The 49,833-nt window shown below is 73.6% G+C and carries 47 protein-coding genes and 1 pseudogene; 20 read left to right on the top strand and 28 right to left on the bottom strand.

Annotation, left to right across the window (positions count from 1 at the left end; genetic code table 11):
- The first annotated feature begins 69 nt into the window (after positions 1 to 69).
- Entirely contained in the window at positions 70 to 588 is a 519-nt protein-coding gene (mug, locus tag ACWEV0_RS24120; RefSeq protein ID WP_453151503.1) for a G/U mismatch-specific DNA glycosylase, read from the top strand.
- Positions 589 to 600: 12 nt separating this feature from the next.
- On the opposite strand, the gene ACWEV0_RS24115 is transcribed toward mug, so the two are convergent.
- Positions 601 to 1,038 (bottom strand): hypothetical protein, encoded by a 438-nt coding sequence (locus tag ACWEV0_RS24115; protein ID WP_453151498.1) that lies wholly within the window; start codon positions 1,036 to 1,038, stop codon positions 601 to 603.
- A gap of 152 nt (positions 1,039 to 1,190) precedes the next feature.
- Here ACWEV0_RS24115 and ACWEV0_RS24110 point away from each other — a divergent pair, with 152 nt between their 5' ends.
- The gene (locus tag ACWEV0_RS24110) at positions 1,191 to 2,348 is read left to right on the top strand and encodes an ROK family transcriptional regulator (protein ID WP_453151497.1); all 1,158 of its coding nucleotides are present in this window, start codon (positions 1,191 to 1,193) and stop codon (positions 2,346 to 2,348) included.
- A gap of 86 nt (positions 2,349 to 2,434) precedes the next feature.
- On the opposite strand, the gene ACWEV0_RS24105 is transcribed toward ACWEV0_RS24110, so the two are convergent.
- The gene (locus ACWEV0_RS24105; RefSeq protein ID WP_453151496.1) at positions 2,435 to 3,175 is read right to left on the bottom strand and encodes a GntR family transcriptional regulator; all 741 of its coding nucleotides are present in this window, start codon (positions 3,173 to 3,175) and stop codon (positions 2,435 to 2,437) included.
- A 280-nt stretch (positions 3,176 to 3,455) separates the two neighbouring features.
- The gene (sigJ, locus tag ACWEV0_RS24100) at positions 3,456 to 4,337 is read right to left on the bottom strand and encodes an RNA polymerase sigma factor SigJ (RefSeq protein ID WP_453151495.1); all 882 of its coding nucleotides are present in this window, start codon (positions 4,335 to 4,337) and stop codon (positions 3,456 to 3,458) included.
- Positions 4,338 to 4,489: 152 nt separating this feature from the next.
- Between sigJ and ACWEV0_RS24095 the strand changes: the two genes are divergently transcribed.
- The 8 genes and pseudogenes from ACWEV0_RS24095 to ACWEV0_RS24060 all read left to right on the top strand — a co-directional run.
- A complete protein-coding gene (locus ACWEV0_RS24095; protein WP_453151494.1) occupies positions 4,490 to 5,323 on the top strand; it encodes an alpha/beta fold hydrolase in 834 nt (277 codons plus the stop codon).
- Between the two features lie 950 nt (positions 5,324 to 6,273).
- A complete protein-coding gene (gene pdxR, locus ACWEV0_RS24090) occupies positions 6,274 to 7,725 on the top strand; it encodes a MocR-like pyridoxine biosynthesis transcription factor PdxR (protein WP_453151493.1) in 1,452 nt (483 codons plus the stop codon).
- A 206-nt stretch (positions 7,726 to 7,931) separates the two neighbouring features.
- Complete coding sequence (locus ACWEV0_RS24085) at positions 7,932 to 9,527, top strand: alkaline phosphatase D family protein (protein ID WP_453151492.1); 1,596 nt, start codon at positions 7,932 to 7,934, stop codon at positions 9,525 to 9,527.
- An 85-nt stretch (positions 9,528 to 9,612) separates the two neighbouring features.
- Complete coding sequence (locus ACWEV0_RS24080; protein WP_453151491.1) at positions 9,613 to 10,035, top strand: hypothetical protein; 423 nt, start codon at positions 9,613 to 9,615, stop codon at positions 10,033 to 10,035.
- Complete coding sequence (locus ACWEV0_RS24075; protein WP_453151490.1) at positions 10,032 to 10,364, top strand: winged helix-turn-helix domain-containing protein; 333 nt, start codon at positions 10,032 to 10,034, stop codon at positions 10,362 to 10,364. The genes ACWEV0_RS24080 and ACWEV0_RS24075 overlap by 4 nt, the downstream gene beginning before the upstream one ends.
- 119 nt (positions 10,365 to 10,483) lie before the next feature.
- Positions 10,484 to 11,875, top strand: coding sequence for an SWIM zinc finger family protein (locus ACWEV0_RS24070; protein ID WP_453151489.1), 1,392 nt, complete (start codon positions 10,484 to 10,486; stop codon positions 11,873 to 11,875).
- A complete protein-coding gene (locus ACWEV0_RS24065; RefSeq protein WP_453151488.1) occupies positions 11,872 to 14,571 on the top strand; it encodes a DUF7824 domain-containing protein in 2,700 nt (899 codons plus the stop codon). The genes ACWEV0_RS24070 and ACWEV0_RS24065 overlap by 4 nt, the downstream gene beginning before the upstream one ends.
- A 76-nt stretch (positions 14,572 to 14,647) precedes the next feature.
- Positions 14,648 to 14,872 (top strand): annotated as a pseudogene (locus ACWEV0_RS24060) (GNAT family N-acetyltransferase); the annotation flags it as partial.
- Positions 14,873 to 14,893: 21 nt separating this feature from the next.
- On the opposite strand, the gene ACWEV0_RS24055 reads toward ACWEV0_RS24060, so the two are convergent.
- From ACWEV0_RS24055 to ACWEV0_RS23995, 13 genes are all read right to left on the bottom strand, one after another.
- Positions 14,894 to 15,547 carry a LysE family translocator gene (locus tag ACWEV0_RS24055; RefSeq protein ID WP_453151487.1) on the bottom strand — a complete coding sequence of 218 codons (654 nt, stop codon included), beginning with the start codon at positions 15,545 to 15,547 and terminating at the stop codon, positions 14,894 to 14,896.
- Positions 15,548 to 15,660: 113 nt separating this feature from the next.
- The gene (locus ACWEV0_RS24050) at positions 15,661 to 16,407 is read right to left on the bottom strand and encodes a PIG-L deacetylase family protein (RefSeq protein ID WP_453151486.1); all 747 of its coding nucleotides are present in this window, start codon (positions 16,405 to 16,407) and stop codon (positions 15,661 to 15,663) included.
- Between the two features lie 95 nt (positions 16,408 to 16,502).
- Complete coding sequence (locus tag ACWEV0_RS24045; protein ID WP_453151485.1) at positions 16,503 to 17,396, bottom strand: SIS domain-containing protein; 894 nt, start codon at positions 17,394 to 17,396, stop codon at positions 16,503 to 16,505.
- 204 nt (positions 17,397 to 17,600) lie between these two features.
- On the bottom strand, positions 17,601 to 18,917 hold the full coding sequence (locus tag ACWEV0_RS24040) for an alpha/beta fold hydrolase (RefSeq protein ID WP_453151502.1): 1,317 nt from the start codon (positions 18,915 to 18,917) through the stop codon (positions 17,601 to 17,603).
- A 92-nt stretch (positions 18,918 to 19,009) separates the two neighbouring features.
- Positions 19,010 to 19,399, bottom strand: coding sequence for a VOC family protein (locus ACWEV0_RS24035; RefSeq protein WP_453151483.1), 390 nt, complete (start codon positions 19,397 to 19,399; stop codon positions 19,010 to 19,012).
- 150 nt (positions 19,400 to 19,549) lie between these two features.
- The gene (gene nadE / locus ACWEV0_RS24030) at positions 19,550 to 20,380 is read right to left on the bottom strand and encodes an ammonia-dependent NAD(+) synthetase (RefSeq protein ID WP_453151482.1); all 831 of its coding nucleotides are present in this window, start codon (positions 20,378 to 20,380) and stop codon (positions 19,550 to 19,552) included.
- A gap of 86 nt (positions 20,381 to 20,466) precedes the next feature.
- Positions 20,467 to 21,594, bottom strand: a complete 1,128-nt coding sequence (locus ACWEV0_RS24025) for a sulfite oxidase (RefSeq protein ID WP_453151481.1) — start codon at positions 21,592 to 21,594, stop codon at positions 20,467 to 20,469.
- Positions 21,595 to 21,922: 328 nt separating this feature from the next.
- Positions 21,923 to 23,542, bottom strand: coding sequence for a molybdopterin-dependent oxidoreductase (locus ACWEV0_RS24020; RefSeq protein WP_453151480.1), 1,620 nt, complete (start codon positions 23,540 to 23,542; stop codon positions 21,923 to 21,925).
- A gap of 150 nt (positions 23,543 to 23,692) precedes the next feature.
- Positions 23,693 to 24,610, bottom strand: coding sequence for an amino acid ABC transporter permease (locus ACWEV0_RS24015; protein ID WP_453151479.1), 918 nt, complete (start codon positions 24,608 to 24,610; stop codon positions 23,693 to 23,695).
- On the bottom strand, positions 24,607 to 25,272 hold the full coding sequence (locus ACWEV0_RS24010; RefSeq protein ID WP_453151478.1) for an amino acid ABC transporter permease: 666 nt from the start codon (positions 25,270 to 25,272) through the stop codon (positions 24,607 to 24,609). The genes ACWEV0_RS24015 and ACWEV0_RS24010 overlap by 4 nt, the downstream gene beginning before the upstream one ends.
- Positions 25,273 to 25,282: 10 nt before the next feature.
- The gene (locus tag ACWEV0_RS24005) at positions 25,283 to 26,137 is read right to left on the bottom strand and encodes a glutamate ABC transporter substrate-binding protein (protein ID WP_453151477.1); all 855 of its coding nucleotides are present in this window, start codon (positions 26,135 to 26,137) and stop codon (positions 25,283 to 25,285) included.
- Between the two features lie 11 nt (positions 26,138 to 26,148).
- Complete coding sequence (locus ACWEV0_RS24000; protein ID WP_453151476.1) at positions 26,149 to 26,904, bottom strand: amino acid ABC transporter ATP-binding protein; 756 nt, start codon at positions 26,902 to 26,904, stop codon at positions 26,149 to 26,151.
- A gap of 119 nt (positions 26,905 to 27,023) precedes the next feature.
- On the bottom strand, positions 27,024 to 27,719 hold the full coding sequence (locus ACWEV0_RS23995; RefSeq protein WP_453151475.1) for an alpha/beta hydrolase: 696 nt from the start codon (positions 27,717 to 27,719) through the stop codon (positions 27,024 to 27,026).
- Positions 27,720 to 27,938: 219 nt separating this feature from the next.
- Here ACWEV0_RS23995 and ACWEV0_RS23990 point away from each other — a divergent pair, with 219 nt between their 5' ends.
- The gene (locus ACWEV0_RS23990) at positions 27,939 to 28,397 is read left to right on the top strand and encodes a cyclic nucleotide-binding domain-containing protein (protein ID WP_453151474.1); all 459 of its coding nucleotides are present in this window, start codon (positions 27,939 to 27,941) and stop codon (positions 28,395 to 28,397) included.
- Positions 28,398 to 28,419: 22 nt separating this feature from the next.
- Here the strand turns inward: ACWEV0_RS23990 and ACWEV0_RS23985 are convergent, their stop codons facing one another.
- Together ACWEV0_RS23985 and ACWEV0_RS23980 are read right to left on the bottom strand one after the other, a co-directional pair.
- Positions 28,420 to 28,971 carry a hypothetical protein gene (locus ACWEV0_RS23985; RefSeq protein WP_453151473.1) on the bottom strand — a complete coding sequence of 184 codons (552 nt, stop codon included), beginning with the start codon at positions 28,969 to 28,971 and terminating at the stop codon, positions 28,420 to 28,422.
- A gap of 82 nt (positions 28,972 to 29,053) precedes the next feature.
- Complete coding sequence (locus ACWEV0_RS23980) at positions 29,054 to 29,488, bottom strand: GNAT family N-acetyltransferase (protein WP_453151472.1); 435 nt, start codon at positions 29,486 to 29,488, stop codon at positions 29,054 to 29,056.
- Between the two features lie 194 nt (positions 29,489 to 29,682).
- On the opposite strand from ACWEV0_RS23980, the gene ACWEV0_RS23975 reads away from it, so the two are divergent.
- The 4 genes from ACWEV0_RS23975 (at position 29,683) to ACWEV0_RS23960 (ending at position 32,658) form a co-directional block, all read left to right on the top strand.
- Positions 29,683 to 31,047 (top strand): diacylglycerol/lipid kinase family protein, encoded by a 1,365-nt coding sequence (locus ACWEV0_RS23975; protein WP_453151471.1) that lies wholly within the window; start codon positions 29,683 to 29,685, stop codon positions 31,045 to 31,047.
- An 82-nt stretch (positions 31,048 to 31,129) separates the two neighbouring features.
- Positions 31,130 to 31,675 carry a phosphatase PAP2 family protein gene (locus tag ACWEV0_RS23970; protein ID WP_453151500.1) on the top strand — a complete coding sequence of 182 codons (546 nt, stop codon included), beginning with the start codon at positions 31,130 to 31,132 and terminating at the stop codon, positions 31,673 to 31,675.
- Positions 31,676 to 31,700: 25 nt separating this feature from the next.
- Positions 31,701 to 32,069, top strand: a complete 369-nt coding sequence (locus tag ACWEV0_RS23965; RefSeq protein ID WP_453151470.1) for a zinc ribbon domain-containing protein YjdM — start codon at positions 31,701 to 31,703, stop codon at positions 32,067 to 32,069.
- Positions 32,070 to 32,226: 157 nt separating this feature from the next.
- Positions 32,227 to 32,658 carry a PPOX class F420-dependent oxidoreductase gene (locus ACWEV0_RS23960; protein ID WP_453151469.1) on the top strand — a complete coding sequence of 144 codons (432 nt, stop codon included), beginning with the start codon at positions 32,227 to 32,229 and terminating at the stop codon, positions 32,656 to 32,658.
- Positions 32,659 to 32,695: 37 nt separating this feature from the next.
- On the opposite strand, the gene ACWEV0_RS23955 is transcribed toward ACWEV0_RS23960, so the two are convergent.
- The 9 genes from ACWEV0_RS23955 to ACWEV0_RS23915 all read right to left on the bottom strand — a co-directional run bounded on the left by ACWEV0_RS23955 (position 32,696) and on the right by ACWEV0_RS23915 (position 42,905).
- Positions 32,696 to 33,412 (bottom strand): GntR family transcriptional regulator, encoded by a 717-nt coding sequence (locus tag ACWEV0_RS23955; protein WP_453151468.1) that lies wholly within the window; start codon positions 33,410 to 33,412, stop codon positions 32,696 to 32,698.
- A gap of 79 nt (positions 33,413 to 33,491) precedes the next feature.
- Positions 33,492 to 34,445: an ornithine cyclodeaminase family protein gene (locus tag ACWEV0_RS23950; RefSeq protein WP_453151467.1), complete on the bottom strand. Its 954-nt coding sequence runs from the start codon at positions 34,443 to 34,445 to the stop codon at positions 33,492 to 33,494.
- Positions 34,442 to 35,506 (bottom strand): proline racemase family protein, encoded by a 1,065-nt coding sequence (locus ACWEV0_RS23945; RefSeq protein WP_453151466.1) that lies wholly within the window; start codon positions 35,504 to 35,506, stop codon positions 34,442 to 34,444. The genes ACWEV0_RS23950 and ACWEV0_RS23945 overlap by 4 nt, the downstream gene beginning before the upstream one ends.
- Positions 35,503 to 36,507, bottom strand: a complete 1,005-nt coding sequence (locus ACWEV0_RS23940; RefSeq protein ID WP_453151465.1) for a proline racemase family protein — start codon at positions 36,505 to 36,507, stop codon at positions 35,503 to 35,505. Before ACWEV0_RS23940 ends, ACWEV0_RS23945 begins: the two co-directional genes overlap by 4 nt.
- A 113-nt stretch (positions 36,508 to 36,620) precedes the next feature.
- Positions 36,621 to 37,529, bottom strand: a complete 909-nt coding sequence (locus tag ACWEV0_RS23935; RefSeq protein WP_453151464.1) for a dihydrodipicolinate synthase family protein — start codon at positions 37,527 to 37,529, stop codon at positions 36,621 to 36,623.
- Positions 37,530 to 37,602: 73 nt separating this feature from the next.
- Complete coding sequence (locus tag ACWEV0_RS23930) at positions 37,603 to 39,039, bottom strand: FAD/NAD(P)-dependent oxidoreductase (RefSeq protein WP_453151463.1); 1,437 nt, start codon at positions 39,037 to 39,039, stop codon at positions 37,603 to 37,605.
- Positions 39,020 to 39,331, bottom strand: coding sequence for a (2Fe-2S)-binding protein (locus tag ACWEV0_RS23925; RefSeq protein ID WP_453151462.1), 312 nt, complete (start codon positions 39,329 to 39,331; stop codon positions 39,020 to 39,022). Before ACWEV0_RS23925 ends, ACWEV0_RS23930 begins: the two co-directional genes overlap by 20 nt.
- On the bottom strand, positions 39,328 to 40,491 hold the full coding sequence (locus ACWEV0_RS23920) for an NAD(P)/FAD-dependent oxidoreductase (RefSeq protein WP_453151460.1): 1,164 nt from the start codon (positions 40,489 to 40,491) through the stop codon (positions 39,328 to 39,330). The genes ACWEV0_RS23925 and ACWEV0_RS23920 overlap by 4 nt, the downstream gene beginning before the upstream one ends.
- Before the next feature lie 71 nt (positions 40,492 to 40,562).
- Positions 40,563 to 42,905 carry a collagenase gene (locus tag ACWEV0_RS23915; protein ID WP_453151459.1) on the bottom strand — a complete coding sequence of 781 codons (2,343 nt, stop codon included), beginning with the start codon at positions 42,903 to 42,905 and terminating at the stop codon, positions 40,563 to 40,565.
- A gap of 271 nt (positions 42,906 to 43,176) precedes the next feature.
- Here ACWEV0_RS23915 and ACWEV0_RS23910 point away from each other — a divergent pair, with 271 nt between their 5' ends.
- Together ACWEV0_RS23910 and ACWEV0_RS23905 are read left to right on the top strand one after the other, a co-directional pair.
- Positions 43,177 to 43,770 carry a TetR/AcrR family transcriptional regulator gene (locus ACWEV0_RS23910; RefSeq protein WP_453151458.1) on the top strand — a complete coding sequence of 198 codons (594 nt, stop codon included), beginning with the start codon at positions 43,177 to 43,179 and terminating at the stop codon, positions 43,768 to 43,770.
- A 221-nt stretch (positions 43,771 to 43,991) separates the two neighbouring features.
- On the top strand, positions 43,992 to 46,061 hold the full coding sequence (locus tag ACWEV0_RS23905) for a galactose-binding domain-containing protein (RefSeq protein WP_453151457.1): 2,070 nt from the start codon (positions 43,992 to 43,994) through the stop codon (positions 46,059 to 46,061).
- Between the two features lie 93 nt (positions 46,062 to 46,154).
- Here the strand turns inward: ACWEV0_RS23905 and ACWEV0_RS23900 are convergent, their stop codons facing one another.
- Entirely contained in the window at positions 46,155 to 47,426 is a 1,272-nt protein-coding gene (locus tag ACWEV0_RS23900; protein WP_453151456.1) for a YncE family protein, read from the bottom strand.
- A gap of 278 nt (positions 47,427 to 47,704) precedes the next feature.
- Here ACWEV0_RS23900 and ACWEV0_RS23895 point away from each other — a divergent pair, with 278 nt between their 5' ends.
- The 3 genes from ACWEV0_RS23895 to ACWEV0_RS23885 form a co-directional block, all read left to right on the top strand.
- Entirely contained in the window at positions 47,705 to 48,847 is a 1,143-nt protein-coding gene (locus ACWEV0_RS23895; protein ID WP_453151455.1) for an ATP-binding protein, read from the top strand.
- The gene (locus ACWEV0_RS23890) at positions 48,844 to 49,476 is read left to right on the top strand and encodes a response regulator (RefSeq protein ID WP_453151454.1); all 633 of its coding nucleotides are present in this window, start codon (positions 48,844 to 48,846) and stop codon (positions 49,474 to 49,476) included. The genes ACWEV0_RS23895 and ACWEV0_RS23890 overlap by 4 nt, the downstream gene beginning before the upstream one ends.
- Before the next feature lie 176 nt (positions 49,477 to 49,652).
- A partial coding sequence (locus tag ACWEV0_RS23885; RefSeq protein WP_453151453.1) for an AAA family ATPase occupies positions 49,653 to 49,833 on the top strand: 181 nt, incomplete at its 3' end.

Here is a 49,833-nt window from a genome sequence, read left to right as displayed (position 1 = left end):
GTCGCCCTGGCCGGGCTGATCGGCGCCGGCCGCTCCGAACTCGCCCTCGCCCTCGCCGGGGACACCCCGATCCGCTCCGGCGGCCTTTCCGTGCTCCTGTGCGGGATCAATCCGGGTCTGATGACGGCCGCGACGGGCCACCACTTCGCCCGCCCCGGCAACCGCTTCTGGCCGGTGCTGCACCTGTCCGGCTTCACCCCGCGACAGCTGCGCCCCGCCGAGCAGGACGAGCTCCTGTCGTACGGCATCGGCATCACCAACGTGGTGGCGCGGCCGACCGCACGGGCGGACGAGCTGAGCGCCGAGGAGTACCGGGAGGGCGGTCGGATCCTCGCCGAGAAGGTGGCCCGGCTCGGCCCGACGTGGCTGGCGGTCGTCGGGGTCACCGCGTACCGCACGGCCTTCGGTGAGAAGCGCGCCGCGATCGGGCCGCAGGAGCGGACGATCGACGGGCCGCACGGCTCGACCCGGATCTGGGTGCTGCCCAATCCGAGCGGGCTGAACGCGCACTGGACGGCCGAGACGATGGCCGAGGAGTTCGCGCGGCTGCGGGAGGCGGCGGGGCTGCCGGACCGGCGTACGGTCTGATCACCGGGCGCGTCAGGGCGGGTCGACCGTGGTGACGACGGCGAGGAGCTGGAAGGGCAGCTCCTTGTCCCACTGGGAGACCCCGAGGCCGATCCATCGCCCGCGCGCCCGCCACAGGTGCAGGTCGGGTATGTGGTTGCTCAGGTCGTCCCACGGCTCGGGTATGTGCTCACCGGAGATGCTCCGCTGAGCCGTCGACCAGAGGCTGAAGACCTGCGGCGGGCCCCAGCGGGCGCCGAGCAGCGCGGACAGGCCGTCCCGCTCCGCTTCGTACTGCTCCTCGACGGCTAACCGGCGGGTGCCGTCGTCCTCCCAGAACTCCTCGCTCGTGGCGAGCGCGACGACGTGGTGACCGGGGCCGCTGTCGCGGAACCCGGAGCGCTCGGCGCGCTCCGGGAAGGCCCGGGCCACCAGCTCGTCGATCGCCGCGAGGTGCTGTGTCCTGTCCATGGAGCCAGTAAAGCGCGCCCCACTGACAGTTGGCGGTCCGTCAGCCGCCGTCGGCCGACGGGGCCGGGACCGGCCCGTGGGCGGCGCTCGCCGCCCCCTCGTCCATTGAGTAACATCCGGCCAAAGACGCGCACGAGCTGGGAGGACACACGGTGGGGCGGCTGACCGGCGGGGACCCGTCGCTGCTGCGGCGGATCAACTCCGCGGTGGTACTCCATGCGCTGCGGAGCTCCGACGCGCTCACGCTCACGGACCTGACCCGGATCACGGGTCTGTCCCGGCCGACGGTCGAGGGCGTGACCGAGGGCCTGATCGAGGGCGGTCTGGTCGTCGAGGCGGCGCCCGAGGAGGGCGAGACCCGGCGCCAGGGCCGGCCGGCGCGGAGGTTCCGGTTCCGTGCGGAGGCGGGGCATCTGCTCGGCGTCGAGATCGGTCCGCACCGGGTGGCCGCGCTGATCTCCGGCCTGGACGGGCGGATCATCGGCGCCGGTTCGCGCGAGGTCGCGGACACGGCCTCGGAGGACGAGCGGCTCGACCGGGTCCGCGCCGTGGTGGCCGACGTGCTGCGCAGGACCGGGGTGCCCCGGTCGAACCTGCGGGCGGTCGGCGTCGGCACGCCGGGCATCGTGGAGGCCGACGGAACGGTCCGCCTGGGCACGGCGCTGCCCGGCTGGACGGGTCTGGCGCTCGGCGAGCGGCTGCGCCGCTCCTTCCGCTGCCCGGTGATCGTGGAGAACGACGCCAACGCGGCGGCGGTCGCCGAGCACTGGAAGGGCGCGGCGACGGACTCCGACGACATCGTGTTCGTGCTGGCGGGGCTGAGCCCGGGCGCCGGTTCGCTGATCGGCGGGCGGCTGCACCGCGGTTACGGCGGGGCCGCCGGCGAGATCGGCGCGCTGCACCTGCTCGGCCGGGGCGTCACGCCGGAGCATCTGCTGTCGACGACGGACGAGCCGCTGCACCCGCTGGACGAGCAGGCGGTCGCGGAGGTCTTCGCGCTGGCCAGGCAGGGCGACGCGCGGGCCCAGGCGGCGGTGGAACGGTTCATCCAGCGTCTGGTGCACGACGTCGCCGCGCTGGTCCTGGCGCTCGATCCGGAGCTGGTGGTGGTCGGCGGCTGGGCGGCGGGCCTGGACGGTGTGCTGCAGCCGCTGCGCGAGGAGCTGGCCCGCTTCTGTCTGCGGCCGCCGCGGGTGGCGCTCTCCATGCTGGGCGAGGCGGCGGTGGCCACGGGCGCGCTGCGGCTCGCGCTCGACCACGTGGAGGAGCAGCTGTTCGCGGTCGACGGCACGGTGACGGCCCGCCGCTGAGGGAGTGTGACGTACGGGAACGGCCCCGGGCGTGAGTGCCCGGGGCCGTCGCCGTGTCTCGTATCAGCCAGGGAAGGGTCCCGGCCTCAGGAGGCCATGGCCAGGTCGCCGGAGTCGCCGAAGGTGAGCTTGCAGGTGTCCGCGCGGTAGGTCGCGACGGAGACCGCGGCGGTGCGGCCCTCCGACAGGTAGCGGGTGGTGACGACGAGGACCGGGGCGCCGGGCAGCCGGTCCAGTTCCCTGGCGTCGTCGGCGCGGGCGGAGCCGAGTTCGACGGAGCGGTCCTGGCCGTCGAGGCTGAGCCGCTGGAGTTCGCTCAGCACGGTGCGGGCGCGGGCCGGGCCGTCGGTCGTGTCGGCCGCGGCGAGGCCGGGCACCGACTCGGCGGGGACGTAGAGGAGTTCGGCGGCGACCGGCTGGCCCTCGGTGATGCGGAGCCGGCGCACGATGTGCACGCGCTCGCCGGACTCGATCTCGAGCAGCCGGGCGACGGCGGCGGGGGCCGTGTCGGTGCCCGCGTCCATGGACTGCCAGGTCTCCTCGCCGACGCCGGGCCAGGCGTGCTGGGTGGTGGAGACGTCGACGCCGACGCGCGGCGGGGCGACGGTGGTGCCGACGCCGCGGCGGCGCTGCAGGCGGCCCTCCAGCTCCAGCTGCTCCAGGGCCTGCCGGAGGGTGGCGCGGGCGACGCCGAAACGGGCGGCCAGTTCGCGCTCGTTGGGCAGGATCTCGCCGACCGCGAAGTCCGAGTCGAGGGCTTCGCCGATCACGGTCTTGAGGTGCCAGTACTTCGGCTCCGGCACCGTCTCCAGCTGCGTGGTCCCCACCCTCATCCTCCGCACATTCGCCGTGTCCCGCGGCGTTTTCCGCGCCCTTGTTTATTAAAGGTTCCTGCACTAACTCTGCGACGATAGGGCGCCGCCCACCCTTGGTCAAGACCAATCCTGCGTCGGGAGCCCCGGAATGTGACCGTCTGGTCTTGATCGTTCACAGGACGTTCGCGTCGTTGTGCGGTCTGCGTAGCAGAACGCCCCGCCTGGACCGTTTCGTACGGTTCCGGGCGGGGCGTTCGTTTCGCGACGCGGCGCGATCCGGCGCGATCCGCACTCAGTCGAGGACCAGGCCCCGGACCTTGTCGGGGTTGCGCAGGATGTAGACGCAGGCGACGAGTCCGTCGCGGACCTCGATCTGGAAGACGGCGTCGACCGTGCCGTCGACCAAGGTGACCAGCGCCGGGCCTCCGTTGACCTCCGCGAAGCGGAGGGAGGTGCCTTCCGCCGCGCCCTGGGCGACGGCGACCAGGAAGCGGCCGATCTTGTCGGCGGTCTCGATGATCCGCCGCGGGGTCTTGGCCTTGCCGCCGGCGTCGCCGACGAGCCGGGCGTCCGGTGCGAGCAGCGCGAGCAGCCCCTCCAGGTCGCCGCCCGAGGCGGCGGTGAGGAACCGTTCGGTGAGGTCGCGCCGCTGGACGGGATCCACGTCGTAGCGGGGCCGGCCCTCGTCGACGTGCTTGCGGGCACGGCCGGCCAGCTGGCGTACGGCGGCCTCGCTGCGGTCGAGGGTGGTGGCGATCTCGGCGAAGGGGAAGCCGAACGCCTCGCGCAGCACGAAGACGGCGCGTTCGAGCGGCGAGAGGGCCTCGAGGACGACGAGGAGGGCGAGTGAGACGGAGTCGGCGAGCAGGGCCCGCTCGGCGGTGTCGGGCACGGCGGGGCCGAAGTCGGTGACGATCGGCTCGGGCAGCCAGGGGCCGACGTAGGACTCGCGGCGGGACTGGGCCTGGCGGAGCCGGTCGATGGCGAGCCGGGTGGTGATCCGAACGAGGAAGGCGCGGGGTTCGCGGACCTCGCCGCGGTCCTCGGCGGACCAGCGCAGCCACGCCTCCTGCACCACGTCCTCGGCGTCGGCGGCGCGGCCGAGCATGCGGTAGGCGACGCCGATGAGCATCGGACGGTGGGCCTCGAACACGTCGGTCGGGTCGATGATCATCTCGCTCGGCACTCCCCCATCCCATCGGACGCACCCGCGCCTGTCCAGTTCGGGCAGAGTGGGTTGCCCGAGGTCTTGAACTCGACTCTACTCGCGGGTAATTCTTGCTGACGGGATGTCTCAGTAGGGTGACGGTACGACAGGGAGCAGCCATGTCCGCACAGATCTCGTTCGCCGTGGAGTCGCCCGCGGGGCCGCGCACGGTCACCGTCACGTACGAGCGGCGGGGCACCGGCGAACCGCTGCTGCTGCTCCACGGGATCGGGCACCACTGGCAGGCGTGGGAGCCGGTGCTCGACATCCTGGCGACCGAGCGCGACGTCGTCGCCGTCGACCTGCCGGGCTTCGGCGCCTCCCCGCCGCTGCCCGAACCGCTGGCGTACGACCTGACCACCGTGGTGCCGGTGCTCGGCGCGTTCTGCGCGGCCCTCGGGATCGACCGGCCGCACGTGGCGGGCAACTCGCTCGGCGGACTGCTCGCCCTGGCGCTCGGCCGGGAGAAGCTGGTGCGCTCGGTGACCGCGCTCTCGCCCGGCGGCTTCTGGTCGGAGGGCGAGCGGCGGTACGCGTTCACCACGCTGCGTGCCATGCGCGGCGCCGCGCTCGCGCTGCCCGTTCCACTGATCGAACGGCTCTCCCGCAGCGCGGCCGGCCGCACCGCCCTCACCAGCACCATCTACGCCCGCCCCGGCCGCCGTTCACCCGAGGCCGCGGTCGCCGAGACGCTGGCCCTGCGGCAGGCGAGCGGCTTCCACCAGACCCTCGCGGCCGGCCGGACCGCGCTGTTCACCGACGACGTCCCCGCCGTGCCCGTCACCGTCGCCTGGGGCAGCCGGGACCGGCTGCTGCTGCGCCGTCAGGGCGTCCGCGCCAAGCAGACCATCCCGGGCGCCCGGCTGGTCCGGCTGCCGGGCTGCGGTCATGTCCCCATGAACGACGACCCCGCCCTGGTGTCCCGGGTGATCCTCGACGGCAGCACCGTCTGACACCGCTTTCCGGCGGCCGAACAGGCCGGTGCCGACGGCCGCACCGGCTCCCACCAGGACGCTGCCGGCCGCCTGCGGCAGGCCGAAGGAGCCCTGGGACACGGCCGCCGCGGTCAGCGCGGCGGCCACCGGAATCGCGCCCGTATAGAGAGTCGCCCTCTCCATACCGATCCGCTGCGCGCCCATGTAGAAGAGGACGAAGCCGACGACGGTCGCGAGCACGGCCTGCCACACCAGCGCGCCCGTCTCGACGAGCGTCGGCACCCGCAGCGCGGCTGTCCCCTCGGCGAGGAGTCCGAGTGCCATCGCCTCCACGGCGGCCACCGCGCACACCACCGCGGTCAGCAGCTTCGGTCCGAGCGGCCGCAGCACCGGCACGGCCAGCACCGTGAACCCGACCTCGCCCGCGAGCGCGGCCAGCGACCAGCCGAGCCCCGCCGGATCCGTACGCCCCCAGCCCTGCACCACGAACGCGCCGACAGCGACCACGACCGCCCCGCACAACACCGCCCGGGTCGGCCTGCGCCCGTCCGTCAGCGGCACCAGGACGGCGACCACGACCGGCGCGCAGCCCACCAGGACGCCGGGCACGGCGGGTTCGGCGGTGCGCTCCGCGGCGAGGACGGCCAGATTGAAGCCGACCATGCCGACGCCCGCGAGCAGCCCGACACGGAGCCACTGACGGGTGGTGAGGGAGCGCAGCGGTGCGAGCGCGCCCCGGTGCCCGCCCGGCGCCGGCAGCAGGAGAAGGGGCAGCAGGAGCAGACCGGCGGCGGCGTAGCGCAGCGCCTGGCCGCCCGCGTACGGATAGGAGCCGAGCAGGCTGTTGGCGGTGAAGGAGGCGCCGACGAGAGCGTAGGCGACGGTCACGAGGAGTGCGCCGCGCAGGGTGTTCGTGTGCATGGTCCCGACGCTAGGAAGCGGCGCCATCCGTTTTAAGGTCCACTTCCATGACGTCATCGGGGACCACTTCAGCCGGTAACGGAAACCCGCAGCCGGCCTGGGAGCTGCTGCTGCCCGCCGTGGCGGCGCCGGCGCGGCAGCGGGGCCGGTCGCTGCAGGAGGCGCTGCGGGACGCGGTACGGACGGGCCGCCTCGCGCCCGGGACGCGGCTGCCGTCGAGCCGGGAGCTCGCCGCCGACCTCGGGGTGTCGCGGGGCCTGGTGACGGAGGCGTACGAGCAGTTGACCGCCGAGGGGTATCTGCGGGGCGAACGGGGGTCGGGCACCTGGGTCGGCGGAGCGGCGCGCGCGGCGGCGCCCGGCGTACGGGATCTGGCGCCGCGTGCGCCGGGCGCCGGCGTGCGGGTGGACTTCCGCCCCGGGACACCGGACCTTTCGCTCTTCCCGCGTTCCGCGTGGGGCGCCGCCCAGCGCGCGGTCCTGGCCGAACTCGCGCACCGGCAGCTCGGCTACCCGGATCCGCGCGGGCTGCCGGAGCTGCGGGGCGCGCTGGCCGCGCTGCTCGCGCGCCGGCGCGGGGTGGTGGCCGATCCCGAGCGTCTCGTGGTGTGTTCGGGCGTGGCGCAGGCGGCGACGCTGCTCGGCTTCGCGCTGCGGGCGCGCGGCCACCGCGCGGTGGGCGTCGAGGACCCGGGCAGCCCCGAGCACGGCAAGCTGTTCGCGGCGACCGGCCTGGACACCGTATGGCTGCCGGTCGACGGGGCGGGTCTGGTGCCGGGTCCGCTGGCCGCGTCCGGGGTGCGGGCGGTGGTGGTGACGCCGTCCCACCACTTCCCGTCCGGCATCGTCTACTCGGCACGGCGGCGGGCCGGACTGCTCGACTGGGCGCGGCAGGTGGACGGCTATGTCCTGGAGGACGACTACGACGGGGACTTCCGCTACGACCGGGCGCCGGTGGGCGCGCTGCAGGGGCTCGATCCGGAGCGGGTCGCGTACGCCGGCTCGGTCAGCAAGTCGCTCGCGCCGGGGCTGCGGCTGGGCTGGATGCTGCTGCCGGGCGAGCTGCTCGACGAGATCGCCGAACGCAAACGGACGATGGACCTCGGGAATCCGGCCCTCGACCAGGCGGTGCTCGCGCGTTTCGTGTCGGGCGGCGGATACGACCGGCAGTTGCGCCGCTGCCAGCGCGCCTACCGGGAGCGCCGGGACGCCCTGCTGGCGGCGCTCGAACGGCACTTCCCGGGCACGGAGGTGAGCGGCATCGCCGCGGGCCTGCACATCATCGCGCGGGTCCCGCCGGAGTACGGCCCGACCGAGCGTTTCCTCTCCCTGGCGCGTTCGGCGGGCGTGGCGCTGCGGCCGCTCGAGGAGTACGGCACGGAGCGGCCGGGCGACGGCGCGGTACGGCTGGTTCTCGGTTACGCGCATCTGCCGCCGGCGGAGATCGCGCGGGGGGTGGGTCTTGTGGCGGGGGCGTACGCGGCGGAGGAGCGCGGCTGAGGGCGCCGGGGCGGCGTTCAACGGGACGGCGTTCAACAGGGCCGCGTTCAACGGGGCGCAGTTTCTGGGCGGTTGTTCACACGGGGTTCGGCTGGGCGCCGTTCCCGGGCGTTAGGCATGGGGCGCGGCCCTCGGGGCCGTACTTCGTACGCGTGGCAGTCCCACGCCACAACGGTCCCGTTCCGCCCGCCCCTTGGAGGCGCTCGATGTCCCAGCCCGCATCCGGCCCGGCCCCCGCCCGTCGTACGGTCCTGCGCGGATCGCTCGCCGCCTCGGCGGCCGCCCTCACCGTCGGCGGCGGCGCGTTCGCGAGCCCGTCGTTCGCCCTGTCGGGGCGGCCCTCGGCGGCGTGGGGCGTGCAGACCGGGGACGTCACCGCGCACTCGGGTCTGGTGTGGGTCCGCGCGGACCGGCCGGCCCGGATGGTCGTGGAGACCTCGGCCGGCGAGTCGTTCCGCCGGGTGCGCCGCCACTACGGCCCGCTGCTCGGGCCCGGCACGGACTTCACCGGGACCACCGCGCTGCGCGGCCTGCCGCCCGGCGAGCAGATCCACTACCGGGTGACCCTGGCCGACCCGGACGACCCGCGGCGTACCGGCGAGCCGGTCGTCGGCACGTTCCGCACGGCGCCGGAGCGGCGCCGGGACGGGGTGCGGTTCCTCTGGTCGGGTGACATCGCGGGGCAGGGCTGGGGCATCAACCCGGACATCGGCGGCTTCCGGGCGTACGAGGAGATGCGCGGGCTCGACCCGGACTTCTTCCTGTGCAGCGGCGACACCATCTACGCGGACGGCGTCATACAGCCCAGCGTGACGCTGCCCGACGGCCGGATCTGGCGGAACCTCACCACGCCGGAGAAGTCGAAGGTCGCCGAGACCCTCGACGAGTACCGCGGCAACTTCCGCTACAACCTGCTCGACCACAACGTGCGCGCCTTCAACGCGCAGGTCCCGTCGATCGTGCAGTGGGACGACCACGAGGTCCGCAACAACTGGTATCCGGGCCAGATCCTGGACGACGCCCGCTACACCGAGAAGGACGTCGACGTCCTCGCGGCGCACGCCTCGCGCGCCTTCGCCGAGTACTTCCCGGTCTCCACGCTGCACGCGCGCGCGGGCGAGACCCGGTCGGAGGGCCGGGTGCACCGGGTGGTGCGCCGCGGTCCGCTGCTCGACGTGTTCGTGCTGGACATGCGCACGTACCGGAACGCCAACTCGCCGGACCGGCAGTCCGACGACACCGTCGGCATCCTGGGCGCGGCGCAGCTGGAGTGGCTGAAGCGGGAGCTGAGCCGGTCGCGCGCGGTGTGGAAGGTGATCGCGGCGGACCTGCCGCTCGGGCTCGTCGTCACCGACGGCGCCGTGAACTTCGAGGCGGTCGCGCAGGGCGACCCGGGCGCGCCGCTCGGCCGCGAGCTGCAGATCGCCAAGCTGCTGCGGTTCATCAAGCACCGGCGCATCACCGGCACGCTGTGGCTCACCGCGGACGTCCACCACACCTCGGCGCAGCACTACGCGCCGGAGCGCGCGGTCTTCCAGGACTTCGAGCCGTTCTGGGAGTTCGTGTCCGGTCCGCTGGCGGCCGGCGGCTTCCCGGCGAACAGGCTCGACGACACCTTCGGCCCGGAGCGGGTCTTCGTGCGGGCGCCCGAGCGGGCCAACCTGTCGCCGATGGAGAGCCCGCAGTACTTCGGCGAGGTGGACATCGACGGCGACAGCGGTGAACTGACGGTCCGGCTGCGTGCCGAGGGCGGGCTGGTGCTGTTCAGCAAGACGCTGCAGCCGGGGCGCGTGGGCCAGTAACGACCCTCGGATGCCTTCGAGTTGCCATGACTGCACTTACTTGCCATAGTGGAAAGTAATTGCAGTCAAGACGAGGGGGATCGTCATGTCCGAATACTCCGAAGCCGCCGAGGTGCTGGGCCGCACCGCCCGGATGGAGAGCTCTGCCCGACGCCAGGGCGGCGGCTGGTATCTGCGCTACCTGCTGGCCTTCGGCCTCGTACAGCTGTTCTTCGTGCCCACGGTGCTGCTGTGGCACGAACCGGCCGCGTTCGCGGTCACCATGGCGCTGTACGTCGCGATCGTCATCGCGCTGAGCGTGTACGCGTCGCGCCAGCCGGCGGTGCGGCGGCGCTTCGGGCTGCGGCACAGCCTCACGCTCAGCGCCTGGGCCGCCGTGTTCACGACCTCGATGGCACTGGGCACGTCGCTGCTGCGGGACAACGTGCCGTTCGCCGTGGCCGCCACGGCCGCCTGCGTGGCTCCCGTGGCCGTCGCTGCGCTCCTCGAACGGCGTGCGCGGGCATGAGCGAGACGACGCACAACCCGGGCGGCGACCGCCCGGGCGCGCATCCGCGGCACGACCTGGAGCCGCTGCTCACCTCGCCGGTGCGGCTCTCGGTCGTCGCGGCCCTCGCGCCGCTGGACAAGGCCGAGTTCGGTTTCGTGCGCGATCTGGTGGAGGTCACCGACTCGGCCCTGTCCAAGCAGGTCGCGGCCCTGGAGGAGGCCGGCCTCGTGTCCGTGGACAAGGGCCGGGTCGGCCGCCGGGCCCGGACCTGGCTGGCTCTGACGGAGCAGGGGCGCACGGTGTACCGGCGGCATCTCGACGCGCTGCGAGCCATCGCCGGCGCGTGAAAAGGGGGTTCCGGACCGGGTGCCCGACGGCGCCTCAAGTCCGGGCCCACACCTTCGTTTCCGCAGGCCAGAACCCATGCCAGGGCCGATTGTCAGTGCCGGGTCCTACGGTCGTTTGCATGACGCGATCCGTACAGGCGCTCGCCTACGCACGCCCGTCCGCCCTGGAGCCCGCGGGCTCCGGGCGGCTGCTCGGCCTGGAGACGGCCGGGGGTCTCACGCCGCGCGGCGCCGAGGCCCGTCCCCGGTTCTTCTCCGGATTCCTCACCTCGCCGCAGACGGCCGCGCGCGGTCTGCTGGCCGTCGCCGACGTGGCCGCGGCCCGATACCACCAGCGGATGAGACCGGGTTCGCTGGACCCGGTGGTGACGGGCAACGGCGACCGGCTGCGGTTCGAGTCGTTCTCGGGCTGCGGCGGGGTGTACGCACGGCTCGACGTGCTCAGCGCGGGCCTCGACGGTGCGGAGACCGGGCACGGGACGACGAACGTGGACGTCAACAACCCGCTGCGGGAGGCGCTGTCGCGGCTCACCGGAGACGATCCGCTGCATCTGCGTGTCGGGCCCGAGGAGTTGGCCGTGACCACGCTGGACGGCCCGGTGGTGGAGAAGAAGGTGCCGCTGCCCGACCGCTGGCTGCGCGGGTTCGCCGAGGCGCAGGTGTCGTCGGCCGGCTTCGATCTGCGGGCCGAGCTGTCGGGCGCGGAGGCGGTGCGGTTCCTGCGGTCGCTGCCGCGCTCGCAGGCCAGGGGCCGGGGCCCGCTGTGGGTGGTGCAGTCGGGGCGGACGCTGCGGCCGACGACCCGGCCGGTGGCGGGCGCTGTGTGCCTCGCGGGGCCGGACCGGCTGGTCGCCCTGGAGCGCGTGCTGCGGTTCGCGACCGCGCTGCGGGTGTACGGGCCGGTGCCGGACGGCCGGCCCGCGCCGAGCGCCTGGGAGGTGGCGCTGCCGGGGATGCGGCTCACCCTGACGCTCTCCCCCGACCCGGCGCGCGGCTTCTCCGGTGAGGGCGGTGTCCTGGAGGCGCTGGCCACCGAGGAGGCGGCGCAGGACGCGGAGCTGGTCTCGGTGCTGCTGGCCTGGGAGCCGCGGATCGACCTCGCCGACCTGGCAGCGCAGTCCGGCCTCACCGTGGACCGGGTGCGAGCGGCGCTGGTCCGGCTCGGCACGGCCGGGCGGGTGGGGTACGACGTGGCGGACGCGGCCTACTTCCACCGCGAGCTCCCGTACGACGCGGACCGCGCCGAGCGGCACAATCCGCGCCTGGTCGCGGCGCGGGCGCTGCTCGCGGAGGGCGCGGTGGCCCTGGAGGGCGAGCTCGCGTCGGTGGCGTCGGGGGAACGGCGGTATCAGGTACGGGAGTCGGCGGACGGCCGGCTGGGCTGTACGTGCGCGTGGTGGGCGGATTACCGGGGCCGGCGCGGCCCGTGCAAGCACGCGCTCGCGGTGCGGATGGCGCGGCGCGGGGTGAAGGTCGAGACGGCCGGGGCGGCCGTGGGGGGTGTGCGATGACGACGGAGACGACGACGGTGGCGGAGACGGCCACGGCGGAGCTGCTGGCCGCGGTGCGGGCGGGGCGGCACGCCGAGGTGCCGGGCCTGCTGGCGGAGCTGGACGCGGCGGCCAGGAAGGCCGTGCTTCCGGAGCTGAAGGAGCTCCGCAAGGAGGTGCGCGGCTGGGGCTGGGACCGGTGGAACGCTCAGGTGGAGGCGCAGCGCGCGCTGCGGGTGGCCGGGGCGGGCTGCCACACTGGCGCGGCCGCGGCCGCCGCCTGGATCGGCGCCCGGGATCTGACCGGCTGGGGCGAGCACACCATCGACGGCGTGCTCGCCGTGCTCGCCGACCGGGAGCCCGCGTGGCTCGCGGACCTGGCGCAGCGGCTGGCCGAGCGGCCGGCGGTCGCCGAGGACCAGTACCGCCTGGTGCACGCGCTGGTGGTCCGCTCGGGCTGTCCGGTGCCGACGAACGAGGGCTATCTGCTGGGCTGGACGCGGGCGATGGCCGGCCGGGGGCTGGTGGAGACGCTGCGCGCCGACCCGCAGACGCCGGTGCTCGTGCCGTACGTCCTGGAGCTCACCGAGACGCCCGGCCAGCTGGTGTGGTCGTACGGCGCCGAGTCGCCCGCGCACTGGCCGGGCGCCCTCAGGACGCTCGCAGACGAGGGCGTGCTGGACCGGGCCGGGCTGGTCGACGGCTGCCTGTCCCGGCTGCTCCGCGGCGGGCGGCCCCGCGATCTGCGCTTCCCGCTGGCCCTGCTCGAGCTCCTCGGGACGACGGACGAGCAGCGCCGCGGGCGGGTCCCGGACTGGCTCGGCATGGTGGCGGACGCGCCGTCGCCGGTGGCCGCGTACGCGCAGAAGGTCCTCGCGGAGCTGGCCCTGGACGGCGGGCTCACGGTGGCGGAGCTGGCGGAGATGTCCGGTGCGGTGCTGTTCCGCACGGAGAAGAAGCTGGTGCGGGCGCAGTTGACGCTGCTCGGCAAGGTGCTGCGGCGCGAGCCGGGCGCGGCGGCGGAGCTGCTGCCGGTGGTCACGGACGCGTTCGGGCACGAGGACACGGTGATCCAGGAGCGGGCGCTGGCCCTGGTGGGGCGGCATCTGGCGCGGGTCGACGATCAGGTGCGCGTGGAACTGGCGGGTGCGGCCGCGCTGTTGAGCCCGGTGCACCGGGCGGCGGCGGTGGAGCTGTTCGGGGTCGCCGCGTCGGCCGACGAGCCGCCGTACGAGGAGGTGCTGCCGCCGGTGCCGGAGCTGCGCCCGCTGCCGCCGGCTGCGGGGACGGTCGCCGAGCTGGTGGAGGAGCTGGTGGCCCTGGAGCGGCGCCAGTACGAGTCCCTCGAGGACTTCGAGCGGGCGCTCGACGGTGTCGTGCGGCATGCGCACCGGGACCGGCGGGCGCTGACGGCGGCGGTGCGGGAGGCGTTCCCGGGGGCGTACTGGCTGGACCGCGGGGATCACACCTCGAACGGTTCGCAGGGCATCCTGACCGTGCTCGCGGCGCTGCTCGGCACGGTGCGGCCGGGGCAGCTCGACGCCGCCCGCCGACGCCCCTCGGGTGCGCCGTCCTGCGCGCACAAGGCGCTGACGCGGGCGATCGACGCCCGGATGTGGGAGGCGGGCTGGCTGATGGTCACGACGCCGGTGCCGTTCCTGCTGGCCACACCGACCTGGCACACCGGGGCGATCGATCCGCTGGTGCTCGTGGCGCGGCTGCGGGAGTACCGGGACGCCGGAGTGGAGCCGATGCCGGTGGATCTGGCGCAGGCGCTGCTGCGGGTGCGGAAGGGCGACCCGTCGGCGGCCGCGGCGGCCTCGGAGGCGGCGGCGCTCGGCACCCGGGCCGGTGCGCGGCTCGCGGACTGGCTGACGGCGGACGAGTCGCTCGCGCCCGGACTGCGTTTCCTGACCCGGGGCGGGGACCACCGGTCGGGGCGGTGGTGGCTGGCGGACCGGCTGGTGCTCGCGGTGCGGGAGCGGCGGGCGGTACGGGAGGAGTTCCCGCCCGCGTTCGCGTGGCTGGGCGCGTCGCCGACGGAGATCGCGCGCGGGTGCAGCCACTACCACTGGTCCGGGCTGCGTCCGCTGTGGCCGGGGGTGCTGCCGGACGACCGGGAGACGCTCGCGGCCTGGCTGCTGCCGTCGCTGTTCGGCGGGGCCGAGTGGGAGGAGCGGGACGTGGCCTGGGGGCTCACGGCGCTGGCCGAGGCGGACGGGCCGGTCGGCCCCGCCGTCCATCTCGCGCTCGCCGTCGGACTCGGCTGCCGGCACGCGGAGGACCGGCTGACGGCCGTGGACGCGCTGCTCGTGCTGGCGTCCCGGGGCGAGCTGGACCCGGCCCTTCTCGGGGCGCGGCTCGCGGAGCTGGTCGCCGAGGGGACGGTGAAGCCGAACCGGCTGGCGGACGCGGCCCGTACGGCGGCGGCGACCGGCGCGTACGCGACGGTGCGGGCGGTGCTGGTGGAGCTGCTGCCGTCGCTGCTCACCGCGCCGAAGCCGGTGCGCGGGGCCGGGGAACTGGTGGCCGTCGCGGCGGAGTGCGTCGAGCGGTGTGGCGGCGGGTCCGGCGGTACGGTGACGGTCTCGGGGCTCGCGGAGACGGCGGCGCGGCCGGGGTCCACGCAGCTGGTGGTGCAGGCGCGACGGCTGCTGGCAGGTCTCGCACAGGGTGTCGATCAGTCGACGGCACAAGCGGTCGAAATCGGTCACTAAGTGCCCAGATCGGCGATTAACCCATCAGTCACAAAGCGTTCGTGATCACGCAACACCGCTGGGTCACAGTGACCTCATGACCGATCTGAAGACCGTCCAGAACGCCCGCCGCAGCCACCACTGGCGGCACGACGTCATCGAGCTCGCCGCGATGTTCACCGCCGTGGTGGTGGCCGACTCGATCGCCAAGACCATCGCCAAGGGCCCCGACGGCCCGTACCTGCTGGTGTTCTCGGCGATCGCGCTGGTCGCCACCGCCGCCTTCCACACCTGGTGGGCGCGGCGCACCTCCCCGCTGCCCTTCGTCGTCCGGTCCCGTCGGTCAGCCGTCCCCGAGCGCCAGCCTGACGCCGAAGCCGACGAGCACCGTGCCGGTGACCGCGTCGACGGCCCGCCGCACCGAGCCGCGGTCCAGCCACCGGCGGACGAGCCCGGTGCCGAAGATCAGCGCGCCGAACCAGACCAGCCCCTCCAGGTCGTGCACGGCCGCCAGCACGACACCCATCAGCAGGTGCGGGGCACCGCTGGGGATGAACTGGGGCAGCATCGCCATGTAGAAGACGCCGTTCTTCGGGTTCAGCAGGCTGGTGCCGAGCCCGCGCGCCCAGCACCGTGCCCACGTCGCCTCCGCGGTCGGGGCTCCCGTTCCGTCCGCCGCGTCCCCTGACACGACCCGGCCGCGCTCCTTGAGCGTCCTGCGGAGCATGCCGAACCCCAGCCACGCGAGATACCCGGCACCGGCCACGCGCAGCACGTCGTACAGCAGACGGGACGCCGTGAGCACCGCCGAGGCGCCGACCGCGGCCGCCACGCCCCACACGAGCACTCCGCTGAGGATCCCCAGCGCCGTCGCGAAGGCCCGGCGCCGGCCCAGGGTGATGGCGGAGCGCAGCACCAGAGCGGTGTCCAGGCCCGGCATGACGGTCATCATGCCCGCCACCACGGCGAAGGAGGCGATCGCAGAGGAAATGGTCATGCGGCCATCCTGAAGCGGTCGCCGCGATCACGTCCAACGAGGTTTGCTGCACTGCGCATCAGCAGATCCGATACCGCTGCCCGCGACGACCGGGACCCGCTTCGCGACAGGCACTAGCCCCGGGGGAACACCTCGAAGGCCACCGCCGGGCGGTCGCCGAAGCGGGCGGCGGCGCGCGAGGTGGACTCGGTGACGAAGGCGCGGACGTAGTCCTCGGGCGACTGGTCGGTGAGGGCCTCGATGTAGGCGCGGTGGGCGAGCAGGGAGCGGACGGCGCGGTCGAGGCCGGGGCGGGCGTCGACGGCGTGGGTGGGAGTGGTGGAACCGGCGACGGCGACCCAGCGGACGCCGTTCCAGGGTTCGAGGCCCTGCTCGACGAGCTCGGGGAAGATCCAGCGGTTGCCCGCGTCCGCCGCCGCGTCGAGGGTGGCGCGGCCGACGGCGCGGTGGTCGGGGGTGTTCCAGAAGCCGCCGGGGCCCGGGCCCCAGGTGTCGCGGTGGTTGAGGGTGATGACGAGTTCGGGCCGGTGGCGGCGGATCGCGGCGGCGATGTCGCGGCGCAGGCCGAGGTCGTACTCGATCATGCCGTCCTCGTGGTCGAGGAACTCGACGGTCGTCACGCCCACCACCGCCGCGCTGTCCCGCTGCTCCCGCTCGCGCACCGGGCCGCAGACCGCCGGGGCGAGGGAGTCGATGCCCGCCTCGCCGCGGGTGGCGAGGACGTAGCCGACCTCCTTGCCCGCGTCCGTCCAGCCGGCGACGGCGGCGGCGCAGCCGTACTCCAGGTCGTCGGGGTGGGCGACGACGGCCAGGGCGCGCTGCCAGTCGGTGGGCATCTCTTCGAGTTGCGTGTCGCTCATGCGCGCAGGATACGGGGCGGAGCGCCGCCCAACCCCCTGGCGCCGCACGCCCGTTCAGCGGGTGACCGGATTCAGCTCCGGATTCAGCTCCGGATTCAGCGGGTGCCGGCGAGGATCACCGAACGGGTGAGGTTGCGCGGCCGGTCGGGGTTGAGGCCGCGGCGGCCGGCCAGTGCGACCGCGAGGCGCTGGGCCCGGACGAGCGCGGCGACCGGGTCGACGGCGTCGGCGACGAACTGGGCGCCGGTGGCGTCGACCTCGTCGGTGAGGCCGGGCGGCACGGGGCCGAAGCACCACACCAGGCTGCCGGGGTCGCTGATGCTGATGGGCCCGTGCCGGTACTCCATCGCCGGGTACGACTCCGTCCAGGCGCGGGCCGCCTCGCGGAGCTTGAGCGCGGCCTCGTCGGCGAGGCCGACGGTCCAGCCGGTGCCGAGGAAGGTGAACTGGCCCTGCCGCTCCCAGGCGGCGGGCAGCGGCTCGTACAGGGCGAGTTCGGCGTCCGCGATCGCCGGGCCGAGGTCGACGCCGAGCCCGGCGCGCAGGAACTGGAGCGCGGTCGTGGCGAACCGGGTCTGGACGACGGAACGTTCGTCGGCGAAGGACAGGTCGAGGACGGTGTCGGCGTGCTGCCCGGCCGGGCTGTCCGGGACGCCGGTGAGGGCGAGGGTCGGGATCCGTCCCGAGGCCCGGGCGAGCAGCGCAGCGACCTCGGTGGTGGTGCCGGAGCGGGTGAGCGCGACGATCCGGTCGTAGCCACGGCCGAGCGGGGTCGGGTCGGAGGCCGGGAAGGCGTCGGTCTCGCCTGCGCCCAGGGACTCGCGCAGGGCGGCGTAGGCGCGAGCCATGAAGTACGAGGTGCCGCAGCCGACGACGGCGATCCGCTCGCCCGTACGGGGCAGCAGCCCGTCCCGCTCGACGGCCAGTTCGGCGGCGCGCCGCCAGCAGTCGGGCTGGCTGGCGATCTCGGTGTCGACGTGGGTGGTCATGTCCGTCCTCTCTCGGCGCGGTGAGCCGTCCCCCGGTCGCGCAGAGGGCTCGGACGGATTTCTATCCCGCGCGGAGGAAACGGACCATGAGCAATCAGTGAGCACCGCTTGGACTTTTGTTCGTGCGTCAGGCGCTTCCGGCGCGGATGAGCCGGGGACTCTCCCCGTGCGGGTGAGCCGGGGCCTCTCCCCGTGCGGGTGGGTTCAGACCTCGTCGCGCACGAGGGCGAGCAGCCGGTCCAGGACCCGCGGCCCGCCGGCCCGTACGCCGTCGTGCTCGAACTCGTCCGTCACCCAGGTGCGCAGACCCCGGATCGCCCGCGCGGTCTCCAGGGAGTGGGCGGTGTCCACGTACATGTCGTCGTGGTAGACGGCGGCGGCGACCGGGACCTCGTTGGCGGCGAGCCGCGCCGGGTCGTACAGCGGGGTCCAGTCGGTACGCGCCGCGAGGTCCTCGGCGGTCTCGCGCAGCGGGCGCAGGGCCGGGTCGGTGGCGAAGTGCCAGGGGTGGACGGTCTCGCCGGTGAAGAGGACCGGCCCGGCGCCGTCGAGCGCCTTCGCCGCGTCGAACTCGGGGAACTCGGCCCGTACCCGCTCGGCCGCCCAGTCGGTGGGGCCGTGGCCGCGGGTGGCGCCCTGGGCGTAGATGGCCTCGTGGAGGACGGCGTAGAGCGGGTGTCCGGCGTAGGAGAGCTCGGCCCGGACGCCTTCGAGGAAGGCGTCGGAGAGGGCGGGTCCGGCCGGGGTGGGGACGAAGGCGTCCTCCAGGAGCAGGTGGAGCTGGTGGGTGCCGGAGCCGGAGCCGAGGAGGATGCCGAGCGACTGGAACGCCTCGGGGGTGAGCAGGCCGCCGCCGGGCAGGGTGACCTCCTGCTCGTGGAGGTGGGCGGCGATCCGCCGGACCCGCTCGACGTCGTCGGGGTAGCGGGCGTAGTGGGCCGCGTTCTTGCGCTGGATACGTGGGTACGCGGCCCGGTAGACCTCGTCGGCGCTCGCGTGGAGCGAGGGCAGGCCGCCGGTGACGAGGACGGCGGCGAGGCCCTCGGGGGCGGTGGAGAGGTAGTTCGTGGCGCAGAAGCCGCCGAAGCTCTGGCCGAGGACGGTCCAGGGGGCGCCGCCGGTCAGCTCGCGGCGGACCAGCTCGCAGTCCTTGACGACGGAGTCGGCGCGGAAGTGGGCCAGGTAGGCGGCCTGTTCGCGCGGGGTGCCGCGCAGCGGCAGGGTCTGCCGGTTGGCGGGGGTGGAGCGGCCGGTGCCGCGCTGGTCGAGGAGGAGGACCCGGAACTCGCGGACGGCCCGGCCGAGCCACGCCTGGGGCCCGATGAAGCGTCGGGCGCCGAAGCCGGGCCCGCCCTCCAGGTACAGCAGCCACGGCAGGCCCGCCCGGTGCGCCGCCTTCTCGCTCGCGACGACCTCGCGCCCGTACAGCTCGATGGTCTCGCCGCCGGGGCGGGCGTGGTCGAGGGGGACGGTGAAGCGGTGGTCCGTGAGGACGAGCCCGGGCTGACGGTAGGTGGACACGCTGGACTCGCTGGACACGCTGACTGCTCCTGTTCGTGACGCCCCCGCCGGGACAGTGGATCATACGGCGGGGGCGTGTGGGCGGGCAGGGCTCAGCGCTGCGTGACCGCCAGGACGTTCTGCGCGGGGTCGGTGAACCAGGCGATGGCCTGCGGGCCCCGGGTGTCCCGGACGATGCCCTTGGCGTCGGACTCGAAGCCGGGGTAGCGCTGGAACTCGACGCCCTTGGCGGTCAGCGCGTCGACGGTCGCGTCGATGTCGTCGACCTGGAAGTTGAGGATGGTGAAGCTCGCCGGGGTGTGCTCGTCGCCCTTCGGGTAGACGAAGATCCTCGCCCCGCCGGCGAGGGTGAGGAAAAGGACCTGCATGTCGTGGTCCGACTCCTCCGTCACCTGGAGGCCCAGGGTCCCGCCGTAGAAGAGGCGGGCGGAGTCGATGTCGTCGACCGAGAAGCTGCTGAATGCGGTGGTGCTGCCGAACACGCGCGGTTCTCCCTTCGCTGGAACGTCCGCTGTTGTCCGCTGACGTCCTCTCAGGGCACACCACGCTCCGCGCACCCGGCCGCGCCCGCCACGCGGACACGGCCGGATGGTCGTGCGCCTGTCACCCGGGGGTGAAGGGCGCGCCGGTGCTCAGGGAGCGATCGGGAGGCGGCGCTTGTGGTCGGTCATCCGGTAGCGGCGCACGATCGACGCGAAGGCGTCCTCGCCGACCGGCTTGCCCTCCAGGAAGTCGTCGATCTGGTCGTACGTCACGCCGAGCGCGTCCTCGTCGGGCTTGCCCGGGTCGAGGGTCTCCAGGTCGGCGGTCGGGGTCTTCCACACCAGCTCGGCGGGGGCGCCCAGCTCGGCGGCGACGGCGCGGACCCGGCGCTTGGTGAGGCCGGTCAGCGGGACGAGGTCGGCGGCGCCGTCGCCGTGCTTGGTGAAGAAGCCGGAGACGGCCTCGGCGGCGTGGTCGGTGCCGACGACGAGGCCGTCGTGGGCGCCGGCGACCGCGTACTGGGCGATCATCCGCTGCCGGGCCTTGATGTTGCCGTGCACGAAGTCCTGGTGGTGGGCGTCGCGGAAGGTGACGCCGGCGACGCGGGCGGCGTCGAGGGCGGCGTCGCTGGCGGGCTTCACGTCCACGGTGAGGACGTGGTCGGCCTGGATGAAGCCGAGCGCGAGCTGGGCGTCGCGCTCGTCGGCCTGCACGCCGTAGGGCAGCCGCATCGCGTAGAAGGTGGCGTCGTGACCGGCGGCGCGGGCCCGCTCGACGGCGAGCTGGCAGAGCCGGCCGGCGGTGGTGGAGTCGACACCGCCGCTGATGCCGAGGACCAGGCTGCGCAGGCCGCTGCCGGTGAGGCGCTCGGTGAGGAAGGCGACCCGGCGCTCGATCTCCTCGCGCGGGTCGAAGGTCTCGGAGACCTCGAGCTCCCGGGCGATCTGCTGCTGCAGGGCGGTGGTCTCCGCGTCGGTCACGCATGCTCCTCGGTCGTGCGGTGCTTGGCCCTCGGGTACGGGCGGGCCACCGTCGACTCTATCCGGCCGGACCGGCGATCCGGCCCTCAGGTGAGGCAGAGCACCTCTACCCGCTGGACCAGGTTGTTGCCGAAGCCGCCGCGGTTCCAGGGGGCGGTGAGCGGCTGGCTGTGGCCGGCGGCGTCGGTGGCGCGGACGGTCAGGACGTGCGTGCCGGGGCGCGCGGCCCAGGTGGTGTGCCAGGCGGCCCAGGCCCAGGGGCGGGCCGGGTCGGCGGTGACCTCGGCGTCGGTCCAGCTCCGCTCGCCGTCGGTGCTGAGCTCGACCCGGGTGACGGGGGCGTGGCCGGACCAGGCGCGGCCGGTGAGCGGTACGGGGCCGGGGCGGACGACGCGGGTGCGGGACATGAAGTCGGGGAAGCCGGGCGGGATCATCAGGGCGCGGGGCGCGATGACGTCGACGGGCTCGCCGGGGTCGTCCGGGCGCTGCCGGTAGCGGTAGGCGACCGCCTGCTGGAAGCCGGCGAAGGGGGTGTCGGTGACGGTGATGTCGCGCAGCCACTTCACGGACGCCATGCCGTACCAGCCGGGCACGACGAGGCGCAGTGGGCATCCGTGCTGCGGCGGCAGCGGGGCGCCGTTCATGGCGTACGCGACGAGCACGCCGCGCGCGGGGTCGGCGGCCATGTCCAGCGGCAGGCTGCGCCGGTAGTCCTGTTCGGTGCCGCGTTCGACCCCGTGGTCGGCGCCGGTGAACACCGCCTCGACGGCGCCGTCGCCTACGCCCGCCTCGGCGAGCAGCCCGGCCAGCGGGACACCGGTCCAGTCGGCGGTGCCGACGGCCTCGACGAGCCATGGCTGGCTCACCGGCCGCGGGTCGAGCCGGGCCCGGCCGTTGCCCGCGCACTCCAGGGTGACCCGGTGCGTGACGGCGGGCCGCGCGCGGAGCGCGGCCGCGTCGAGGCTGAGCGGCCGGTCCACCCGCCCGCCGACGGTGAGCCGCCACCCTTCGGCCTCGGCGGGATCGACGCACGGGATGTCGTAGTGGACCAGGACGTAGTGCAGACCGGGCGGCGTGGTGTCGTAGCGCAGCGCTTCCAGGGGCAGCCCGTGATTACGCGCGGCAAGCGCCAGCTCGGCGCTGCTGACGCCCTCACCGGCGCCGGCGAGGCGACCGGGGGCGCTGACGTCGCCGAGTCCGGGAGTGCCGTCCATGCCTTCATGGTGCGCCGCGCAGGCCGGTGCGGCATCCGGCCGAGCCGGCAACGGCACGGACGACGAGGGCGGGGCGGGGCCCAGGCCGGGCGGGAGGGGGTGGGGCCGGGCGGGATCCCCAGGCCCCGGCCGCCGAGGCGGCGGACGGAGATCGGTGATCGTCTGGCGACTCGGCGCGCCGCAGGCATACGGCCAGGCGGTGGCGCCGGGTCGCCCGGCCCGGACGGTGGCGCGCCGGTCGGTCGGTTGCCGTTTGCCGTACCTGGCCCGGGGCGGGACCGGCCCGCGGCTTCGGCGGCGGCGGTACGGCCTCGGCCTGCCCGGCCGCTCAGTGGGCCGTGACCTCGATCGAGTGCCAGCCCGTCGCTCCGTCCGGCATCGTGTCGGCTCGCTGCTCGGTCTGGACGGCGCCGGTACCGTCGGTGGCCCGGACGGTGAGGGTGTGCTTGCCGGGGGTGGGGGGCCATCGGTAGACCCACTGGCGCCAGGTGTCGCTACTGTCCTCGGCGCCGAGTTCGGCGTCCTGCCAGGGGCCGTCGTCGACCCGTACCTGGACCCGTGAGATCCCCCGGTGCTGGGCCCAGGCGACGCCGGCGACGGCGACCGGGGCGGGCCCGGCGGTGACCTTGGAGAAGGCCTTCGGGGTGTCGATGCGGGACTCGGTCTTGACCGGGGCCTGCGCGGCCCAGCCGCGCGGCACCCAGTAGGCGTCGTAGGCCGCGAAGGTGGTCAGCTCGATGGACGTGATCCACTTGCAGGCGGAGACGTAGCCGTACAGGCCGGGGACGACCATGCGGACGGGGAAGCCGTGCGCGAAGGGCAGCGGTTCGCCGTTCATGCCGAAGGCGAGCAGGGCGTCCCGGCCGTCCATGACGGTCTCGACGGGGCTGCCGATGGTCATGCCGTCGGCGGAGCGGGCGACGATCTGGTCGGCCGGGCCGCCCCGGGACGGCGGGCGGACCCCGCATTCGCGCAGCAGGTCGGCGAGGCGGACGCCGAGCCAGCGGGCGTTGCCGACGAGGGAACCGCCGACCTCGTTGGAGACGCAGGCGAGGGTGACGTCGCGCTCGACCACCTCGCGGCGCATCAGCTCGGCCAGGGTGAAGACGCGTTCGCGGGGCACGCCCATGCCGTGGACGCGCAGCCGCCAGTTCGTGGCGTCGAGGCGCGGGACGACGAGGGCGGTGTCGACCCGGTAGAAGTCGTCGTTGGGGGTGACGAAGGGGCTGATGCCGTCGACGGGGAGCTGCGCGCCGCGCGGTACGGCCGGTGCGGGCGAGGCGGGCCGGGGCAGCCGCAGCGCGTCGCGGGACGCGCCGGCGTTCTCGGAGCGGGTGGCGCCCACGCCGCGGGCGAGCAGCAGGGTTCCGGTGGCACCGGCCACGACGCCGGCGCCGGCGAGTAGAAAACCGCGCCGGTCCGGGGTCGTGGCGGCGGGGCGCGGGGCGGTGAGCCGCCGGGTGAGCAGGTACAGGACGGCGGCGCAGGCGGCCGCTCCGACGAGCGAGGGCAGCGCGTCGGCGGCGGACGTGGAGTCGGGGCGGGTCACGGCGGCGAGCATGCCGACCAGGCCGAGGGCGGCCACCACGAGGGCGGCGGCGGGCAGGCTGCGCAGGGCGAGCAGGCCGACGAGGGCGGCGAGGACGGCGAGCAGCGCCATGATGCCGGCCTCCAGGACCGTCTTGTCGTTCTCGCCGAAGGTGCGGATGGCCCATTCCTTGACACCGGTCGGGCTGCGGTCGACGACCCAGTCGCCGACGGCGGCGATGGGCCCGGCCTCGGGCCGGACGAGGACGGCGACGAGCGCGGCGACGGCGAGCCCGCCGTAGCCGGAAGCGAGGCCGCCCAGCGCGGCGAGCAGTCGGTCCGTGAGGGTGCGGCCCGTGGGCGGCGCGGGGCGCGCCGGGGGCGGGGGCGGTGTGGGGCGGGCCGGGGGCGGGGCGCTCATGCTCTTGATTCTCGGCACGGCAGGCCGCGGATCTGAGCATTCCGCTCAGGGGCGGTCGCGTCACGGGCGGGCATCTCACGCGCCGTGCCCTCGCCCGCCCTCGCCTCATCCGCCGTCGCCTCGCGCGCCGTCGCCTCGCCCGCCCTCGCCTCACCCGCGGTCGCCATCGCCCGCCGGTGGGTGCTCGCCAGGTGCCGCCAGTTCCTGCACCGCGTCCACGCCGACGACCGCGCCCGTCGACTTGCGGCCGCGCCGCAGCCGGCCCTCCAGCCAGGAGGCGAAGCTGGTGAGGGCGAAGTTGAGGATGATGAAGACGACGGCGACGACGGTGAAGGAGGCGATGGTGTTGGCGCCGTAGTTGGCGCTCATGGGGCGCACGGACGCGAGGAGTTCGGAGAAGCCGAGCATCGCGCCGCCGAGCGCGGTGTCCTTGACGATGACGACGAGCTGGCTGACGAGCGCGGGCAGCATGGCGGTCACGGACTGCGGAAGCAGCACGTACGTCATGGTCTGGCCCTTGCGCATGCCGATGGCCTTGGCCGCGTCGGTCTGCCCGGCCGGCAGTGCGAGGATGCCGGCCCGGACCACCTCGGCGAGGACGGACGAGTTGTAGAGGACGAGGCCGGTGACGACGGCGTACAGCGGCCGGTTGTCCGGGCTGACGTCGGTGAACTGGGCGTACGCCGCGTTGGCGAACAGCATCAGGATGAGGACCGGGATGGCGCGGAAGAACTCCACGACCACGCCGGCCGCCCACCGCACCCAGCCGTGGTCGGAGAGCCGGGCGATGCCGAAGAGCGCGCCGAGCGGCAGCGCGATGACCATGGAGAGCGCGGCGGCGATCACGGTGTTCTTCAGCGCCGGCAGGATGAAGGTGGTCCAGGTCTGCGAGTCGGTGAAGAAGGGCGACCACTTGGCCCAGTCGAGCTGGTTCTTGTCGGCGAGGCTCACCACCACCCACCAGACGACGGCGGCGAGGGCGACGAGGAAGAGCAGGGTGAGCAGGAGGTTCCGGCGCCGGGCGGCCGGCCCGGGGACGTCGTACAGGACGGAGGCTTCGCGCTTCACCGTTTCACCGCCACCTTCTTGGCGACCCAGCCGAGGAACAGCCCGGTCGGCAGCGTCAGACAGATGAAGCCGAACGCGAAGATGGCGGAGATGAGGATGATCTGGGCCTCGTTCTCGATCATCTCCCGCATCAGCAGGGCGGCCTCGGCGACGCCGATGGCGGCGGCGACGGTGGTGTTCTTGGTGAGCGCGATGAGCACGTTGGTGAGCGGGCCGACGACGGACCGGAACGCCTGGGGCAGCACGATCAGCCGCAGGGTCTGGGTGAAGTTCAGGCCGATGGCGCGGGCGGCCTCGACCTGCCCGAGGGGCACGGTGTTGATGCCGGAGCGCAGCGCCTCGCAGACGAACGCCGAAGTGTAGGCGGTGAGTCCGAGGACGGCGAGCCGGAAGTTGATGACGTCGAAGTCCGTGGCGCCGAGGCTGACGCCCAGGGTCTGGAAGAGGCCGAGGGAGGTGAAGACGATGATGACGGTGAGCGGGATGTTGCGGACGATGTTGATGTACGCGGTGCCGAAGCCCCGCATGAGGGGGACGGGGCTGACCCGCATGGCGGCCAGCAGCGTCCCCCACACCAGGGAGCCGATCGCTGAGTAGAAGGTCAGCCGGATCGTGGTCCAGAAGGCTCCCAGCAGGTCATAGCCTTGGAGGAAGTCGAACACGACGGCCCTCTCAGCTGACGACCACGCCGATCTTCGGCGCGGGCTCGTTCTTGTAACCGGCCGGGCCGAAGTTCTTGTTCACGGCGGCCTGCCAGGATCCGTCGGCGACCATCTTCTCCAGGGCCGCGTTGATCTTGGCCTTGAGCTCGCTGCCCTTCTGGACGCCGATGCCGTAGTTCTCGTTGCTCAGCTTGAAGCCGGCGAGCTTGAACTTGCCCTTGAACTGGGGCTGCGAGGCATAGCCGGCGAGGATCGAGTCGTCGGTGGTGAGCGCGTCGATGACACCGTTCTGCAGGCCGGTGAGGCACTCGGAGTAGCCGCCGTACTCCTGGAGCTGCGCGTTCGGGGCGATCTTCGTCTTGACGTTCTGCGCGGAGGTCGAGCCGGTGACCGAGCAGAGCTTCTTGTTGTTCAGGTCGGACGGTTTGGTGATGGAGTTGTCGTTCGCCCTGATCAGCACGTCCTGGTGGGCGAGCAGATAGGGACCGGCGAAGTCGACCTTCGCCTCGCGCTTGGGGGTGATCGAGTACGAGGCGACGACGTAGTCCACGTCACCGCGCTGCAGCAGCGTCTCGCGGTCCGCGCTCTTCGCCTCCTTCCACTCGATGTTCTTGGGGTCGTAGCCGAGCTGTTTGGCGACGTACGTGGCGACGTCGACGTCGAAGCCGGTGTAGGCGCCGCTCGGGGTCTTGAGCCCGATGCCCGGCTGGTCGAACTTGATGCCGACGGTGACCTTCTTGTTGTCGCCGCCTCCGCCGTTGTTGTTGTCGCTGCTGCACGCGGCGCCCGTGAAGGAGAGTACGACGGCCGCGGCCACGGCCAGGGTCAGCCTTCGGGTGGCGCGCGGGGGGTTGATCGGGTTCATGGTCCTACCCATCAGTGCTTGAGGATCTTCGACAGGAAGTCCTTGGCGCGCTCGCTGCGCGGGTTGCTGAAGAACTCGTCCGGGGTGGCCTGTTCGACGATCCGGCCGTCCGCCATGAACACCACGCGGTTGGCCGCCGAACGCGCGAAACCCATCTCGTGCGTCACGACGACCATCGTCATGCCGTCCCTGGCCAGCTGCTGCATCACCTCCAGGACCTCGTTGATCATCTCCGGGTCCAGCGCCGAGGTCGGCTCGTCGAAGAGCATCACCTTCGGCTCCATGGCGAGCGCGCGGGCGATCGCCACCCGCTGCTGCTGGCCGCCGGAGAGCTGTGCCGGGTACTTGGCCGCCTGGGTCTCGACGCCCACCCGCTGCAGGAGCGTGCGGGCGCGCTGCTCGGCCTTCTTGCGGTCCGTCTTGCGGACCTTGATCTGGCCGAGGGTGACGTTGTCGAGCACGGTCTTGTGCGCGAAGAGGTTGAAGGACTGGAACACCATGCCGACGTCGGCGCGGAGCGCCGCCAGTGCGCGGCCCTCGGCCGGAAGTGGCTTCCCGTCGACGGTGATGGTGCCCGAGTCGATCGTCTCCAGGCGGTTGATGGCACGGCAGAGTGTGGACTTGCCGGACCCCGAGGGCCCGATGACCACCACGACCTCCCCGCGGTGCACGGTGAGGTCGATGGACTGGAGCACATGGAGCGGGCCGAAGTGCTTGTCGACGTCTTTCAGTACGACGAGTTCGTCCCCGCCGTCCGGGACGGGCATGACTCCCTCCTGGGTCCCTCCCCCGCTGGCCGCTGTTTCCTGAGGTTCATGCTCCGCCCTGCGCCGGGCGGGCGCACGCCGGAGTGGGCCGACCGTGCCCCGGGGGCTGCCGGGCGCGGTCAGCCCGCGGTCTCGCGGGCCGCTGCCTCGATGAGGTCGCAGACCTCGTCCGGGCGGGAGGCGAGGGAGGCGTGGCCGGCGTCCAGTTCGATGATCTTGCGGGCGTTCGTCCGGCGGGCCATTCGGCGCTCCATGTCCGGATGGATCGCACGGTCCTGGGTCGAGACCTGGTACCAGCACGGCTTGGTGCGCCAGGCGGCCGTGGTGACGGCGTCGCCGAAGGTGGAGCCGACCGGGGCCTTCTGGGTGACGGCCATGACCAGGGCCTCGTCGGCGGTGAGGTCCTGGCAGAAGGTCTGGTGGAACTCGTCCTTCTTGATCCAGAGGTAGCCGTCCGAGTCGGGGACGATGCTGCTGAGGCCGGCCGGCGGCACCTCCTGGCTGATCTGGCCGGGGCTCTCGCCCTCGGCCGGCGCGAAGGCGGCGATATAGACGAGGGCGACGACGTTGGGCAGGTCGCCGGCCTCGGTGATGACCGCGCCGCCGTAGGAGTGGCCGACGAGGACGACCGGTCCGTCGATCTGCCTGATCATCTTGCGGGTGCGCTCGGCGTCGTCGGCGAGCGAGGTGAGCGGGTTCTCGACGGCGTGGAGCTTGTCGTAGCCGCGCTTGTGCAGCTCGACGATCACCTTGGACCAGTGGGCGGCGCCGCCCCAGAATCCGTGGACGAGGACGACGGCGGGCTTGTCTGCCATGCGGGGCACCCTTCGGACGGGGGTGGTGGGGGTCGCGGCTCACGCTAGACGGAGGGTGACGGGTCCGCCACCGTCCGTCGCGGCCGTACGGCTTCCGTGTGAGTCCGTCCGCCGCCCGTGCCCCGTACGGCGGCGGCTGCCTGCGTACGGGCGGGGGCGGGCGGACACTGGATGCGGAGGGGGCACGCATCGCATCCGCCCGGTCCGAGGAGGCCCGCCATGACCACCGCCGCACCCAAGGTCAGCACCCTGCCGGCCGAGCACCGGGAACGCCTCATGGCCTACGCGGAGGACGTGTACTTCGAGTCCGGCGACCGGCTCTTCGAGGAGCAGGACCACGCCGACCGGTTCTGGATCGTCAAGACGGGCGCCGTCACCCTGGACGCCAAGGTGCCGGGGCGGGGCCGGCCGGTGATCGAGACGCTGCGGCACGGCGAACTGGTCGGTCTGTCGTGGCTGTTCCCGCCGTATCTGTGCCAGTCCGGCGCGGAGGCGATGACGCCGGTGCGGGCCTACGAGTTCGACGCCACGGCCGTGCGGTCGATGTGCCGCACGGACGCGGAGTTCGGCGCCTCCGTGATGTTCTGGGTGGGCCAGATCCTCGCCCACCGCCTCCATGTGACGCGGGTGCGGCTGCTCGACCTGTACGCGCCGCACGGAAGCGGGATCCTGGCCTGAGTCCGGTCCGGCGGGCCGCTGCTCAGCCGCAGGTGAGGCGGAAGCTGCTGTGGTCGACGGTGACCTCGCCGGGGTCGGGCATGCCGTTGAGGTTGGCGTCCTCGTAGACGAACCGTCGGCGCTCCTTGATGGTGAGCGTGCCGACGGGGGTGCCGTCGGCGGCGTAGATGGTGCGCTCGTCGAGGGTGTCGGTGCTCTCGACGGTGTGGTGCGGCGCGGTGAGGACGATGTTGAATCGGTCGTAGTTCACGTTGCTCCGCACGGTCCGCCCGTCGGGCAGCGTCATGCGGAAGTCGACCGTGTTGAGGCCGGTCACGACCAGGGCGCGGCCGCTGCGGACGACCTTGCCGACGGAGTGCTCGGTGAGGGTGACGGAGCCGACGAGGTCGGCGGGCAGACAGCCTTCCAGCGGCGCGTCGTAGGTCTCGGTGTGGGTCTCGTCGAAGTGGTCCACCACCACCACCTGCCGCGCGTGGGCGGGGGTGGTGGCGACGGCGAGCAGCCCGGTGGCCGCGGCCAGCGCGGCGGCGGGCGGCGCGAGACGGCGCAGGGCCGGAATGAGGGTGGGGGTCATGATGCCGACGCTAGTGAGGCGGTACGGCTCCGGCATCACGGGCGCGACCGGTCGGTGGACGGCGGGCCGGTCCGTGAGGCCGTCAGTGGCCTACGAGTTCGCGCACATGCCAGTCGGACAGGGTTCCGTCCGCGTGGCTGATCTGGCCCCGGCGGGCGAACCCGGCCCGGCGGGCCACGGCGGCCGCCTCGGTGTGGCCGGCCGGGACGAGGATCACGGCCCGGCGGGCGCCCTCCGTACGGGCGTGGTCGCAGGCCAGCCGCACGGCCCGGGTGGCGAAGCCGCGGCCCCGGGCGTCCGGATGGAGGGCGAAGGCCAGGTCGACGTCGCCGGCCGCGAACCCGGCGGTGGCCGGGCGCAGTTCGAGGGTGCCGACCGGCCGTCCGGCCCGGATCGCGAAGGTCAGCGCGGGGCCGTGCGGGCGCCAGCGCTCGGGCAGGTCGTCGGGCCGGGTCGGCGCCGGGTCCACGAGCGACAGGACGACGACGCCGTCGCGGAGCTTCACTTCATCGCGCATCTCAGCGATCTTGTCGTCGATCGGCCTCTGCCACAATCGGTATCCGGTCGGACACGCCGGCGTGGCGAGAGTACGCCGTCACCCGGTCGGCCCGATGCGAGCGGTGCGCCGCACCGGGAGGCACCAGGCTGGGGCCGTGATCGAAGCGGTGTCGTGAGGAATGCGGAGTCGTCGGCAGGGGAAGGCGGCGGACTGTGAACGATGGTCAGGCACGCCCGGGCGTACGGGCGGAAGCGCGGGCGCGGTTCTTCGCGCGGTGCGCGCTGCTCGCCGCCGTGGCGGCGGTCGTGGGTCTGTTCGTGCCGTTCGGCGGCGCCGGTCTGGTGATCCTCATCAGCGGCCTCGCCGCGCTCTGCCTGGGCGCGGCCGGCGTGTGGTGGTTCCTGGCGCACCGCGGGCTGACCCGGATCCTGGGCGCCCTGCTGGCGCTCGGCGCGCCCGCGGCCCTGCTCTACCTCTACATTCACGGCGGTCTGTGGTCGACCGCCATGGTCGCGCTGGCGCTGTGGGCCGTGGCCCTCGCCTGCGCCCGGACGGCGTTGCGGCGTTCCGAGCGCTCGCGCCGGCCGGTGCCCGCGGCGCGCCCCCGGCGGCCGGTGCTCCTGATGAACCCGAAGTCGGGCGACGGCAAGGTCGCACAGTTCGGGCTCGTCGAGAAGGCGGAGCGGCTCGGCGCCAAGGTGGTCGTGCTCGGCCCGGGCCCCGACGGGGAGTTCATGGACGTGGCCGAGCTGGCCCGTACGGCGGTCGCCGAGGGCGCCGACCTCCTCGGGGTGGCGGGCGGCGACGGCACCCAGGCGCTGGTCGCGGCGGTGGCCGCCGAACACGATCTGCCGTTCCTGGTGATCAGCGCCGGCACCCGCAACCACTTCGCGATGGACCTGGGGCTCGACCGCACGGACCCGGCGCGCTGTCTGGACGCGCTGACCGACGGCGAGGAGCTACGGGTCGATCTGGGCGACGTGGCGGGCCGGCCGTTCGTCAACACGGTCTCGTTCGGGGTGTACGCGGATGTCGTGCAGCGCCCGGAGTACCGGGCGGCCAAGGCGGAGACCGCGCTGAACCTGCTGCCCGACCTGCTCGCGGGCGGCGCGGGCCGCCGCCTCGACGCGGCGACCGACCATGCGCGGCTGCCCGGCCAGCAGGCGCTGCTGGTCAGCAACAACCCGTACGACTCCCCCGATCCGCTCGCCGGCGGCGTCCGGCCCCGCCTGGACACCGGCAAGCTCGGCGTGATCGGCGTCCGGGTGGATGGCGCGGCCCAGGCGGCCGCCCTCGCCGTCCGGGGCACGCAGTCCGCCGGTCTGAACGTGCTGACCTCCAGACGGGTGGAGGTCACCGCCGACACCGGGACCATGCCCGTGGCGGTGGACGGCGAGGCCCTGACCTTGCCGACGCCCGTCGTCTGCACCCTGCGCCCGCGCGCGCTGCGGGTCGTCGTGCCCCGCGACCGGCCCGGTTCGCCGTCGGCGACCGAGCCCCTGGACTGGCGCCGGGTCGCTTCCCTGGCCTTCAAACGCGGCAGCCGGACCGGCGCCGGAGGAGAGTCCCGTGACTGAGTCGCCCGTGCCCCCCGTGCCGCCCGTCGCCTCGGAAGCGGATTCGTCCGTGCTCCGGGCGGTGCTCTCCGATCTGCGCGCCATGGACGGCGCCGTGTACGCGGCGGTCGCCGCGACGCCCACCCCGGCCCTGGACCGCGGCCTGCGCCGGCTGTCGAACGCGGCCGACCACTCCAAGATCTCCCTGTCCGTCGCCGCGGCCCTCGCCCTCGCGGGCCGGCGCCCGCGCCGGGCCGCGGTCGTCGGTCTCGGCGCCGTGGCGGTGGCCTCGGCGGCCACGAACCTGCTCGGCAAGCGGCTGGTGCGGCGGTCCCGGCCGGACCGGGAGGCGGCGCGGGTATCGGTGGACCGGCACGTGCGGATGCCTACGTCGGCGTCGTTCCCGTCCGGGCACACGGCCTCGGCCGTCGCCTTCGCCTCGGCCGTGGGGATGGAGCTCCCGGCGGCGGCGCTCCCGCTCGGCATGCTGGCGTGGGCCGTGGGCTACTCGCGCGTGCACACCGGCGTGCACTATCCCGGCGACGTCGCCGCCGGCGCGGTCGTCGGCCTGGCGAGCGCGGCCGCCGCCCTGGCGGTCGTCGACGCGGCGCCGTGGGGTGACCGGCCGCTCGCCCGTTTGCGCAGGTGAGGGCCGCGGCGCTTACCATCGGGAGGTGAACGAGACTCTTCCCCCCTGCCCCGAGTGCTCCGGCACCTTCACCTACGAGATGGGGGCCCTCCTCGTCTGCCCCGAGTGCGGCCACGAGTGGTCCGCGGACGCCGCCGGCGCGTCCGGCGCCGACACCGGTGCCGCGGGCGGCCCCAAGGTCGTCAAGGACTCGGTGGGCAACGTGCTCGCCGACGGCGACACCGTGACCGTGGTCAAGACCCTCAAGGTCAAGGGCAGCCCCACCGGCATCAAGGCCGGCACCAAGGTCCGCAACATCCGCCTGGTCGACGGCGTCGACGGCCACGACATCGACTGCAAGGTCGACGGCTTCGGCCCCATGCAGCTCAAGTCCAGCGTCGTGAAGAAGGCCTGACGCCGGACCGGGGCCGGGACCGTGGACGTGGTGGGACAGGTCGCGGTTCCGGTGACCCTGGCCCTGGTCGTGGCCGTGGCCGTGGCCGTGGCCGGATTCTGACGGTTCCCGGGTCAGCGGGGAACAGATCAGTGCCGTACCGGACTTGGAGGCGGACATGACTTCCGCATCGTTCGATCCCCGCACCCTGCTCGCCGAGAGCCGGCTCGGCGTCCTCGCCACCCTCAAGGCCGACGGGCGCCCGCAGCTGTCGCCCGTGATGCCGTTCTTCGACGAGAAGACCGACACCCTGTACGTGTCGATGACCGAGGGCCGCGCCAAGACCGTCAACCTGCGGCGCGACCCGCGGGCGGCCCTGGAGGTGACCGCCCCGGACGGCTGGTCCTGGGCCACCGCCGAGGGCACGGTGACCCTGACCGGGCCCGGGACCGACCCGCGGGGGCCGGAGGTGGAGGCCCTGGTGGAGTACTACCGGCTGGCCGCCGGCGAGCACCCGGACTGGGACGAGTACCGGGCGGCGATGGTCGCCGACCGGCGGGTCCTCATGCGGATGACGGTCGACCGGGTGTACGGGCAGCGCATCCGCTGAGGTCCCTTGAGAGTCTCGGGGTCCCTTCGGCAGCGGCTCAGCCCTTGCGGACCGGGCCCAGCCGGCCGGCCGGGCGCTCGACCGGTTCGTCGCGGGCCTCGGCCCACAGGGAGCGCACATGGCCGAGGTGGCGCATCATGCACGCCTCGGCCGCCGCGCGGTCGCCGGCGATCATCAGGTCGAGCAGCTCGCGGTGCTCCTCCGCCGAGGAGACCAGCTTGCCCGCCTCGTCGAGCCCGGTGAGCCCGTACAGCCGGGACCGCTTGCGCAGATCGCTCACCGTCTCGACGAGCCGGTCGTTTCCGGCCAGTCCGAGCAGGGTGAGGTGGAAGCGCCGGTCGGCCTCCAGATAGCCGATGAGGTCGTGCTCGCGCGCCTTCGTGACGATCTCGTCGGCGAGCGGGCGCAGCTCCTCCAGCTGTTCGCGGCTCGCGAGTTCGGTGACCCGGCCGACCGTGGGCACCTCGATGAGCATGCGCAGCTCGGTGCACTGGTCGAGCTCGCGCTCGCTCACCTCGGTGATCCGGAAGCCCTTGTTGCGGACGGGCTCGACCAGGCCCTCGCGCGCCAGGTCGAGCATCGCCTCGCGCACGGGGGTGGCCGACACCCCGAGCTCGGCGGCGAGCCCGGGCGCCGAGTAGACGCTGCCCGGCCGGAGTTCACCCGCTATCAGGGCGGCCCGCAGCGCGTGACCGACCTGGTCGCGCAGCCGCTCCTGGGCCTTGATGAGACTGTGCTGCTTCAGGTCACCCACGCTGATCCTCCGATAACTCGCAGAGGCACAGCGTACAATGTCACGTTTCGCCGCCGCCGCCCGCCGCCGCCGAAAGGATCTAGCTCGCCGCGCGGTACAGGGCGACGGCCACCGCGAGATCCTCCCAGGCCATGCCCACGCTCTTGAACAGGCGCGGCGCCTTCGGATCCCGCGGTGCCGCCCGGCCGTCGACCAGATCGGCGAGGGTGCCGGCGATGTGGTCCGGGCCGATCGCGCCCTCGGCCTCCGGTATCAGCAGATCCCCGGCCTCGCGCCGGGCCGCCGCACGCGACTCGACGTACACGGCGGACCGGAGCACGAGCGCCGTGTCGGTCTCGCGGGCGTCCGGCTCGTGCGAGCCGACGGCGACGACCGTCGCGCCGGGCGTCACCAGCCGCCCGTCGAAGAGGGGCGTGCGGGCGGTGGTGCAGCACAGCACGAGGTCCGCGCCGGCCACGTCCTCGACCGTGCCGGTACGGGCCTTCGGCACGCCGAGGTCGCGGGCGTGCAGGGCGAGCCGCTCGGCGCCGCGGCGGGCGCGCTCCGGGTGGCGGGCGACGACCACCGCCTCCGCCACGTCCCGTACCGCGAGGACTGCTTCGAGGTGGGCGTACGCCTGCGGACCGGAGCCGAAGAGCACGAGCTTCAGCTCGCCGTCTGCCGAGGTGAGGTGACGGATCGCCAGGGCGGAGACCGCCGGGGTGCGCAGGGTGGTGAGCGCGGCGCCGTCGATGAGGGCGACCGGGCGCAGGGTCGGGCCGTCGAGGAGGAGGAAGCTGCCGGTGATGCGGGGCAGCCCGAAGGCGGCCGGGTTGTCCGGCGCCACGCCGACGATCTTCACTCCGGCCCAGGACCCGGAGGCCGCGGGCATGAGGAGCAGTTCGCCGGCGGGCACCGGCAGGGTGGTCCGCTGCGGTCCGGCCTCCGGGTCGAGGCCGGCGCGGAGCGCCTCGGCGAGTGCGTCGACCGCCCCGGCCGGGGAAAGGAGACGTCGTACGGCCGGGGCGTCGAGGTGGAGCAGGCCGGCCGTCACAGGCGGAACCCCGTGCCGAGGGCGTCGTTCGGGTCGAGCGTGAACCGGTGCTCGCCCGTGCGGTACGAGCTGCCGGTGACCTCGGTGACCAGGCCGTCCGCCGAGCCGGCCGCGCCGGGGAGGGCCCGGCCGGTGAAGACCGTGCCGACGACGGACTCGTGGGTCAGTTCCCGGCCTTCCTCCAGGGCTCCGTCCTCGGCGAGGAGGGCGAGCCGGGCGGAGGTGCCCGAGCCGCAGGGCGAGCGGTCGATCTGGCCGTCGGCGAAGACGGTGACGTTGCGCTGGCGCGGCCCGGTCGGGGTGTCGGGCAGTTCCTCGTACAGGGTCACCCCGTACACCCCCGAAAGCAGCGGCCCGTCGGGATGCAGGGTCGCGGGGTGGCCCTGCAGAGCGGACCTGATCTCTCCTGCGGCGCGGACGAGTTCGGGCAGTGCGGCCCGGTCCACGGTCAGGCCGAGGGCGCGGGCCGGGAGCGAGGCGTAGCAGGCGCCGGCGTGGGCGAGGTCCACCTCGACGCGGCCGAGGCTCGTGCCGGCCTTCACCCCGCGGCCGGTGACGCGGGCCGGGACGTTGCGGAAGGTGATGCCGGTGGTGCGGCCCCCGGCCCGGTGCACGGTGGCGGTGACCCGGCCGGACGGCACGTCGATGCGGACCTGGGCGTCCCCGTCGTCCGGCGCGGCGACCCGGCCCGAGTCGACCGCCCAGGCGCCGAGGGCGAGGGTGCCGTGACCGCAGGCCGTCGAGTAGCCGTCCTTGTGCCAGAACACCACGCCGAAGTGGGCGCCGTCGTCGTCCGGCGGCACGACGAGTCCGCCGTACATGCCGGAGTGGCCGCGCGGCTCCCGCGCGAGGAGCAGCCGCAGCTCCTCGTGCGGGAGGCCGGGACGCGGGGCGGTGCCGTCGCCGCCGGGGGCGAGCAGGTTGGCGCGGCGTTCGGCGACGGTGTCGCCGGGCGGGGGCGGGAGTGGCGCGTCGGCGGCGGTGAGGTCGACGATCCGGAAGGGTTCGCCGGCGGTGTGGTAGTCGGTGGTCCGCACCTCCGGGGGGTGCACGGTGCTCACAGCAGGAAGCCTCCGGGGAACGGGTCGGTCGGGTCGAGGAAGTACTGGGCGGTGCCGGTGAGCCAGGCGCGTCCGGTGACGGTCGGCACGACGGCGGGCCGGCCGCCGACCGTCGTCTCGCCGACCAGCCGGCCGGTGAACTCGGTGCCGATGAAGCTCTCGTTGACGAAGTCGGTGTGCAGGGGGAGCTCCCCGCGGGCGTGCAGCTGGGCCATCCGGGCGCTGGTGCCCGTACCGCACGGGGAGCGGTCGAACCATCCGGGGTGGATCGCCATCGCGTGCCGCGAGCGGCGCGCGTCGGAGCCGGGGGCGGCCAGGTACACGTGCTTGAGTCCGGCGACGGCCGGGTCCTCCGGGTGCACCGGGCGGTCCGGGCCGGCGTTCACGACGTCCATGAGCGCGAGCCCGGCGGCCAGCAGGTCCTGCTTGCGGGCCCGGTCGAAGGGCAGGCCCAGGGAGTCGAGGTCGACGAAGGCGTAGAAGTTGCCGCCGTACGCCAGGTCGTAGGTGACGGTGCCGTAGCCGGGCACCTCGGCCTTGAGGTCGAGCCCGACGCTGAAGGCGGGCACGTTGGTGAGCGTGACGGCCTTCGCGGCGCCGTCCTCGACCCGGACGTCGACGCTGACCAGGCCGGCCGGGGTGTCGAGCCGGACGGTGGTGACGGGCTCGGTGACGGGCACCATGCCGGTCTCCACGAGGACGGTCGCGACGCCGATCGTGCCGTGGCCGCACATGGGCAGGAGGCCCGACACCTCGATGAACAGCACGCCGTAGTCGGCGTCGGGCCGGGTCGGCGGCTGGAGGATGGCGCCGCTCATGGCGGCGTGGCCGCGCGGCTCGTACATGAGGAGGGTGCGGAGGTGGTCCAGGTGCTCGATGAAGTGGAGCCGCCGCTCGGCCATCGTGGCGCCGGGGATCACCCCGACTCCCCCGGTGATCACCCGGGTCGGCATGCCCTCGGTGTGCGAGTCCACCGCGTGGAAGATGTGACGGGTACGCATGGGTCTCCCCCGGTCGCGTCGGTCGGATCGGTGTCGGGTCGGTGTCGGGTCAGTGGGGTGGGCCGGTGAAGTCGGCCGGCCGACCCGTCGAAGGGGGTCGGCCGGCCGGCCGGTCAGTGGTGGCCGTCGGCCAGGGCCTTCTCGGTCGCCGAGCGCACGGCGGTCTCGGCCGCGCCGGTCAGCGGGTGGCGGGGCGGGCGGGTGACGCCGCCGGTGCGGCCCGCGAGGTCCATCGACAACTTGATGGCCTGCACGAACTCCGTCTTGGAGTCCCAGCGCAGCAGCGGGTGCAGCGACTTGTAGAGCGGCAGCGCGGTGGCCAGGTCCCCGGCGACGGCGGCGCGGTACAGCTCGGCGCAGGAGGTGGGCAGCGCGTTGGGGTATCCGGCGATCCAGCCCACCGCCCCGGCGAGGGCCAGCTCCAGGAGGACGTCGTCGGCACCGATCAACAGGTCGAGCTCGGGGGCGAGTTCGGCGATCTCGTACGCCCTGCGGACGTCGCCGCTGAACTCCTTCACGGCGACGATGTGGCCCGCGGAGTGCAGCTGGGCGAGGAGGGCCGGGGTGAGGTCGACCTTGGTGTCGATCGGGTTGTTGTACGCGACGACCGGGAGGCCGGCCCCGGCGACCTCCGCGTAGTGCGCGAGCACGGCGTTCTCGTCGGCCCGGAAGGCGTTCGGCGGCAGCAGCAGCACCGAGCCCGCGCCCGCCTCGGCGGCCTGCTCGGCCCAGCGCCGGGACTCGGCGCTGCCGTAGGCGGCGACGCCGGGCATGACCCTGGCACCGTCACCGGCCGCCTCGACCGCCGTGCGGACCACGCGGGCGCGCTCCTCGTCGGTGAGGGTCTGGTACTCGCCCAGGGAGCCGTTGGGCACGACGCCGTCGCAGCCGTTCTCGATCAGCCAGCGGACGTGCTCGGCGTAGGCGTCGTAGTCGACGGACAGGTCGTCGCGGAGAGGGAGGGCGGTGGCGACCATGATGCCGCGCCAGGGACGGGTGGTGCTCCAGGTGGGGACGCTCATCAACAACTCCTTTGTAGTGTGTGACATTTTACTGACTGGCGTACGGCGGTCACAAGACCGCGAAGGAGGTGGGTTACGGATGGTCCGCCAAGTGGCGGAGCGGCACCGGGCAGGCGAACGGCCTGCGGTCCGGCGTCGGGCCGCAGCCCGAGAGCGCCGCCACCGCCGGGCCGCACATCCGGCCCTGGCACCAGCCCATGCCCGCGCGGGTGAGGAGTTTGACGGTGCGTGCGTCGTGGGCGCCCAGCTCGTCGACCGCCTCCCGGATCCGGGCCGCCGGCACCTCCTCGCACCGGCACACGTCCGTCGCGTCACTCACCCAGTCCGTCCAGCCCGTGCCCGGGCGGTGCGCGGCGCCCATGGCGTCGGCGAAGGCGCGCAGGCGCGTGCGGCGGCGGCGCAGGGCGTCGCTCTCCTCGGTGCGCCCCGCGACGGAAAGGGCCGCCAGCTCTCCTTCGACCAGCGCCAGTTGCGCGCCGCCGATGCCGCCGGTCTCGCCGGCCGACCAGACGCCCGGCACCGACGTGCGCAGGTCGTCGGTGAGCTCCAGGGAGACCGTGCCGTCCGGGGCCGTGCGGGTCGCGCAGCCGAGGGCCGTGGCGAGGGACAGCTCCGGGACCAGCCCGTGGCCCACCGCCACCGCATCGCACGGGATGCGGCGGCCCGTCCCCGGGACCGGCCGCCACTCCCGGTCGAGCCGGGCGACCGTGACGGCCTCCACCCGGTCGGAGCCGTGCGCCTCGACGACGGCGTGCCGGGTGAGGAGCCGGGTGTGGTGGCGGAGGAGCGCCGAGCCGTAGCGGGCGCCTTCGAGGAGCTTGGCCGGATTGCGGAGAAGGGTGCCGGTGTGGCTCGCGTAGCCGCCGTACGCCGACGCCTCGACGACGGCCGGGACGCGCGCGCCCGCGCTCGCGAGGGACGCGGCGACCGCGAGCAGCAGCGGGCCGCTGCCGGCGACGACGATCCGGCGGCCCGGGAGCACGAGGCCGCTCTTGAGCATGGCCTGCGCGCCGCCGGCGCCGACCACGCCCGGCAAGGTCCATCCGGGGAAGGGAAGCTGACGTTCGTAGGCGCCGGTGGCCAGGAGGACGGCGCGGGCGGTGACGGCCGTCGCGGTGTCCTCGTCCGTGCGCGCGTGGAGGGTCAGGGCGCCGGTGGTCTCGGGAATGACGGACCACACCTGGTGGGACGGCCGGTACGTGATCCGGTGGGCCTTCCGGTGTGCGTCGAGCCGTCGCAGGCGGGAGGTGAACGCCCGCCACTCGTGGTGCAGCGCCTGCGGGCGCGCCGCGCCCAGTTCCGGCGCGGGGTGCCGGTAGAACTGGCCCCCGGGGCGGGCGCCCGCGTCCAGCAGGGCGACCCTGAGGCCGAGGTCGGCGGCCGTGACGGCCGCGGCCAGGCCCGCCGGGCCCGCGCCGACGACGGCGAGGTCGAAGACGGGATCGAAGCCCGAACCGACGGCGGGATCGACGGCGGGGTCAGCGCCGGGTTCAGCAGCCGAGTGCGGCACGGCCGGTTCCCTCCTGGGTGGTGACGGAGTCGCCCGGGCGGGCCGGAACGAGGCAGGCACGCTGGTTGGCGCGGCCGTTGACGGTGACGAGGCAGTCGTAGCACTGGCCGATTCCGCAGAACGCCCCGCGCGGCGCGCCGGTGGTGCGGGTGGCGCGCCAGGAGACGATGCCGGCCGACCAGAGCACGGCGGCGATGGACTGTCCTTCGGCGACGGGGAGTTCACGGCCGTCGAAGCCGATCGTGTACGTGCGGTGCGGGGCGCCGCCCACGAGGTCTCGTGGGGTGGTCACTGGGAGGCTCCTTCGTGGGTGTCGAACGCGCGGTCCGGGCGGAACGGGGCGAGGTCGAGGAGTGGCTCCGCCCCGGTGAGTCCGGCCGCGATCAGCAGTCCCGTCGCCGGCGCCAGGCCGATGCCCGCGCCCTCGTGGCCGCACGCGTGGTGCAGGCCCGGGACCCTGGGGTCGGCGCCGATCGCCGGGAGGTGGTCCGGGAGGTACGGGCGGAAGCCGTGGTAGGTCCGGATGACGTCGACGTCCGCCAGGACCGGGAAGAGGGCGGCCGCCTGGGCCGCGAGGCGGCGCAGGGCCTCGCGGGACGGCGTGCGGTCGAAGCCCACGCGTTCGCGGGTCGCGCCGATCAGGACCGGGCCGGCGGGGGTGCCCTCGACCACCGCCGAGGACTGCAGCGACGCCGACCCGCTGGCGACGTCCGCGATGTAGTCCGCCGCGTACACCTTGTGCCGTACGACGCGGGGAAGCGGCTCCGTCACGAGCACGAAGCCTCGTCGGGGCAGCACCGGGAGGTGGCTGCCCGCGAGGCGGGCGACCTCGCCGCCCCAGGTGCCGGCCGCGTTGACGACGGCGGGCGCGAGCAGTTCGCGGCGCGGGGTGCGGACGCCCCGGACGGCTCCGGCGGGGTCGCGGAGGACCTCCGTGACCTCCTCGCCGAGATACACCGGGATCCGGGCCGCGGCCAGCAGGCGGGCCGCCGCCTTCGCCGGCTGGACCTGGGCGTCCTGGGGATAGTGGAAGGCTCCCGCCTGGTCCTCGGCCAGGTTCGGCTCGAGGTCGGGGAGTTGCCGCGACTCGATCTCGGTCGCGGTGACACCCGCGGTCCGCTGGCCCTCCGCGAAGGTGCGCAGCGCCTTCAGGGTGGTCTCGTCGGGCGCCACGACGAGACCACCCTTCGGCTCGTACTCGATGTCCGGCGGGAGTGCGTCGGACAGTTCGCGCCAGAGTCTCGTGGACAGCAGCGCGAGGTCGAGCTCGGGGCCCGCCTCCTTGTCGGAGACGAGCAGGTTTCCTTCCCCGGCACCCGTGGTGCCGCCCGCGACGGGACCGCGGTCGACGACGGCGACGGAGAGGCCGGAGCGGGCCGCGTAGTACGCGCAGGCGGCTCCGACGACGCCGGCACCGATGATCACGGCGTCCAGGGAGTGTCTCTTGGGCACGGCAGTAATATGTCACATTCTTTTGACGGTGCCCAGGCCCTCCCGGGCCTGGGCAGGAACATGAGGGGCGGTCAGCTGCGGAGCGGGCCCTCGCAGCGGTAGCTCGACGTGCCGGCGGCGTGGTTGGACCAGATCTCGACCGGTCCGAAGCTGCAGTTCATGTCGGCCAGATTGTTCAGGCGGGACTCCGCGGCGCGGTCGAGGATGAAGTAGTCGACCGTCTCGGACATGTCCTTGAAGTTCTGGTCGTCGCTGCTCCAGTTCGTCAGGTTCGCGGTGATCCGTCCGGTGCAGATGAAGCGCCGCTTGGCGGTGTCGCCGTTCTCGACGCAGTCCGGGTTGCTGTACGTGGCCCCGGCGAAGGCGGTCCGCACCCCCGCCACCGTGGAGTAGGTGAGCTGCTCGTTCGGCGTGAACGTGGTGTTCGGCACGTAGAGGCGGTCGACCTGGGCGATCTGCGCGTCCAGGAAGCGGTCGTAGGTGGCCTGCAGGTTGGCGTCGGCGCCCATGCGGTCGCGCCAGGCGTCGAAGCCGGCGACGTCGTTCGCGCGGATGTGGGTGTACATCTCGCGCAGCAGGCCCGGGCGTTCGGTCCACAGGAACTCGAAGAACGTGCCCGCGTAGTTGTAGAAGCGGAAGCCGTCGCCGTCGTAGGTGGCGTGCAGCAGCTGGCGCACGTTCATGCGCGGGCTGCCGCCGGCGGTGTCGTTGATGATGCCGCGGACCAGCGACTTGCGGACGGCGATGCCGTTGTCGCGGGTGGCGCCGTCGAAGAACTCGGCCGTGCCCTCGTCCATGGCGGTGGTGCGGTCGCCCTGGTACCAGGGGCCCTCGCCGAAGAAGCCCGGGACCGCCCAGCGGCCGTTGAGGTAGTGGGTGTACTCGTGCCGGAAGAGCTCTTCGAGGGTGAGGCTGGAGTCCTGCGGGACGCGCCGCTGGTACGTGTAGAAGGTGGCGCCGTTCTCGATGTAGATGCCGCCGTTGTTGGTGGAGTAGCCGGTGAGCAGCGGGTGGTAGACCTCGTAGTCGGCGCGGGAGGCGTAGAGCACGATGTTGAGGGTGCTGTTGGGGTCGCCGGCCAGCGGCTGGTCGGTGCCGAGCACCCGGTGGAACTGCGCCTTGACCTGCTTGCTCGCGTAGTAGAGCTGGTCGACGGTGGCCCGGTCGAGGGCGGTGCGGACCTTGATGCCGCCGTTGTCGTACGAGTACGTGTTGGGGAAGAGGCGCTTCTCGATGTCGGCCTTGCAGACGTTGTACGGCGCGCAGGCGCCGTAGAAGTCGAGCCAGGTGACGACCTTGGCCCACGGCTCGCTGCCGTAGCCGAAGTTGGACTCGACGGTGCCGAGCAGGCCGCCGAGGTCCGCGGCGACGCCGTCCTTGAGCCCGTCGATCTGGCCGAAGCGGCCGTACTCGGAGAGCGCGTCGCGCACCACCCAGGCGTTGGCCGTGCCCTTGAGGTGGGTGTAGCCGGCGAACGCCTTGAACGTGGCCCGGTAGGCGGGGTCGGCCTTCACCGCGGCCTGGAAGGCGGCGTCCTGGTTGCCCGGGTAGACGCCCAGGTAGTTGACCGAGAGCGCGGCGAGGGCGGCGCCGCCCCAGGCGGCGTCCTGGTTGGTGGCGGTGTGCGCGGCGTCCATGGTGGCGAGCACCTTGACGATGGTGCCGAGCTGGTACTGGCGCAGGCCGGGGGCGCTGCCGGCGTAGAGGGCCTCGCGCAGGGTGCGGGCGTTGGTCGCGGTGACGTCGAAGGTGTGGGCGGCGCCGGCGAAGTCGGCGATGGCGCGGCGCATGGCGTCGACGGTCGGCGCGTCGGTGATGTCGATCTCGGAGCGCGAGTAGTCGTGGTAGGCGACCGCGTGGAGGTACGTGAACATCTCCTCCAGGTGGGTGGTGTTGCGGCCGTCGTGGCTCGCGGCGAGCGCGGATATGCGGTGCGAGACGGCCTGCACGTGGGCGTCGGACATGACGGGTGCGAGGCGGGCGTCCCAGGTCCAGATGAGGGTGCGGAGACAGCCGTCGGCGGTGACGGCGGGGTCGGCCAGGAAGTCCGCGAACTGCTCGGGTGACAGGCCGGTGATGCCGTCGAGGGTGCAGGGGACGCCGGTGGCGAGCGTCGCGGGGGCCTGTGCGGTGCGCTGCCTGGTCGTGGTGGCCTGCGACTTGGCGGGGCCGGGGACGCGGGGCTTGGCGTTCGTGCCGCCGGGGGCGGGGGCCGGAGCGGGCTTGGCCGGGGTGGCGGTGGCGAGGTGGTCGACCTCGTCGAAGGGGTTGCCGGCGGTCGGCGCCATGGGCGCGAAGGTGGCGGGCGCCTGGGCCTGGGTGGGGGCGGGGCGCTCGGTGGCCTGGGCCGTGGCCTGGGCGGCGGAGGCGACGAGGGTCGTCGCTATGGCGGTGGCGAGCAGGGATCTACGCACGGTTCTGGGTCTCCTCGTGGGGGATTGCGCGCGGTCGACTCCCTTGACTCGTACGGGAGTTGACGGCATGTGAGCCGTCGGCGCACGAGGAGTAAAATAGTAATGTGAAATTGTACTGACAAGGGTTGTGCGCCGATCAGTTCCGCGACCGGTCCCTGGCGGGTGGCTCCGGCCGGGCTCCCCGGCGGTGCCGCGCTCCCCCCGGATGACGGGTCGACCGGGCCACGGACGGTTAACCTGACCGCGCCTGACCGCGACCCGAGGAGGATGCATGGCACGCATGCCGTCGGCCGAACGACGCCGTCAGCTGGTCGAGGCCGCCGTCCGGGTCATGGCCAGGGACGGGGTGGGGCGGGCCACGACCCGGGCGATCTGCGCCGAGGCCGGGGTGTCCCTGAGCGTGTTCCACTACTGCTTCGACTCCAAGCAGGCGCTTCTGGAGGCGGCGATCGAGTCGATCACCGGGAGCTACGTGACCCGGGTGATGTCCGCGGTCGAGCCGAAGGGGACGCTGCGGGAGACGGTGCGGGCGGCGCTCGGGTCGTACTGGGAGCACGTGGCGGCGCATCCGGCCGAGCACATGCTGACGTACGAGCTCACCCAGTACGCGCTGCGCGAGGCCGGTTTCGAGCATCTGGCGCGGGCGCAGTACGCGCAGTACGTGGCGTCCGCGACGACGCTGGTGGAACAGGTGTGCGCGGCGCGCGGGGTGGTGCCGAAGGGGTCGGTGGAGCTGCTCGCCCGACTGCTCGCGGCGGTGATCGACGGGCTGACGCTGCAGTACCTGGTGCTGGGCGACGAGCGGGCGGCCGAGGCGCTGCTCGACACGACGGCCGACCAGTTCGTCGCCCTCATAGAGGGCTGAGCGCCGGCCGGCCATGCGGCCGTGGCGTACGCCGGGCGTGCGCCCGGCAGCCCGCCGACGGTCGCTCCCGTCCGCTGACGATCCATCAACAGGTCATTTGACCCGGACCCTTGACTCACTCGGCGATCGCCGCGATCCTCGGCCCGAGCCGCCTGTTACCCACAGAAACACCACAGGCGGCTCGCAGCCCGGTATCCCCCCGACCGAAGGCATCGCTGACCATGATTCGACCATCACGACGCGGGGCGGGCGGCCGGTTCGCCCTGGTGTCCCTCTTCATCGCCCTGGCCACCGTCGTCTTCGGCGCGGGGCCGGTCCCCGCCGCCGACACCGGTGGCAACTGGTGGGAGCCGACCGCCCGGCCGGCCCCCGACTCGCAGATCAACGTCACGGGCGCCCCCTTCCAGGGGACCGACGCCCAGGGCAAGGTGCGCGGCTTCGTCGACGCGCACAACCACCTGATGTCCAACGAGGGCTTCGGCGGCCGCATGATCTGCGGCGCGACCTTCTCCGAGGCCGGCGTCGCCGACGCGCTCAAGGACTGTCCGGAGCACTACCCGGACGGCTCCGGCGCGCTCTTCGAGCATCTGACCGGCGGCGACAACGGCAAGCACGACCCGGTCGGCTGGCCCACCTTCAAGGACTGGCCCGCTCCTGACTCGATGAGCCACCAGCAGAACTACTACGCCTGGGTCGAGCGGGCCTGGCGCGGCGGGCAGCGGGTCCTGGTCAACGACCTGGTGACCAACGGCCTGATCTGCTCCCTGCTGCCGCGCGACCGCGGCTGCAACGAGATGGACGCCATCCGGCTCGAAGCCCGCAAGAGCTACGAACTGCAGGACTTCGTCGACAAGATGTACGGCGGCCCGGGCAAGGGCTGGTTCCGCATCGTGACCGACTCCGCGCAGGCCCGCTCGGTGATCGAGCAGGGCAAGCTCGCGGTCGTCCTGGGCGTGGAGACCTCGGAGCCGTTCGGCTGCAAGATGATCCTGGACGTCCCGCAGTGCTCGCAGGCCGACATCGACAAGGGTCTGGACGAGCTGTACGGGCTCGGCGTGCGCAGCATGTTCCTGTGCCACAAGTTCGACAACGCGCTGTGCGGTGTGCGCTTCGACAGCGGCACGACCGGTGTCGCCGTGAACATCGGCCAGTTCCTGTCCACCGGCACCTTCTGGGCCACCGAGAAGTGCGCGGGCCCGCAGCACGACAACCCGATCGGCCTGGCCGCGCCGGCCGCGGCGGCGGAGCTGCTGCCGGCCGGGGTGAGCGTCCCGTCGTACGCCTCCGACGCCCAGTGCAACAAGCGGGGGCTGACCAGGCTCGGCGAGTACGCCCTGAAGGGCATGATGCAGCGCGGCATGATGCTGGAGCTCGACCACATGGGCGTCAAGGCGGCGAGCCGGGCGCTGGACATCCTGGAGGCCGAGGAGTACCCGGGCGTCATCTCCAGCCACAGCTGGATGGACCTGGACTGGACGGACCGGGTGTACCGGCTCGGCGGTTTCGTCGCCCAGTACATGGGCAGCGCCCAGGGCTTCGTCGGCGAGGCAGGGCAGAAGGCCGACCTGCGCAGGAAGTACGGGGTCGGGCTCGGTTACGGCACCGACATGAACGGCGTCGGCGCCCATCCGGGCCCGGTCGGCGCGGACGCCCCGAACGCGGTGAAGTACCCGTTCCGCAGCGCCGACGGCGGCTCGGTCCTGGACCGGCAGGTCACCGGTGAGCGGACCTGGGACATCAACACCGACGGCGCCGCGCACAACGGGCTCGTACCGGACTGGATCGAGCAGATCCGGCTCACCCCGGGCGGCCCGGGCGTCGTGGACGAGCTGTCCCGGGGCGCCGAGTCGTACCTGACCACCTGGAAGAAGACCGAGAAGCACGAGATGGGCGTCAACCTCGCGTCGGGCCAGCCCACTTCGGCCTCCACGACCGAGTGGTGGAACCCGTTCGTGAACTACTCCCCCGGCCGTGCCGTGGACGGCGACACCGGCAGCCGCTGGGCCAGCGAGTGGAACGACGACCAGTGGTGGCAGGTGGACCTGGGCACGGAGCGCCGGGTCGGCCGGGTCACCCTGGACTGGGAGACGGCGTACGGGCGGGCGTACCGGATCGAGCTGTCGGACGACGGCGCGAACTGGCGGACCGCCTGGTCCACCGACTCCGGCGACGGCGGCTACGACACGGCCGAGTTCGCCTCGCAGCCGGCCCGCTACGTCCGGATCCACGGCGAGCACCGGGGCACCGGCTGGGGCTACTCGCTGTACGAGGTGAAGGTCACCCGCTCCTGATCCGCTGAGCGCGTGCGCGAAGGAGGGGCCTGCCGGACGCCGTCCGGCAGGCCCCTTCGTCGTGTGCGGGCGGGTACGGGCGCGGGGACGCGGTCAGCCGGCCGCGGGGCCGGTCCAGTCGGCCGGTACGCGGGCGAGGCGGACCCGCTGGGGGTGGTCGCCGACGTCCACGGTGGCCACCCGCTGTCCGGTGGCGAAGTCGATCGCGGTCACCCGGTCGGCGCCGCTCTCGGAGATGACGCAGTCCCTGCCGTCGCCGCTGACCGTCGCCCAGTAGGGCTTGTCCGCCGGGACCAGCGGGCCCTCCTGGAGGGTGGCGCGGTCGACGACGGTCGCGTAGTCGTCCATCGTCCCGGCGACGCACAGCTTGCCGCCGTCCGGGCTGATCGAGAGCCCGTGGTGGCGCGAGTCGTTGACCCAGGTGGTGCGGTCGGGGTCGGTGGCCGGGTTGCCGGGGAGGGTCTTCAGGCGGGTGATGCGGTCGGTGGCGAGGTCGTACTCGAGGAAGCCGTTGAAGAAGGAGACCTGGAAGTAGATCCTCTTCTCGTCGGGGGTGAAGACGAGGGGCCGCACGGCGTCGGAGAGGTCGCCGCGCCCGAAGGCGTCGAGCCGCTCGCGCATGTCGATGACCCGTACGGTCCGGAAGGTGGCCGCGTCGACCACGGTGATCTTCCGGTCGCCCTTGGTCCAGTCGAGCCAGGGGGCGTCGAGGGCGGTGGTGACCTCGCCGATGGACATGTTCCACAGCAGGCCGTCGGAGGTGAAGACGTTCTCGTGCGGCTTGTCGCCGGTCTTGAAGGAGCCGAGCTGGCGGCCGGTGACGATGTCGAGGACGTGGACGGTGTTCGCGGTGGAGGCGGAGACGGCGACGCGGGTGCCGTCGGGCGAGACGGCCATGTGGTCGGAGCGGTAACCGGCGACCGGGAAGCGCCAGTTGATGCGGCCGGTGCGCAGGTCGATCGAGACGACGTCGGCGAAGCTGGGCCGGGACACGACCATGGCGGTGCCGTCGGGCGTGGCGTACATGTCGTCGACGAACTGGTCGTGCCCCTCGCCCGGTCCGTTGCGGACGCCGAGGAAGAAGCCCAGCCGGATCGGGTCGAGGTAGATCTCGCGCAGCCGCTCCTCCCGGTCGGGGATCACGTTCAGCCGGCCGATGCGGCGGAACTCGCCCCGGGATTCGATGACATCGGCGGTGCCGTCCCAGTTGTTGCCGACGAACATCACCTCGCGCAGTCCGCCGCCGGCGTCCGTGGCGACGGGCTGGACGAGAGGCCGGGCGGCGGCCGGTGTGCCGCCGAGCGCGGCGACGACGGCGATTCCGGCGGCGAGGGCTGCGCCGAGGCGCAGGCGGGGAGAGGGCATGGGGTTCCTTCTTCCGGCTCCTGACGAGGGCTTACCCGAGGTAACCATGGACATGCCACACCGACAAGCCCCTGGCGCTCCCCTGTCCCGCACCGCCCGGCTCCACGGGCACAGCTTCCGCACGCCGCCTTCACACCGTCCGCAAAACGGCTGGTAGAGGCCCTGTCGGCGGGTGTCCGCTGAGGCACAATGCGTGAACGACCGCGATTTCTGGGGGAACGGTGCACAAGGCGAGCGGGGCGATACGACAATTAGGCGGGGCGATACGACGGCTGAGGGTGCTGCGGCCCGGGAACGAGGTCGGATCGGGCCTCCAGCGCGCGCAGTCCTTCATGATCCTCACCACCCTCCTCTACCGGGCCAGCCATCTCACGGTCGGCGTCCTCGCCGTCGCCCAGCGCCGTGACGGCCACCCCGTGCAGTACCTGTGCCTCGCGGCGGCGCTCGCGCTCAGCCTGCTCGTGTACGGGGCGGCGCTGCGGCGCGGCTGGTTCGAGCCGCGGCTCGTGTGGGCCGACGTGCTGGTCACCGGATGCGCGCTGCCGTACGCCCTGTACGGGTGGGGCGGGGTCCGGGAGACCCCGACGATCGGCTGGGCGATGCTGCTCGGCGGCTCGGCGAGCGGCCTCGCCGCCATCGTCCTCGCACGGCGGCAGGCCCTCACCGCGATCGCGCTGCTCGTCGTCACCCATCTGCTGGGCTACCACCTGGTGGGCGCGAGCCGCGCGGTCCTCGGCGGACACCTCAACTCGCTGCTCTCGTCGGCGGTGATAACCGCGATCATGTGGTGGTACCTGCGCCGCCAGGGGCGGCTGCTCGACGAGGCCAACGCCCGCGCACTCGCCGCGGAGCACCAGAAGGCGCGGTACGCCGAACGCCTCGACCACCACCGGGCGCTGCACGACACCGTGCTCGCCACCCTGACCACGCTCGCGGGCGGCGGCATCGACGCCAACGCGCCCGAGATCAGGGAGCGCTGCGGCCGCGAGGCCGCCTATCTGCGCCGGCTCATCCAGCAGACCGCCGACGAGGTCAGCCACCCGGAGCTGGGCGCCGCCCTGGAGGACGCCGTCCGCTCCGCGGAGAGCCTGCGGCTGCGGGTCACCGCCCAGTACCACGAACTGCCGCCGGTGCCGCCCGAGGTGGCCGCCGCCTTCGCCGACGCCGCGCGCGAGGCGCTCAACAACGTACGGCGCCACGCGGGCACCGGCCACGCCTATCTCACCGCGGCCGGCAGCGGCGACCGCGGGCTCCTCGTCACCGTGGTCGACCGGGGTCCCGGCTTCGACCCCGAGGACTACGTGCCGGGCTTCGGCCTGCGCGGCTCGGTGCACTCGCGGATGGCCGAGGTCGGCGGCCGCGCCGTCGTCGACACGGCGCCCGGCGAGGGCGTACGGGTGGAGCTGAGGTGGCCCGCGTGATCGACGTCGCCGTCGTCGACGACGACCGGATGCTCCTCGACGGCATGCGGTCCTGGCTCGGCCGGGTGCCGGAACTGCGGCTCGTGGCGACCGCCGCGAGCGTCGGCGGCCTCCTCGACCAGACCGCCACGGCGCCGCCCGACGTCGTGCTGCTCGACCTGCTCCTGCGCGACGGCTCCGAGCCCGCCGACAACATCCGGCGGCTGCTGGGCGGCGGCAGCCGGGTGCTGGTGATCAGCACCGTCCCCGACCGGACCCGGGTCATCGAGGCGCTGCGGGCGGGCGCCGACGGCTATCTGACGAAGGACAACGACCTGCCGACGCTGGTCGCCGCGATCAAGGACATCGTGGCCGGTCACGGCGCCCACTCCCCCGAACTCGCCTTCGCCTGCGCGCACGACACCAGCCCGGCCCGGCCCAGGCTCTCGCCGCGCGAACGGGAGATCCTGCTCGACTACGCGTCCGGCATGACCCTCAAGTCCGCCGCCCGCCGGGCCGGCATCACCGTCCACACGGCGAAGGACTACCTCGACCGGGTCAAGGCCAAGTACCAGCAGGCCGGGCGCCCCGCCTACACCAAGATCGACCTGGCCTGCCGGGTGCGCGAGGACAGCCTCGACGGGGGCTGACGCCGGCCGGCCGACCCGCAAGCCCCCCAAACGGACGGCTGCAGGGGGCAGGGGCCCGCTCCGTATCGTCGTCCACGGCGACCGCGCGGCGGCACCCCCAGCCTCCCCGCGCGGCGCCGCCATCTTCGACGCCGGCCGCCCGGCGCCTCCTCTTCCCCCCACCACTGGAGAGGCAGATGACCCAGCCGTACGCCTGTACCACCCCGGTCCGCGTGCCCCCTCCCGTCGGGGGGCGGGAGGAACTCGTGGGCCGGGGTTCCGAGTCGGGGCACATCGCCGCTCTTCTCGCGGCCGCCCGCGCGGGGCGCGGCGGAGCGCTCGTCGTCACCGGCGAGCCGGGCAGCGGCAAGACCCGAC

The sequence above is a fragment of the Streptomyces sp. NPDC003943 genome, from assembly GCF_053605265.1.
The sequence above is the reverse complement of the archived record's forward strand: the minus strand, read 5'-3'. Positions and strand labels throughout refer to the sequence as shown.

Coding starts and splice junctions, on each gene's coding strand:
- ACWEV0_RS24115 (WP_453151498.1), bottom strand. CDS start 1,038: ATGGACAGGACACAGCACCTCGCGGCGATCGACGAGCTGGTGGCCCGG.
- sigJ (WP_453151495.1), bottom strand. CDS start 4,337: ATGATCATCGACCCGACCGACGTGTTCGAGGCCCACCGTCCGATGCTC.
- ACWEV0_RS24095 (WP_453151494.1), top strand. CDS start 4,490: ATGTCCGCACAGATCTCGTTCGCCGTGGAGTCGCCCGCGGGGCCGCGC.
- pdxR (WP_453151493.1), top strand. CDS start 6,274: ATGACGTCATCGGGGACCACTTCAGCCGGTAACGGAAACCCGCAGCCG.
- ACWEV0_RS24085 (WP_453151492.1), top strand. CDS start 7,932: ATGTCCCAGCCCGCATCCGGCCCGGCCCCCGCCCGTCGTACGGTCCTG.
- ACWEV0_RS24080 (WP_453151491.1), top strand. CDS start 9,613: ATGTCCGAATACTCCGAAGCCGCCGAGGTGCTGGGCCGCACCGCCCGG.
- ACWEV0_RS24075 (WP_453151490.1), top strand. CDS start 10,032: ATGAGCGAGACGACGCACAACCCGGGCGGCGACCGCCCGGGCGCGCAT.
- ACWEV0_RS24070 (WP_453151489.1), top strand. CDS start 10,484: ATGACGCGATCCGTACAGGCGCTCGCCTACGCACGCCCGTCCGCCCTG.
- ACWEV0_RS24065 (WP_453151488.1), top strand. CDS start 11,872: ATGACGACGGAGACGACGACGGTGGCGGAGACGGCCACGGCGGAGCTG.
- ACWEV0_RS24055 (WP_453151487.1), bottom strand. CDS start 15,547: ATGACCATTTCCTCTGCGATCGCCTCCTTCGCCGTGGTGGCGGGCATG.
- ACWEV0_RS24050 (WP_453151486.1), bottom strand. CDS start 16,407: ATGAGCGACACGCAACTCGAAGAGATGCCCACCGACTGGCAGCGCGCC.
- ACWEV0_RS24045 (WP_453151485.1), bottom strand. CDS start 17,396: ATGACCACCCACGTCGACACCGAGATCGCCAGCCAGCCCGACTGCTGG.
- ACWEV0_RS24025 (WP_453151481.1), bottom strand. CDS start 21,594: ATGGACGGCACTCCCGGACTCGGCGACGTCAGCGCCCCCGGTCGCCTC.
- ACWEV0_RS24020 (WP_453151480.1), bottom strand. CDS start 23,542: ATGAGCGCCCCGCCCCCGGCCCGCCCCACACCGCCCCCGCCCCCGGCG.
- ACWEV0_RS24005 (WP_453151477.1), bottom strand. CDS start 26,137: ATGAACCCGATCAACCCCCCGCGCGCCACCCGAAGGCTGACCCTGGCC.
- ACWEV0_RS24000 (WP_453151476.1), bottom strand. CDS start 26,904: ATGCCCGTCCCGGACGGCGGGGACGAACTCGTCGTACTGAAAGACGTC.
- ACWEV0_RS23995 (WP_453151475.1), bottom strand. CDS start 27,719: ATGGCAGACAAGCCCGCCGTCGTCCTCGTCCACGGATTCTGGGGCGGC.
- ACWEV0_RS23990 (WP_453151474.1), top strand. CDS start 27,939: ATGACCACCGCCGCACCCAAGGTCAGCACCCTGCCGGCCGAGCACCGG.
- ACWEV0_RS23985 (WP_453151473.1), bottom strand. CDS start 28,971: ATGACCCCCACCCTCATTCCGGCCCTGCGCCGTCTCGCGCCGCCCGCC.
- ACWEV0_RS23980 (WP_453151472.1), bottom strand. CDS start 29,488: ATGCGCGATGAAGTGAAGCTCCGCGACGGCGTCGTCGTCCTGTCGCTC.
- ACWEV0_RS23970 (WP_453151500.1), top strand. CDS start 31,130: ATGGACGGCGCCGTGTACGCGGCGGTCGCCGCGACGCCCACCCCGGCC.
- ACWEV0_RS23960 (WP_453151469.1), top strand. CDS start 32,227: ATGACTTCCGCATCGTTCGATCCCCGCACCCTGCTCGCCGAGAGCCGG.
- ACWEV0_RS23940 (WP_453151465.1), bottom strand. CDS start 36,507: ATGCGTACCCGTCACATCTTCCACGCGGTGGACTCGCACACCGAGGGC.
- ACWEV0_RS23935 (WP_453151464.1), bottom strand. CDS start 37,529: ATGAGCGTCCCCACCTGGAGCACCACCCGTCCCTGGCGCGGCATCATG.
- ACWEV0_RS23910 (WP_453151458.1), top strand. CDS start 43,177: ATGGCACGCATGCCGTCGGCCGAACGACGCCGTCAGCTGGTCGAGGCC.
- ACWEV0_RS23905 (WP_453151457.1), top strand. CDS start 43,992: ATGATTCGACCATCACGACGCGGGGCGGGCGGCCGGTTCGCCCTGGTG.
- ACWEV0_RS23900 (WP_453151456.1), bottom strand. CDS start 47,426: ATGCCCTCTCCCCGCCTGCGCCTCGGCGCAGCCCTCGCCGCCGGAATC.